Raw genomic sequence first — 57,671 nt, 5'->3', positions numbered from 1 at the left:
AATAAACGTTTCAGTGTTTGGAGCATAGCAGCAAGTGTGGTTATTCTTTTTGGATTAAGTTTTGGTGCTTATCGCTTTTTTGAAAAGCCTATAGAAAACATAACACCAGATGAGCAAGTGGTAACTTTAAAATCTTTAGGAGATGTTTCTCCAGATCTAAAAAAAGTTGAAGACTATTATGTTGCTAATATCAATTTAGAGTTAGCCTCTGTAAAGTTAACATCTGAAAATAAAGAATTGTTTGATAGTTATATTGTAAGGCTTGAAGAACTCAATAATGAGTACAAAAGGTTATCTATTGAGTTAACCGAATCTGGACCAAATGAGCTAACAGTTAGTGCACTAATTGACAACTTAAAGCTGCGTCTTAATTTATTATATCGTCTTAAAGAACAACTTAATGAATTAAATACATCTGATAATCATCAGAGTACTACCTAAAAGAAATAAAAATGAAAACAAATAAAATAATAGTATTGCTTATGTTGGTAACTACTTTTAGTATATCAGCACAGCAAAAACAACAAAAATTATCCAAATCGGTAAAAGCCAATAGCGATGTGACAATAAATTTAAATACAAGTCATACAAATATTGAGGTTGATACTTGGAGCAAGGATGAAATTGAAATTGAAGCCTATATTGAAGGTGAAAAATTATCGAAAGAAGAGTTGCAGGAAGAATTAAAAAACTGGAACATTACAGTAAGTGGTTCTGGCGCAGAAGTAACAATTGAGTCTAAAGGATCATTTAATACGTGGACAGGTTTTTCTGGTTTTGATGATGAGTCTTTTGCAGCCTTAAGAGCTTTAGAGTTTGAATTGGCTGAGATGCCAGAATTTCCTGAGCTTCCTGAAATGCCCAATTTTGAACATTTTTCAGAAATGCCAAAAATGCCTGAACTACCAGAATTACCTAGTGGTATAAGCTCTATTAATTTTGATTATGATGCCTACAAAAAAGATGGCGAGAAATATCTAGATAAATGGAGTAAAGAATATGAAACCAAATATGGTAAAGAGTTTAGAGATAAAATGAAAGCTTGGGGAATTAAATTTGGTGAAACCAATTTTGAGGCCTACTCTAAAGACATGGAAAAATGGGGAGAGAAATTTGGAGAGAAATTTGGCAAAGAATACGAAGAGAAAATGGCAGCTTGGGGAGAAAAATTTGGCAAGCAAATGGAAGCTCGCACAAAAGCTATGGAAGAGCGAAGTAAAGCAATGGAGAGCAGACAGGAAGCAATGAAAGACAGACAAGAAGCTTTAGAAAATCGTAAAGTTCAAATTGCCAGAACTATTGAAAACAAAGTCAATACCAAAGTAAAAAAGACAATAAAAATTAAGATGCCTAAAAAGGCAAAGTTAAAAATGAATGTGAGACATGGCGAGCTTAAGTTTGCTTCAGTTATTACTAATTTACGTGGTAATATATCGCACTCTGCACTAACAGCAAATAGCATTGATGGAAGCCAAACTTCCATCAATGTTTCTTATTCTCCAGTGTTAATTACAAATTGGAATTTAGGTGAGTTAAAACTTAATTATGTAGATAAAGCACTAATTGAAAATGTAAACCGAATGGTGCTTAACTCTAATTCGTCAAACATTAATATTAATAACCTAAAAGGTAATGCAGTTATCGATGGTAGTTTTGGCGAACTTAATATCAACAAAATACTAGACACGTTTAATAATCTTAATATAATATTAGAAAACAGTGAAGCTTTAATTGTACTGCCAGCAATAGCTCATAATTTGCAATATAAAGGCAGCCGATCTAAATTAAAGCACCCAAAAAGCAAAACCAATACAACCACAACATTTTCTACAGGAGATTTAATGAGTGGTAAAACCATTGTTATTAATGCAAAATTTAGCGAAGTAACAATGCAATAGTTTCCTTATTTTTGAGGAAATGAATTTCTCATGGCCTCTAGCAACTTCTCAAGTTTTCTTAATCAAATAAGTAGCAAACCACTTTCGGTTTTAGATGCTGCAATTCCTTTACATAAGTACATTCCTTTAGATTTGTCTGTGACTAATACAGAACTAAAAAAGGTTAATGTAAGTTCTTCTGATGATTTAGAGGTGTATATAAATAACCACATTAAAAGTAATAACGCTCTGGTAGCTTATGGTGGTTATAACGAAACCCGAAACATTTACCAACGTAGCAATTATTTTAACCAAGCAAATGCCGAAACCGAACGCAATATTCATATAGGTTTAGATTTGTGGTTAGCAGCCAATGCTCCAATTTTTACACCTTTAGATGCAACAGTACATAGTTTTAAAAACAATACCAATTATGGCGATTATGGACCAACAATAATATTAAAGCATGAGATAAAAGGCATTAGCTTTTATACGCTTTATGGACATTTAAGTGTTGCCTCAATTGCAAATTTAAAAGAAGGGCAAGTTTTTAAGCAAGGCGAAAAGATAGCTACTTTAGGCGATGCAACTGTAAATGGCGATTATCCTCCGCATTTACATTTTCAGGTTATAAAAGATATGCAAGATTATAAAGGCGATTATCCTGGTGTGAGTAACAAACACGATGTGGAGTTTTATTTAAACAATTGCCCAAACCCAAATGTACTATTGAAAATTGAGTAGTTTTTTTGAGATTTCGTTTAACGTTTATGTATATGGTTTGTTGCGTGTTTGTGAGCGAGGATTTTCCGAAGGAAAATCAGAAGCTAGCAAACGAGCAACTAACATCGGTTATGCCTAAAAAAGCAATTTTTTATATACTTTGTTAGGCACAGTTTTTATTCTTTTTTTATTTCTCCATTTTCATTAAATAGAGTTTTTTTTATTAAAATTCCATCCTTGTCATAGATAGAAATTTCTTTTATTTTTCCACTTTGGTAATACCTTTTTAATTCTCCAATTGCAAGTCCATTTTCAAACTCTGCTTTCAGTCGAATATTTCCATTAGAGTAGTAATCCGTTTCAGTTCCGTCACAAACCTTATCACAATTCATAAACTTGTTATTAGGGATTATACCAAGTTTTTTAAGCCCTTCTTTACTTGTGTTTTTCGTAAATGAGACGTTGGTCATTTTAATATACTCATCAATTCTCGGTTTGATTAGAGTGTCCGAATTTATTAGTTTGTCAATTGCAATTTTGTGTGTTTCTCCGATTTCGGTTGCGATAAGTTCATACTCTCCTTTAGTCGGAAGAATAATTGTACCATTTTCAAAATCCGTTATATGATATTCTGTTCCATTTTTTTCAAGATAATAGTTAAAGCTACTTTCTACTTTATTTGAACAAGAATCTTTCAAAAATAGATTGAATTTTATTTCTTGACTAAATCCAGAAATTGTAGAAAAAAGTAATATGAAAATCGTTAATTTCATTGTTTCGTCAAATTGTGCCTAATGCGACGATATGGATTGTTTCAATTATCTATATCGATAGTTAAACGAAGTTAGGTTTTTAAAATTTAAAAAACTATACGTAGTTCTACGTAATTTTAAGCTTAGGTCACAAAAAAAATCCTGATAGTTTTATCAGGATTTTTAGATTATGCTCTCGATACATTCACTTTTCGAACCACTCGAAGTGACGTGGCTTAGTGTATAATTTTGCGCTAGCAATTAATTATACATGGTGTTGTGTAACGTTTTCTTTTTGTTTCCACTCTATTTCATCCATCAGTATTTCAAATAATTTGAACACATTAGATAAACTTGAGATATCTTTTTTTCTTATTCCGCCTTCAAAAATCAGAGACTTACCTTCCAATTTAATTATTGGATTTTTACTATCCATTAAATATTGCGTTTCAACACTTTCAAGTAATAATTCTGAGTATTCACTTTTCTTTCCAGAAAAATTGTATGAGTCAGATCTACTTAGAAAAGTAAAGAACTTTGCTTTAGTTAGTGAACAAATAGAAAAATCTGTTACCAAATCCGTTTTTCTTGAATCTAGATTTATTCTTATATATCTTTTATTCCATTTCACATTAGCTTTCACTATCCATTTTTTATAACTTTCAGAAAATGTAATTTCTCCCTTTAGAAGAGTTTTCATCGAATTAATTATTGGTTGAGTGAATTTATGTTTTTCTTCCAAATGAGAGTTTTTCAAATGTTACACAATGTTACGATATGGATTGTTTCAATTATTTATATCGATAGTTAAACGAAGTTAGGTTTTTAAAATTTAAAAAACTATACGTAGTTCTACGTAATTTTAAGCTTAGGTCACAAAAAAATCCTGATAGTTTTATCAGGATTTTTTAGATTCCGCATCAAGTGCAGAATGACAAATATTTTTTTCACTCGAAGTGACAATAATTTAGTTATTATGTTCAGTTAACACCCATTCGCCTTTTGCAATTAAAGGCTCAGCTTGTTTGTACTTAACGGTTTTGTTTTCGCCACTCATAACATGTTTTATAGTCACTCTGTCGTTACGTCCAATTTTTGGTTGGTCGCGTACAATAGTTTCTACCACTTCCTGACGTTGTGTGTTACCTGCAGCTCTGTTTTGTGCTGCACGCTCATCCATATTAGGAATCTCGTCTTTTTGTGTTTTTAATGAATCGTCTTTTCGTGGCTGACGTGCTTCTTGTATAGCATTTGTTGTTTCGTTTGGTAACTCACCTTTAAATAAAAACGAAATCACATCTTTATTTACTTGGTCTATCATTACCTTAAATAATTCAAAAGCTTCAAACTTATAAATTAATAATGGGTCTTTTTGCTCGTGTACAGCTAATTGAACCGATTGTTTTAACTCGTCCATTTTGCGTAAATGCGTTTTCCAAGCATCATCAACAATGGCTAGTGTAATGTTCTTTTCAAAATCTGCAATAAGCTGTTTTCCTTTAGTATTGTAAGCTTTTTCTAAATCTGTAACAACCTGTAAGTTTTTTACACCATCTGTAAAAGGCACAACAATACGCTTAAATTTATCACGCTGATTTTCGTACACATTTTTAATTACAGGGAACGCTAAATCTGCATTACGTTGCATTTTTTCTTTGTAATGTGTAAAGGCAGCTTTATATATTTTTCCTGCAATATCTTGCTCTGATAACTTATTGAATTCAGCTTCAGTTATTGGTGAACTCATCGCGAAATAACGAATTAACTCAAACTCAAAGTTTTTAAAGTCATTAGCTGCTTTGTTGGTAAGTGCAATGTTTTCAGACGTGTCATAAATCATATTTGCTAAATCGACACGTAAACGCTCACCATGTAAGGCATGACGACGACGTTTGTAAACAACTTCACGTTGCGCGTTCATCACATCATCATACTCTAATAATCGCTTACGAACACCAAAGTTATTTTCTTCAACTTTTTTCTGAGCGCGCTCAATAGATTTTGATATCATTGAATGCTGAATAACTTCACCTTCAGCTAATCCCATTCTGTCCATCATTTTGGCAATACGCTCACTACCAAATAAACGCATAAGGTTATCTTCTAAAGACACATAAAATTGTGAGCTTCCTGGATCTCCTTGACGACCAGCACGACCACGTAACTGTCTGTCAACACGACGCGAATCGTGACGCTCTGTACCTACAATTGCTAAACCACCAGCAGCTTTTACAGCTTCAGATAATTTAATGTCTGTACCACGTCCAGCCATATTGGTTGCAATAGTTACTTGTCCTGGTTGTCCAGCTTCAGCAACAATGTCTGCTTCTTTTTTATGAAGCTTCGCATTTAATACGTTATGAGGAATTTTACGAATGGTTAACATTTTTCCTAGTAACTCACTAATTTCAACCGAAGTTGTACCAATAAGTACTGGTCTGCCTTCTTGCGATAGTTTTGTTACTTCATCAATTACAGCATTGTATTTTTCACGCTTCGTTTTGTAAACTAAATCTTCTCTATCATCACGAGCAATTGGTCTATTGGTTGGGATTTCAACAACATCTAGTTTGTATATTTCCCAGAACTCACCAGCTTCAGTAACAGCAGTACCTGTCATACCAGACAGTTTGCGATACATTCTAAAATAATTTTGAAGTGTTACTGTTGCAAAGGTTTGCGTAACAGCTTCAATTTTTACGTTTTCTTTAGCCTCAATCGCTTGGTGTAATCCGTCGCTATAACGACGACCATCCATAATACGACCAGTTTGCTCATCAACAATCATTACTTTGTTATCTATAACAACATATTGAATGTCTTTTTCGAACAATGCATAAGCCTTAAGCAATTGGTTTAGTGTATGAATACGTTCAGATTTTACACCAAAATCTCTAAATAAATCTTCTTTAGCATCAGCTTCAGCTTCTTTAGAAAGATTTTGAGCTTCTATTTTTGCAATTTCAGTACCAATTTCTGGCATCACAAAGAAGTTTGGATCTTCTTTTCCTGAAAGATACTCAACACCTTTATCAGATAATTCTACCTGATTATTTTTTTCATCAATTACATAGTACAACTCTTCATCTACCTTAGGCATTTCACGATTGTTGTCTTGCATGTAAAAGTTTTCAGTTTTTTGAAGTAGTTGTTTTATTCCTTCTTCACTTAAAAACTTAATTAAAGCTTTGTTTTTTGGTATACCTCTGTAAGCTCGTAATAATTTAAAGCCACCTTCTTTAGTATCACCTTCAGCAATTAATTTTTTAGCTTCAGCTAAAACACCAGTTAAATATTTACGTTGTACTTCGACAATAGAATCTACTTTTGGTTTTAGCTCTGTAAACTCGTGTCTGTCTCCTTGAGGTACTGGACCAGAAATAATTAATGGTGTACGAGCATCATCGACTAATACAGAATCGACCTCATCCACAATAGCGTAGTGATGTGGACGTTGTACTAAATCGTCAGGCGAATGTGCCATATTATCACGTAGGTAATCAAAACCAAATTCGTTATTGGTACCATAAGTAATATCGGCATTATATGCTTTTTTACGAGCGTCAGAATTTGGTTTGTGGTAATCAATACAATCTACACTCAACCCATGAAACTCAAAAATTGGAGCCATCCAAGCGCTATCACGTTTTGCAAGGTAATCGTTAACAGTTACTAAGTGAACACCTTTTCCAGCAAGAGCGTTTAGGTACATTGGTAAAGATGCTACAAGGGTTTTACCTTCACCTGTTTGCATTTCGGCAATTTTACCTTGATGAAGTGCAACACCACCAATAAGCTGAACATCGTAATGTATCATGTCCCAAGTGATGGCTTTACCAGCAGCATCCCAAGAGTTTGCCCAAACGGCTTTATCGCCATCTAGAGTTACATAACTTTTAGCTCCAGATATTTCTCTATCAAAAGTACTAGCTGTTACAGGAATTGAAGTGTTATTTACAAAACGCTTTGCGGTTTCTTTAACTACTGCAAAGGCTTCAGGAAGTATATCGTTAAGAGTATCTTCAGTTGCTTTATAAATATCATCTTTTATTCTGTCTATTTCTTGATAAATATCTTCTCTTTGGTCGATGTCTTCAGTTTCATCGGCTTCTTTTTGAAGTTTCTCTATTTTATCGTTAAAAGGCTGCCTTGCTTCTGCAATTTTAGATTTAAAAAAAGCAGTTTTTGCTCTTAATTCGTCATGAGATAAAGCTTCTAAAGCGCTTTCGAAAGTTTTTATTTGGTTAACAATAGGAGTGATGGCTTTTACGTCTTGTTTAGATTTGTCGCCAACAAATACCTTTAATACTGAATTTAATAAACTCATTGGGTTTATATGTTTAAGTTTTTAAGTTGCTTTACAGTCAACTTTATTTTAGTGAACGTGTTTGTTTCGCTTTTTAAGGCTAACAAAGATACGGTTTGTGTTATGTTTTTTAAAAAATAGCGCACAAAAAAAGTCTCTATATGAGACTTTTTTAACTATTTTTTTTGATTTATTTAATATTCGTCCTCATTCCAGAGGTAATCTTCGTCTGTTGGATAATCTGACCAAATTTCTTCAATTGAATCGTAAGAATCACCTTCGTCTTCAATAGCTTGTAAGTTTTCAACAACTTCTAAAGGTGCTCCTGTTCGGATAGCGTAATCAATTAATTCGTCTTTAGTTGCTGGCCAAGGCGCATCACTTAAATAAGATGCTAATTCTAGAGTCCAATACATTTGTTATTCGTTTTAAATTTCTGCAAAAATAAATTTTTAGTTCAAAAAGTCAAGAAAAAAATGAATTATTTTCATTAATAAAAAGAGCGTACAATTTTTACGTATTTTCTTGGCTTACAACAATAAAGCAAAAAAATGGTAAATGCCAAGTTTTTATTAGGATTCTTTTTTAGGTATCCATTTAATTTCTTCGGCTTGTAAGTCATTAGACAACTTCCGTGCCAACACAAATAGATAGTCAGAAAGTCGGTTAAGATACTTTAATGTTTCAGGTTGGAAAGGTTCTAAATCATTAAGTGCTGAGGCCAAACGTTCTGCTCTACGGCAAACACAACGTGCAATATGACAGAATGACACAGTTTGATGTCCTCCTGGTAATACAAAGTGTGTCATAGGAGGAAGAGCTTCGTTCATATCATCCATTTCTTGTTCTAAAAGTGTGATGTCTGCTTCAGAAATTTTTGGAATATTTAATCGGTCTTTGCCACTTTTTAAAACTGCTTTTTCTGGATCGGTTGCCAAAATTGCTCCTACTGTAAACAATCTGTCCTGAACTTGCATTAATATATTTTTATAATGCTGATTAATGTTTTGATCGCGAATTAATCCAATGTGTGAGTTAAGTTCATCAACAGTTCCATAGCTTTCTATGCGAATATGGTGTTTAGGAACTCGTGTGCCTCCAAATAATGCTGTGGTGCCTTTGTCACCTGTTTTGGTGTAGATTTTCATATCTCAAAGGTAAAATATAAAAGCTGAAAAGTGATATTTTTATTTTCTAAATTTTCGTTTTCTGAAGATGGAGTCTTGATTTTTTAGTGCTCTTTTTCGATTCCAATTATTACCTATAACTCTTATTAGTATATAAAATCCTAATAAAATTAAAATGGTAGTCATCTCTTAATTTCTTACATCACTTTCTATTAAGCCATCACGTAAACGAATAACACGCTTTGCTCGAGCTGCAACATCTTCTTCGTGAGTAACTACAATAACTGTGTTACCAGCTACGTGGATATCATCAAATAATTGAAGAATCTCTAATGAGGTTTTTGAATCTAGATTTCCTGTTGGCTCATCAGCAAGTATAATAGATGGTTTGTTAACTAAAGCTCTACCTACAGCAACACGTTGACGTTGTCCTCCAGATAATTCGTTAGGTCTGTGATCCATTCTGTCTGCTAATCCAACATCTGTTAATACTTCTTCAGCACGTGCTACGCGTTCTTTTTTTGAAGCTCCAGCATAAATCATAGGTAATGCAACATTATCTAATGCAGTTGTACGAGGTAATAAGTTAAACGTTTGAAATACAAAACCAATTTCTTTGTTTCTAATTTCTGCTAATTGGTCATCACTTAACTGACTTACGTCTTGATCGTTTAAAATATAAGTTCCTGCTGTTGGTGTATCTAAACAACCCAATAGATTCATTAAAGTAGATTTTCCTGAACCTGATGGTCCCATAATAGCTACATAATCTCCACGTTCGATGTCTAAATCAATGCCTTTTAAAACATAAACGGTTTCTGAGCCTAATTGAAAATTTCTAATAATGTTTCTAATATGGATAACGTTACTCATGTTCTTCTTTTTTGAAAATAAAAGCTCCTGCAAGATACAGGATTTACGAATAATATGACGCCAAAGTTAGCAAGTTGTTACAATCTGATTGTAAAATGTTCTTTAACTTGTTCTTTTCTAAAAAAAACAAATCCCCAAAAAAAGGTATCTATAGTTACTGTAACTTTATGATGTTGCTTAATTTCTTCCCAAGCATGTGTCATTTCTTTAGACCAATGTATGTCATCGAATATAAATACCGAATCGTTTTGGGCTGTATCAACTAACATATTAAAGTAGTTGATTGTGGCTTTTTTATTATGATGACCATCAAAAAAAATTAAATCCCATTCTGGCTGATTTAAAGTAGGAATTACATCATTAAATGCTCCTGTTTTTAATTGCACATTATTAATTTTAAAATTTGATAATTGTTGTGATGCAAATTCTGAAATATTTTTGCAACCCTCAATACTTGTAATATTAGATTTAGAGTTTCCTAAAGCCATAGCTTGAGTTGCAATGCCTAAAGATGTACCTAGCTCTAAAACAGAATTAGGCTTGAAATAAGTAGTTAATCTGTAGAGTAATTTAGCTCTTTTTATGGTTGAACCAGAATGTTTTGCTATTCTATTAACTGCTCGTGAATTGCTTTTAAAAATTTTTGAGCCAGCTCCAAAATCTGTGATTTCGAGTTTACTTTTGTTATTTAATAATGAGTTTTTGTATGATTTTAATTTAGTATAATCTTCATAATTGGTATTGTCGTAAAAACATTTTGTAACCAGATTGTAAACAAAAGGAGAATGAACACCATGTTGATTGGTAGATTTTAGTAAGAATTTTATGTATGCTAAAACCTTAAACATAATTATGATTCAAATTTTTCGGATAGCTCAAACCAGCGTGCCTCTTTTTCTTCTATAGTATTTATAATTACCTGTAATTCTTGTGATAGTTTGTTTATTTGTTCTTGTGTTAAAGAAGTATCATTAAACTTTGCTTCTAAAGCTTTTTTATCTAGTTCTAAAGATCTGATTTTACTCTCTAAAGATTTGTATTCTTTTTGCTCATTATACGATAGTTTGTTGGCATCATTTTGTTTTTGATTAGAAGCGTTTTCAGCATTAGAAACCGATTCTTCAATAATAGCAGGAGCAGAGGCTTCATACTCACGATAATCTGAATAATTACCAGGAAAATCTTCAACTTCACCTTCGCCTTTAAACACAAATAAATGATCAACAATTTTATCCATAAAATACCTATCATGAGAAACAACAAGTAAGCATCCAGGAAAATCTAATAAAAACTCTTCTAATACATTTAAGGTTACAATGTCTAAATCGTTGGTTGGCTCATCGAGAATTAAAAAGTTAGGATTCTGAATTAATACTGTACATAAATACAATCGTTTTTGTTCGCCACCACTTAATTTTTCAACATAATCATATTGCTTTTTTCTATCAAACATAAAACGCTCTAAAAGTTGCCCAGCACTAATTTGACGACCTTTAGTTAGTGGTATGTACTCACCAAATTCTTTAATAACCTCAATTACTTTTTGTCCAACTTTAACTTCAATTCCGTTTTGAGTGTAATAGCCAAACTTTACAGTGTCGCCAATTACTATTTTTCCAGCATCAGGCGCAATGGTATGTGTTAGCATATTTAAGAAAGTAGATTTCCCTGTTCCGTTTTTTCCTATAATACCAATACGCTCTCCTTTTTTAAAGACGTACTCAAAACCTTTAAGGATTGTTTTGTCTTTGAAGGATTTGGATACATTATGAAACTCTACAATTTTACTTCCCAAACGTTCCATATTGAGTTCTAACTGAACAGTGTGATCTTTACGGCGTTGACTAGCTTTAGCTTTAATATCGTGAAAATCGTCAATACGCGATTTAGATTTTGTAGTACGAGCTTTAGGCTGACGACGCATCCAATCTAGTTCTTTTTTGAAAAGCTGTTTGGCTTTGCCAACTTCGACATTTTCATTATTTATACGAGCTTCTTTTTGCTCTAAATAGTAAGAGTAATTTCCTTTATATGTGTATAATTTTCCGTGGTCTAATTCGATAATTTCATTACATACTCGCTCTAAAAAATACCTGTCGTGTGTTACCATAAACAAGGTAATTTGTGCTTTTGCAAAATATTGCTCTAACCATTCAATCATTTCTAAATCTAAATGATTGGTAGGCTCATCCAAGATTAACAAATCAGGATTATTTATAAGCGCTTTTGCTAACGATAGACGCTTTTTTTGTCCACCAGAAAGTGTTTTTATTTTTTGATCAAGTTGATCTAACTTTAGTTGAAACAAAATTTGTTTTACTTGTAACTCAAATTCCCAAGCATTTTGAGCATCCATTTTTTCAAATGCTTTTTGATAAGCATCTTCATCTTCAGGATGTAATAAGGCATGTTCGTAATCTGCAATTATTTTAAGTATTGGTAAATCTGAATTGAATATAGTTTCTTCAATAGTTAAATTATCATCAAAAACTGGTGATTGAGATAAGAAAGATAGCCTTAAACCATTTCTAATAATAACTTGTCCATCATCAGGTGAATCATCTCCAGATAAAATATTTAAAATAGAAGTTTTACCACTTCCATTTTTAGCAATAAATGCAATTTTCTGATCTTTATGTATACTAAATGATAGGTCGCTAAACAATTCTAGCTCACCATACGATTTTGATATTTGTTCTACTGTTAAATAATTCAAAGCAATATTTTTTGCAAATAACGTACATTAAACCAAAAAAAAGCATATTAGTTTTGATATTCATAGTGATAAGCTATATTTGTGATACAACAAGTTTTTGCAATATGAATAGAGTTTTATTGGTTATTGGATTAGTATTTAGCGTATTATTAACTTCGTGTATACCACATAAAGATACGTTGTATCTACAAAACAAAAACGCAGCAACAGATTCTTTGCAAATTATGGTTGAGCAACAAAAGCCATATCGCGTTCAGATTAATGATATTTTAAGTATTCGAGTAAAAGCATTAGATCAAAATAATGTAAGTATTTTAAATCCTATTGGAGATGGAGGAAGTTTAAATGCAGGTGCAGAAGCAAAATCATATTTTGATGGTTTTACTGTTGATATGCATGGTAATATTAGAGTGCCAACTTTAGGAAATATAAATGTTTTAGGCTTTACTACAGCTGAAATAGAGCAGGCTATTGAAAAAAAATTGCTTGAAGAGCAATTTAAAGAAGCTGCTAATATTTTTGTTACAGTAAAATTATCAGGGTTAAGATTTACTGCAAATGGAGAAGTTGGTAAGCCAGGTACAATAATTATGTTTCAAGAACGCGCAAATATTTTTGAAGCTATAGCAAATGCAGGAGAGATTCCAGTTACAGGTGATAAAAAAGATGTATTAATTATAAGGCAATATCCACAAGGTCAGATTATTCATCATTTAGATTTAACAGATATTAATGTAATGAAATCACCATATTATTACATTCAGCCGAATGATATAATATATGTAAAGCCATTAAAACAAAAATCTTGGGGAACTGGAGCAACTGGTACTCAGACTTTGGCTACTATTGTTTCTGTTTTGTCATTAATTACGACATCAATATTTTTAGCAAGAAATTTATAATGCTTTTAAACCATGAATGAAGAAATAGATTTTAATGAATTACAATCTAGTTTTGATATAAAAGCATTTATATTCAAAGTAATAAGTTATTGGAAAGTATTTGTTTTAACCATAGCAATTGGTTTAAGTATTGCTTACTACAAAAACGTAAGGAAAGAGAATATTTACAAGCTAAACTCATTAATTTCTGTTGAGAATGAGCAAAATCCTTTTTTTACATCAAATACTAGTATTTCGTTTAATTGGGGAGGAGTAACTAATAAAGTTCAAACTGTTATGACAACTTTAAAGACAAGAAGTCATAATGAGAAAGTACTAGATTCGCTTCAATACTATATTCAATATTTAGAGCAAGGTAAATACAGAAAAAATGATATTTATAAAAATGCTCCTTTTATAATCGATATAGATAAATCTCAAGGGCAATTATTAGGGCAGCCAATTGGGATTAGATTTTTAAACGATAATGAATTCGAGATTTTTACTGCTTATGAATCTAATATATCTCAAGCTCAAATCTATAGTACTAAAGAAAAAATAGCTATCAACATTCCATCAGGTGAATTTACTAAGAAGTTTAGGTTTGGAGAGCGAATAAATCTCCCTTTTTTAAATGGTACAATTAACAGGAGAGAATTATTAAAACCAGTTAAAGGTGCTGAATTTTATATCCAATTTTTAAATTTTGATGGTGTAGTTAACCAATATAAAAATTTAATTGCCGTTGAACCTTATTCTAAAGGATCGTCTGTTTTAACATTGTCTTTAACTGGGTCTAATAAATCAAAAATTGTAGATTTTTTAAATGCTACAACAGAGATTTTAAGTAAGACTGAACTGGAAAGAAAAAACCTTTATGCTACTAAAACAATTAAGTTTATTGATAGTAGTTTAGCAGCTGTTTCAGGAAAGCTAAAAGATGTTGAAGACGAAATGAACACTTTTAGAAAAGAAAATAAGCTTTTTAATATTGATGCAGAAGGAAGTAAGATTTCAGATGAGTTAAAAGAGTATGATTTTAAAAAGCGTGAAATTAATACTACAATAGAATATTTAAACTCTCTAGAGAAATATTTATTGACTAAAACCGATTACACCAATATTGCTGCGCCAACAACTGCAGGTATTAATGAAACTAATATTGTTGCAAGTGTTAGAAAGATAATAGATTTATCAACCGAAAGGCAAAAACTTCAATATACCACAAAGGAAAGTTCAGATTTATTTAAAGATATCGATAGGCGAATTAATGCAGAGAAGAATGTGCTTTTAGAAACTATCAATTCTACAGTTAGAACTTTAAGAATACAACTAAACACTGTAAATAATACAATTGCTAATTTAGAGTATAAGTTGAGTGAATTACCTCAAGATCAACAAAAATTTCTCAAAATTCAGAGAAAGTTTAACTTAAGTGATCAAGCATATAATATTTTTCAAGCTAAAAGAGGTGAGGCAGCAGTTGTAAAAGCAGCTAATGTTTCAGATATAAATGTTATTGACGAAGCTAAAGATATTGGTGGAGGCTTAATTGGTCCTGACACAAAGATGAATTATATCATTGCCATATTTGTTGGAATATTAATTCCGCTAGCTTTTATAGTACTAATTACATTTTTAGATAATAATATTCATACTGTAGCTGATATTGAGAAATTATCTAAAATTCCTGTATTGGGTATTATAGGTAAATATAAAAACACAGGTAATCTAGCAGTAATAAATAATCCTAAATCTGCTATATCTGAAGCGTTTAGGGTTGTTCGATCGAGCTTACAGTTTATGTATAAAAGTCAAAATATTGAAGGTACTAAAACCGTTTTAGTTACTTCATCTATCAGTGGAGAAGGAAAAACATTTTGCTCAATAAATATTGCTTCAGTTTTTGCTTTAACAGATAAGAAAACTGTATTAGTAGGTTTAGATTTAAGAAAACCAAAAATATTCGACGACTTCTTTGTAAATAATGAAATTGGAGTGGTCAATTATTTAATTGGAGACAAAACACTTAATGAGATAACACAAACAACTCAGGTTAAAAATCTAGATGTAATCACATCTGGACCAATTCCTCCAAATCCATCAGAATTGTTAATGAGCGATCGTATGGATGTTTTTATAAATGAGTTAAAAAAGACTTATGATATAATAGTTCTAGATTCACCTCCATTAGGTTTGGTAACAGATGCTGTTGAATTAGTAGAATATGCAGATGCCACAGTATATATGGTTAGACAGAATTACACAAAAAAAGAAATGCTTTCCTTAATTAATGATAAGTACAAAAGAGGAGAAGTAAAAAACATTAGTTTCTTATTTAATTACTATTCACATAAAAAGAATCAAAGTTATGGTTATGGTTACGGCTACGGCTACGGTTATGGCTATGGATATCATGAAGACGACTCAAAACAGTCGTTATTAAATAAAATGAAATCATTTTTTAAGTTGAATAAAAAATAGATGCTTTTTGATTACAGAAACAGATAAAAAAGTTAAGCGAATATTCGATTTAATTTTAGCAATATTACTTATTCCTATTATAATTATCCCTCTGTTTATATTTGTTATTATTGCTTCAGTTGACACTAAAGAGTATGGAATTTTTTCTCAATACAGAGTTGGTCAATATGGAAAATTGTTCAATATTTTTAAAATACGAACATTAAAAAATGAACCACACAGATTGGGTTCTTTAGATAAAAGTGCTACTTCATTTGGTAAATTTTTAAGACGATATAAACTTGATGAACTCCCACAATTATTTAATGTGATAAAGGGAGATATGAGCTTTGTTGGTCCGCGACCAGATATTGAAGGTTTCGCTGATGTTTTAGAAGGTGAAGACAGAATAATTTTAGAAATAAAGCCAGGTGTAACTGGTCCAGCAACTATTAAGTATAAAAACGAAGAAGTGCTTTTGTCTCAACAAGTTGACCCTGAAAATTACAATAGAACGATTATTTGGAAAGATAAGGTAGAAATAAATAAAATGTACATTAAAAATTGGAGTTTTTATTTAGATTTGAAGTATATAATTCAATCAATTACAAATTAAATAATGAGTTTTACAAACAAAATTACTGTTATTGGACTTGGCTATGTTGGACTTCCGTTAGCAGTTGAATTTTCAAAAAAATATCACGTAACAGGTTTCGATATCAATCAAAAACGTATTGATGAACTTAAACAAGGAATAGATAGAACATTAGAAGTAGATAATTCAGATTTAAAATCTGTTTTAACATCAAGCCATGATTCTAAAAAAGGTTTGCTAGTGTCTAACAATCCTAAAGATTTAGAGTCTTCTAACATTTATATCATTACAGTGCCTACTCCAACTGATGCTTTAAATAAACCAGTTTTTACACCTTTAGTAAAAGCAAGTGAAACGGTTGGTAAAGTATTAAAAAAAGGAGATATTGTTATCTACGAATCTACAGTGTATCCTGGTGTTACTGAAGATGTTTGTGTGCCTATTTTAGAAGAGGTTTCAAATTTAAAATTTAATAAAGACTTTTTTGCTGGATATTCACCAGAACGAATAAATCCAGGAGATAAAAAACATACAGTTACCAAAATATTAAAAGTTACTTCTGGTTCAACACCAGAAATTGCCGAACAAGTAGATCAATTATACAAATCTATAATTACAGCAGGAACTCATAAAGCACCTTCAATAAAAGTGGCAGAAGCAGCAAAGGTCATTGAAAACTCACAAAGAGACATTAATATAGCTTTTGTTAACGAGTTGTCTAAAATTTTCCGTTTGCTAGATATAGATACAAAAGCCGTTTTAGAAGCCGCTGGAACAAAATGGAATTTTATTAACTTTTCACCAGGTTTAGTTGGAGGTCACTGTATTGGTGTAGATCCTTACTATTTAGCTCAAAAAGCAATTGAAACAGGGTATAATCCTGAAATTATTTTAGCTGGTCGAAAAATGAACGATAGTATGGGTGGATATGTTGCTCAAGAAACGGTTAAAATGATGATTAAAAAAGGGGCAACTATAAAAAACTCAAACGCTTTAGTTTTAGGAATTACATTTAAAGAAAACTGTCCAGATATAAGAAACTCAAGAGTTATAGATATTATTAAAGAATTTAAAACTTATGACGTAAATGTAGATGTTTTTGATCCTTGGGCTTCTGCTGAAGAAGTTAAACATGAGTATGGTTTAGATTTAATTACTACCTCAGAAGAATTAAAAAAAGATTACAATGCCATTGTATTAGCAGTATCTCACAATGAGTTTTTAGAATTAGATATAACTAAATTAAAGTCTGATATAGGAGTTGTTTTTGATGTAAAATCATTACTTCCAAGTAATCAATCTGACGCAAGATTATAATGTACACAAACAATTATCATAATACAGATTTATCAAAATTAAAATTTCTAGTAACTGGAGGAGGAGGCTTTATTGGCTCTAATATAGTTGAATATTTATTAAAGAATAATGCCAAACTAGTAAGAGTACTGGACAATTTTTCTAATGGATACAGAGAAAATTTAGCAGAGTTTAAAGCCAATCCATCTTTTGAACTTATAGAAGGAGATATTCGTGATTTACAAACCTGTAAAGATGCAATGATAGATATAGACTATGTTACGCATCAAGCTGCTTTAGGTTCTGTGCCAAGGTCTATAAATGATCCAGCAACAACTAATGATGTTAATATTTCTGGGTTTTTAAACATGATGATTGCCTTAAAAGAAAGCACTTCAGTTAAGCGTATGATTTATGCCGCTTCAAGTTCTACTTATGGCGATAGCAAAGCACTTCCTAAAGTTGAAGATAATATAGGTAAACCATTATCTCCATATGCAGTAACTAAATATGTAAATGAGTTGTATGCAGATGTATTTGGAAAAACCTATAATACAGACGTTATAGGCTTACGTTACTTTAATGTATTTGGACCAAAACAAAGCCCAAATGGAGCTTACGCTGCTGTAATTCCATTATTTATGCAAGCTCTAAAAGATAATAATGCACCAAAAATAAATGGTGATGGTGAGCAAACACGCGATTTTACTTTTGTTGATAATGCAGTACAAGCAAATATTAGAGGTTTTTTTGCACCAAAAACTGCTAGTAATCAAGTTTTTAATGTAGCCTGTGGTGAGCGTATTAGTGTAAATTATTTATGGGACTCATTAAAAAATGCAGCAAACTCTAATTTAGAAGCAGAATATGGTCCTGAACGTCAAGGCGATGTGAGAGATTCATTGGCTGATATTTCTAAAGCAGAAAAATTGTTGAGCTATAAACCGCAATTCACAGTTCGTGAAGGGTTAAAAATCACTTGGGATTATTTTGTAAAGCATACTTAATACCTAATCTTCAATAAATAAAGTTTCTTATTTATTATATTAGCCTTATCAATTTAAAATTATGAAACTTTGAGTCCCACAAAGGAAAATCAGTGGTTATATACTATATCTTCAAAAAAAAAATTAATAGATCTTAATTTTAATGAAATTTGGCGATATAGAGATTTGCTATTTCTATTTGTAAAAAGAGATATTGTTACTGTTTACAAGCAAACCATTTTAGGTCCTTTATGGTATATAATTCAGCCACTATTCACTTCGGTAATATTTACTTTAATATTTAATAATTTAGCTAATATACCAACAGGAAATGGTGTGCCAGCTTTTTTATTCAATTTAGCAGGAATAACCTCATGGAATTATTTTAAAGAGTGTTTAACAGGGACTTCCAATACATTTAAAAGGAATGAAAATATTTTTGGTAAAGTATATTTTCCTCGTGTTATAATGCCAATGTCGCTTGTATTTTCTAACCTGTTAAAGTTAGTTATACAATTATTGGTATTTATAGCATTTTATATTTACTATGTTTTTTTTACACTTGAAGCTTCACAAGTATCACCTCAAAAAACCATTGTTTTTTTACCTTTTCTTATTGTTTTAATGGGAATTTTAGGTTTGGGACTCGGAATGATAATCTCATCAATGACCACAAAGTATAGAGATTTAACCTTTTTAGTCACATTTGGTGTACAATTACTTATGTATGGTTCGGCAGTGATGTATCCAATAAGCTATTTTAAAGAAAAACTACCTGAATATGCTTGGTTAGTAGAATACAACCCAATAGCTGTTATTGTTGAAGCCTTTAGAAACATGATGCTTAATACAGGTAATGTGCAAATTAGCGATATGATTTATGTTACAGTAATAAGTGTTATTGTATTTATTCTTGGTTTAATTGTGTTCAATAGAACAGAAAAAAGTTTTATAGATACTGTTTAATATGGACGATATAATTCTTAAAGCAACAAATATTTCAAAACAATATCGTTTAGGCTTAATCGGTACAGGAACACTAGGTAATGATCTTAAAAGATGGTGGAGTAAAGTAAGAGGTAAAGAAGACCCTTTTTTAAAAATTGGAGACACAAATGATAGAAGTACTAAAGGTGAGTCAGAGTATGTTTGGGCGTTAAAAGACATTAATTTTGAAGTAAAAAGAGGAGAGGTTTTAGGTATTATTGGTAAAAATGGAGCTGGAAAATCTACATTACTAAAAATACTCTCAAGAGTAACAAGTCCTACCACTGGCGAAATAAAAACTAAAGGACGTATAGCGTCATTGTTAGAAGTTGGCACAGGGTTTCATCCAGAGTTAACAGGTAAAGAAAATATATATTTAAACGGAGCTATTTTAGGAATGACCAAATCTGAGATTAGTTCTAAAATAGATGAAATAGTTGAGTTTTCTGGTTGTGAGCGTTATATAGATACACCTGTTAAACGCTATTCTTCTGGAATGCGAGTACGTTTAGCTTTTGCAGTAGCAGCACATTTAGAGCCAGATATTTTAATTGTTGATGAGGTTTTGGCTGTAGGTGATGCTGAGTTTCAAAAAAAGGCTATTGGTAAAATGCAAGATATTTCTAAAGGCGATGGACGTACAGTGTTGTTTGTAAGTCATAATATGGCTGCAGTTAAAAGTTTGTGTACACGAGTAATGCTTTTAGATAATGGTACTGTGGATGCTGTTGGTTATACTGAAGATATGATTTCATATTATCTTAAAAAATTTAGAAATGAAGAAGTATCAAAAGAATTGTCTACAAGAACAGATAGAGAAGGAAATGGAAAACTAAAATTTGAAAGCTATTGGTTTGAAAATGCAAATGAAGAAAAAGTTCAATTAATTCAGTCAGGTTCTTCTTATAAAATGGTTGTGGAGTTAAAAAATAATTCTGATGTAAACTTACATTCTATTAGAGTTTCAGTTGGAATTGATGATGATCATGCCAGACGCATAACTATCTTTAGTAACGATTTAACAAACCAAGAAATAAGTTTTGCGCCTCAAGAAACCAAATTAATTAAAATTTATGTTCCTGTAATTCCTTTTCAAGCTGGTATGTATCACTTTACATTGTTTGCAAGTGAAGATCAGAATATTTCTGATTGGGTTATAAATGCAGGATCTTTTGAAGTAGAAAACGGAGACTTTTTTAACACAGGGCGTATAATACAAAATAACCAAGGCCATATCTTAATTAAACATGAATTTCATTAAAAAAAGCATCAATAACATTTTAAAACAAATTGGATTTAAGATAATTAAGAACAATCCTAAAGGCTTAATATATACTAAAGCTAGTACTATTTTAGAAATTGATTATGGACACCTTTTAAGCAAAAATAAGCAAGAGGCTATTAATGCAAATAATAATCCAATACCATGGTTCACTTACCCTTCAATTGATTATTTACGTCAGTTAGACTTATCTAATAAAATCATGTTAGAATGGGGTTCAGGTAATTCATCATTGTTTTTTGCTCAAAGAGTAAAAGAATTATATTCAATAGATCACAATATAGAATGGTATGAAAAAGTTAAACAGTTTAAAATTAAAAACCAAACATTAGTTTTTGCTGACACTGATTATGAACTTAAACCTAAAGAGTTTAATGTGAAATTTGATATAATATTGATTGATGGAGTTAAAAGAGAGGCTTGCTCAAAAGAGGCTACTAAAATGCTAAATAATGGAGGTTTAATTATTTTAGATAATAGTGATCGACACCCAGAAATAGCTAACACATTTAGAGATCTAGGATTTATAGAAGTAGACTTTCATGGCTTAGGTCCAATTAACGATTATACTTGGACGACAAGTATTTTTATGCATCGTGAGTTTAATTTTAATCCAATAACTATTCAGCCAACAATACCAATTGGTGGAGGTTTTTAACGTTGTTTTTAATGAAGATTTTAAAGAAACTTTTAAATGTATTAACACCTAAAAAAGTAAAAAACTATTTTAGACAGCAAGCTATTAATCAATATGAAAATAGTTTAGCGTTTTCTAATTTATCATACTCTCAAGAAGGTGAAGATTTAATTTTAAATCGTTTTTTTAGCAATAAAGAAAATGGGTTTTATGTAGATGTTGGTGCACACCATCCTAGACGATTTTCAAATACATATAGTTTTTATAAAAAAGATTGGCGAGGTATTAATATAGATGCTTTGCCAGGAAGTATGGTTGCATTTAATAAAGAAAGACCAAATGATATAAATCTTGAAATAGGCATCTCTAAAAAAGAAAGTGAATTATTGTATTATATGTTTAACGAACCTGCATTAAATACTTTTTCTGAAACTGAAGCCTTAAAAAAGGATGGATTGCAAAACTATAGAATAATAGAAAAGAGGAAGGTTAATACTTATCCATTAAAGCAAGTACTTGATAAACATTTAGGTAAAAATCAAAATATTGATTTTATGACAATTGATGTCGAAGGGTTTGATTTAGAAGTCGTAGAATCTAATGATTGGAAAAAATACAGACCTTCTTTTCTTTTAGTTGAAGATTTAAATAAAAATTCACTTGCCGATTTGCCTTCTAAGAGTGATTTGTATAAATTTTTGATTATTAATGACTATATTTTAGTGGCTAAAACATTTAACACACTTTTCTTTAAAGACAATAAAAAGTAAATGAACCTAGCACCAATAGTTCTTTTTGTTTATAATCGTCCTTGGCATACCGAGCAAACTTTAAATGCGCTAGCATTAAATAATCTTGCAGATAAAAGTGTGCTTTATATATATTGCGATGGACCGAAAAAAGATGCTTCAGAAGAGGATTTAAAAAAAATAAATGAAATTAGTCAGCTAGTTAAATCTAAACAATGGTGTAAAGAAGTTGTGGTTATTCAAAGAGATGATAATTTAGGCTTAGCCAAAAATGTTATAGATGGAATAACAACTGTAATTAATAAATATGGACGCATTATTGTTTTAGAGGACGATTTAATTACTTCACCTCAATTTTTAACCTATTGTAATGAAGGGTTAGAGATCTATAAAAATGCTTCAAATGTATATTCAATAAATGGATATCAATTTCCAATTGATTTCAATATTTCAGATACATTTTTATGTCCTCTTGCTACGAGTTCATGGGGATGGGCAACTTGGAAAGAAAAATGGGATTGTTTTCAGCATGACATCGAGTATAAAGATTTAATTCAAAACCATAATTTTTTAATGAATAGATTCAACTTTGCTAATTATGATTTTGCATCTATGATTAACAACCCAAAATCTTGGGCAATTAAATGGTACTACTCAGTATTTATAAAGAATGGGCTAGGTTTATTTGTAACTAAAAGTCTGGTAATTAATATTGGATTAGATGGTAGTGGAGAAAACTGTGGTATAGAAGATGTAAATCAAAATTTATCTAAAGAAATTTTTTTTATAAAATTAGAGGATAAAATTAACCTTAAAAGGTATACACAAATGTTAGATTATTTTACTAATGAGAAATTGGTTAAAAAAGAAAATAACGTATTAAGGGTTTCATTAAAAAGTAAAATTAAAAGATACTTTCAAAAGATTAAACGTAGAATTTTTCTTAACTTTTAAAATAACCGAAGTGCTAAATATTTTAAAATTTGAATAGATGAAAAAGTTAATAATGAAATTTTTCCTTAAGATTATAGGTAAAAAAAATTTAACATATGCTATTGATTTAGAGGAATTAAATATTAGAATTGCAAATTATAATAGCACTAAATGCAAATCACAAGTTTTATCTGGTCAAGGTACAAATTTCTATGCTGAAGCAGAAGTTAATAATCTTCAAGAAGATGTTACAAAAATTACTATAGGTAAAAACACACATATTAGAGGTCAACTATTAGTTTTTAAATATGGTGGAGAAATTAGTGTAGGTGACAATTGTTTTATAGGTAAAGATAGTAGAATTTGGTCTGGAGATTCATTAAGAATTGGAAACAATGTTTTAATATCACATAACGTCAATATAATTGATACAAATTCTCATGAAATTGATTATTTGGAAAGAGCACAAAGGTTTAGAGAGATGATAGATTCAGGAAGTTGGATTGAGAAAAAGAACATAGACACAAGTCCAATAACAATTAAAGATTATGCATGGATTAGTTTTGGAGCTACAATTTTAAAGGGCGTTACAATTGGAAGAGGAGCAATAGTATCGGCAAATGCAGTAGTGACAAAAGATGTGCCTGATTTTACAATGGTTGCTGGTAATCCAGCTAAAACAGTTAAAGATTTAAATTAAAAATAAAAAAATGACTCATTTATAAAATTATAACTTTTGAATTAGTTTATTTGATACAGAAACATTTAAAATTAATTTAATACTAAAACTTTTTAGTTTGATAGCACCAGAATTAAAAGCATATATAAAAAGAAAACTCAATTTAAAAACTTCAAAATCTGTATCTGAATTTGATAGATTAAAATTGGTGCCTAGGTATGTAAAAACATCTGCTATAATACATGGTAAAGAGTTACAAATACCAGACAGTGCATCATTTTTATTTATGTACGATGAAATTTTTAAAACCGAAATCTATAAATTTAAAACTAAAAACAAGTCTCCATATATTATAGATGGAGGAGCTAATATAGGTTTAGCTTCAATTTATTTTAAACAATTATACCCAAGTGCAGAAATTGTAGCTTTTGAGCCAGACCCATTCATATTTGATATTTTAGAGGCAAATATAAAAAGTCATGGTCTTGATGATGTAAAACTCATAAATAAAGGGTTATGGAATGAAAATACAAGCTTGAAGTTTCAGTCGGAAGGTGCAGATGCTGGAATTTTAGAAACTTACAATAAAAGTAATTATAAGGCAAATAGTAAAAGTGTTCCTATGACATCTTTAAGACCTTATATTAAAAGTAAAGTTGATTTATTAAAGTTAGACATTGAAGGTGCTGAAACAGTTGTGTTAAAAGATATAGCCGAAGATTTAGATAAGGTAGACCGTATTTTTGTTGAATACCATTCATTTGTAGGACAACAACAAACGTTGAATGAGCTTATAAACATTTTAACTGAAGCAAAATTTAGAATATATATGTCAATACCAGGAAATGATGCTTTAAAATCTCCTTTCATGGGATTGAGCAATTATAACAACATGGATTTTCAGTTAAATATATTTGGATTCAAACAAGATTGTAATTAATGAATTTACTCAATTTAGGCTGTGGTAACACGTTTCATAAGGATTGGATTAACATAGATTTTGTATCTAATTCGGAGCATGTACAAGCTCATAATCTATTAGATGGCATTCCATTTGAATCTCAAAGCATGGATGTGATTTATCATTCGCATGTTTTGGAACATTTTTCTAAAGCAGATGGTGTTAAATTTATCAATGAGTGTTTTCGTGTGTTAAAACCACAAGGAGTTATTAGAATTGCTGTACCTGATTTAGAAACAATTGCTAAAGAATATTTAAAAAATATTGAAATGGCAACTTCAGGACAAACTGAAGCTCAACAAAATTATAATTGGATAGTTTTAGAACTTCTTGACCAAATGGTTAGAAATGAAAGTGGTGGGAATATGAAAGCCTATTTATGTCAAGACACAATACCTAATGAAGGCTATGTGTTTAGTCGTATTGGTATGGAAGGTAAAAAAATAAGAAAGGACTTTTTAAGTCGACCACAAAACCTTCAAAATACAAAAATTAAATCTAGCTCTTTTTTAAAAAAAGTTAAACAATTAGTTAGGAAAATATGGAATATAATAAAGGTGAAACAATCTCAGCCAAAATTAACAGATAGAGAAAAAAAAGCAATAAAAATAGGGCAATTTAGACTTGGGGGAGAAATTCATCAATGGATGTATGATAGATATTCATTATCAGAGTTATTAAAGACAGTTGGATTTCAACAAATAACAATATGTTCAGCTTATAAAAGCAATATTCCTGATTGGGATAAATATCAATTAGATGCAATTGATGGAGAAATAAGAAAGCCCGATTCTTTATTTATTGAAGCAATAAAACAATGAAAGTATTAATCGTCAATACATTCGATAAAGGTGGTGCTGCCAATGCTTGTTTGCGTTTGCATGAAGGGTTATTGCAACAAGGTGTCGAATCAAAAGTACTTTTAAAACATAAGCAAAAATCATTACAGCAAACCTATGAGTTTAATCAAATAAATAAACCTAAAAGTAAGTTTCAATTAATAAAGCATAAATGCTTGAGTTTTTTACGTGTAATAGGCCTTATTAAAAAATCTAAAGAAACTCCAAAGCAACAGTTTTTTAAACACAGACAACTAGGTTTAGAGTTATTTAGTTTTCCGGAATCTAGTTTAGATATTACCAGTTCACCACTTTACAAAGAAGCTGATATTATAAATTTGCATTGGGTATCTAATTTTTTAGATTACGACTCGTTTTTTAGAAATAATACTAAACCAATTGTTTGGACTCTGCACGATATGAATCCGTTTACTGGAGGTGAACATTATTTAGAAACTTTTTTAGGCATAGATGCATCAGGAAATCCTATTCCGAGAATACTTACTAATGAAGAACAACTAGTAGCAAATAAAAACCTCATATTAAAACAAAAAGCTATTGAATACTCTTCAAACATTAATATTGTTGCACCTTCAAAATGGCTATGTCAAGTAGCAAAAAATAGTACTGTTTTTAAAACTCTAGACGTACATTGTATTCCTTATGGAATTAATTCAGAAATATTTCAGCCTAGAGATCAAAACTATTCTCGTAATATTTTAAATATTCCTAAAGATAAAACAGTTATTTTGTTTGTAGCCGACTCAATTGATAATCATAGAAAAGGTTATGCTTATTTAAAAAAAGCCTTAAAGATGATGCAAAATGATGATGTGGTTTTATGTGCAGTTGGTAGTAAAAATAGTGGTTTAGATTCTTTTAAAAACATAATAGAGTTAGGTACTATTAATGATGAACTTTTAATGAGTATTGCATATTCTGCTGCTGATGTATTTGTTATTCCGTCATTAATGGATAACTTGCCTAATACGGTTTTAGAATCACTTATGTGTGGTACACCAGTTATAGGTTTCCCAGTTGGAGGAATTACAGATATGATTAAAAATGAACAAAACGGATTGTTGGCAAAATCTATAAGTAGTCAATCATTATTGGAGAGCTTAGAGCAATTTTTAAAAATTAAGAGTTCTTTTAATAATGCTGAAATTAGTCTTGCCGCTAAAGAGAAATATGATTTATCAATTCAAGCAAACGCTTATATTAAATTATATAGTGAAATATTGAAAAAGGAAATTCTTTAGTTTTGTTTTATAATTAATTACTTTAAATAACTCCATGTCAAATAAGAGTTTGTTTTCTATTATTCTTCCCACCTTCAACTCTGAAGCATTTTTAGAGAACTGCTTAAATAGTATTTATTGTCAAACATTTAAAAACTATGAAGTTGTAATTATTGATGGAAAATCTACTGACAGTACTTTAAATATTATAAAACAATATTCTGGTAAGATTGAAAACCTTAAATTAATTTCAGAACCAGATAAAGGTATTTATGATGCCATGAATAAAGGAGTAAAGGTTGCTACAGGTGAGTATTTACTGTTTTTAGGAAGTGATGATACGTTGTATAAATCAACAACTTTAGAAAACGTTTCTAAAGCTAATGTTATTAATACAGCAGATGTTTTTTACGGAAATGTAATGTCACAAAGATTTAATGGTGTTTATGATGGTGAGTTTTCTTATTATAAATTGAGTAAAAAAAACATATGCCATCAAGCCATTTTTTTTAAAAAAAGTGTTTTTGAAACCATCGGTTTATTCAATTTAAAATACAAATCACATGCAGATTGGGATCATAATATACGTTGGTTTTTTTCGTCAAAAATTTCAAAACAATTTATAGATATTTTAATTGCTAATTATGCCGATGGAGGTTATAGCTCTCTTAATAAAGATTTAGAATTCGAAAAGAATAAAAACCGATCGCTTCTTATTAAAGGAATTGGTAAATTGTCATTCTATCAATACAGAACTATATTTAAAAGAGAAATTAGACGAAGATTAAATCTAGTAAATACTAATAATGCATAACTCACCTTTAGTTTCAATTTGTATTCCAACGTATAACGGACAGCAATTTATAGCTGAAGCCATAAGTTCTGCTTTGGCTCAAACCTATAAAAATTTAGAGATTATTGTATCTGATGATGCATCTAAAGATGATACTTTAAGCATTATAAAAAACTATACTTCAAAAACTCAAACTCCAATACATATATTTAATCACAAGCCAAATGGGATTGGAGCCAATTGGAACAATTGTTTACTTAAAGCTAATGGCAAATACATAAAATTTTTGTTTCAGGACGATGTGCTTTCACCTACATGTGTTGAAGAAATGGTTGAGGTTTTAGAAACCAATCCTCATATAGGATTAGTAACCTCAAAACGCGATTTTATTGTTGATAAAGCTCATGCAAGTAAAGAGGTTGAAACTTGGATTGAGACTTGTGGTAACCTACAGCGAACATTAGATTTAAAAGTCGAAAATAACATAAGCATTATAGACAAATCTTTATTGAAGTCAGCAGAGTTTTTAAATCCACCTAGAAATAAAGTTGGAGAGCCATCTATAGTGATGTTTAGAAAAGATTTAGTTGATAAAATAGGATTGTTTGATGAAAATTTAAAACAAATTTTAGATTGTGAATATTGGTATAGAATACTAAAGTATAAAGATATTGCTGTGATACATAAAAATCTGGCATCATTCAGGTTGCATGCAAACCAAGCAACAAATGTTAATAACCAAAACGCAATAACAGATTATCATGCTTACAATAAAATTTTATATAGTCAATACCTCAAACTTCTTCATCCAGAAGTTCAAAAAAGGTTATTGCGGAAGTATAATTTGTTTTACAAAGTGTATTATTGGGTTGTAGATAAGTTTAAAGCTAAATAATGGTATATATTATTATTGTTACATACAATGCAATGCAATGGTTGTCAAAAACCTTGTCGAGTATTCCTGCTGAATTTTCTGTAGTTATTGTAGATAATAATTCATCCGACAAAACGCTAGATTTTATAAATAACAATTATCAACAAATAACGGTTTTATCTCAAAGTGAAAATTTAGGATTTGGTAAAGCAAATAATCTGGGAATTTCTTATGCTTTAAATAAAGGAGCTGACTATGTTTTTTTGCTAAACCAAGATGCTTATTTACATCCTACAACTATTGAAAAGCTTTTAGATGCTCACAAATCAAATCCACAATTAGGAATTATAAGTCCGTTGCATTTAAATGGGAATGGTGATAATTTAGATGTTGGTTTTTTAAATGCTATAACTAATTCTGGACTAGAACATTTTAATGATAATTTTAAAGCACAAAAGTTAAATTCGGTTTATGAGTTGCCATTTGTTAATGCAGCAGCTTGGTTGCTACCAAAACAAACATTAGAAATTGTTGGTGGTTTTGATCCTATTTTTTTTCATTATGGAGAAGATGATAACTATTGCCAACGTATATTGTTTCATGGCCTTAAAATAGGTGTTGTAACTGATGCAATAATTAATCACGACAGAGAAAATAGAACACCTAAAAAAGTTGAAATATATTCATCACAATACTATAAAACAAAAGAGAAAGATTATAAACTTCGTTGGTCTAATATTTTAGAAAGCAATTATAGTTTTAAACCAAAATTATGGGAGCTTCAAAAAAGAAGAATTAAAGCCCTATTAAAACTTGATTTTAAACTATTTTCAGGTGTAGGTAAAGAAATTCAACTCATAAAAAAGCATAAATCAGAAATACTAAATAGTAGAGCTATAAACATGACAAAAGGTCGACATTATTTATAAATGAATCCAACAATTTCTATAATCATTCCTACCTACAACAGAGCCGAATTGCTGAAAGAAACTTTAGATTCGGTTATGAAGCAAACTTATGAGCAATGGGAATGTATTATTGTTGATGATGGTTCTTCTGATAATACAAAACAAGTTGTAGAAAATTATACTACTAAGGATAGCAGGTTTAAATATCATGAAAGGCCTCCAAACTTAAATAAAGGCGCTAACGCTTGTAGAAATTATGGTTTTAAGCAAAGTAAAGGCAGTTTTGTAAAATGGTTTGATAGTGATGACATAATGAAACCAGAGCTATTAAAAAAGCAAATTAACTACCTCTTACAACATACAGATTTAGATTGCTGTATAGCTTATGGCGAAACATTTAAAGAGTCGTTTGAAATTACCAATGTGCAAAGGCCAGTTGTATTAGAATCTAAAAATGCTTTAGCTAACTTCATTTTAAACAAGACTTTTTTCTCTACTTTAGGACCACTTTGGAAAAAAGAATTTTTAATTAATAAAACTCTTTTTGATGAAACACTTCACAAATTACAAGATACAGAGTTTCATTTCAGAATGCTTTTAGAACCAATGAAGTTTAGTTTTATTGATGAATCTTTATTTTATATAAGAGTTGATAATGAGAGAATTTCATCGCAAACTACATTACCTTTATTAGATTCAATTTTCAGATATCATTACTTGGTTTTTAATAGCTTGAATCTTATTCCTGAAGCATCAAAAAATGAGGTGTCCAACTATATTGTTTCAAAATTATTGCTAATTATTTACAGAATTTTGATGCATGGAGCGTCAATAAAAGAACGATTTTCAATTAATAAAACACACAAGCAAAGTATTCAAAATATTATAGATCATAAATCAATATCTACCTTTGAGAAGTTTAAAATAAGTATTGGAATTTATAGCGTTATCCTATTCAAAAAGGGATTGTTATTTTTTAAAATAAAAGAGAAATGACACAACCAAAATTCGGCATATTAATAACTACTAAAAATAGGATAGAAGACTTAAAATTTACATTAAGTAAAATAAGTCATTTAATACATCGTCCAGATGTTGAATGTATTATTTGGGATGATGGCTCAAGTGACAATACTTATGATTATATAAAAAACAATCATCCAGAAATTCAGATATTTAAAAACGAAACTTCAAAAGGCTTAATTTATAGTAGGAACCGACTTTTAGAAAAAACAAAAGCTGTTTATGCCATATCAATTGATGATGATTTGCATTTTATTACGCAACAACCTCTAGAGGTTATTGAGGCTGTTTTTAGCCAGAATAATGCATGCGCAGTTATTAGTTTCAGGATTTTTTGGAGTACTTCGAATCCAGAGACCACTGAACATAATCAACAACTAGAGCGAGTTAAGAACTTTGCAGGTGGAGCACATGTTTGGAGAATGAATGATTGGAAACAGTTGCCTGATTATCCAGAATGGTTTATTTTTTATGGTGAAGAAGACTTTGCGAGTTTCAACCTTTTTAAGAACAATAAGCAAGTGCTTTACGCTCCAGATATTTTATGTCACCATCGTGTAGATTTAATTGAGCGTAAAAACAACCACGATTATATATTACGTCAAAGACGCTCTTTAAGAGCAGGTTGGTATTTGTACTTATTATTTTACCCTATAAAATTAATACCTCAAAAATTCGCCTATTCTTTATGGATGCAGTTGAAGTTGAAAGTGTTTAAAGGTCAGTTTAAAACATTAGTGGCAATTGTTCAAGCTTTAGGAGATGTGGTTTTAAATACACCAAAATTAATAGCAAATAGTAATAGATTATCTTTAAAAGAGTTTAAAGAATTCAGTAAATTGCCAGATGTAAAGCTCTATTGGAAACCAAATAACACAAAACATTAGATATGCCTTTTATTATTGCTGAAATAGCTCAAGCACATGATGGTAGTTTAGGTACTGCTCATGCATATATTGATGCATTGTCTAAAACAGGTGTGCATGCTATAAAGTTTCAAACGCATATTGCTGAAGCAGAAAGCAGCATTTATGAACCTTTTAGAGTTAAATTTTCAAAGCAAGATAAAACACGTTTTGACTACTGGAAGCGTATGGAATTTACCTTAGAGCAGTGGAAAGAATTAAAAGCACATTGCAATGAAGTAGGATTAGAGTTTATGAGCTCTCCCTTTAGTAATGCTGCTGTTGATGTGTTGGAAGAAGTTGGCGTAGATAGATATAAAATAGGTTCTGGCGAAGTCACTAATTTTTTACTATTAGAAAAAATTGCACAAACCAAAAAACCTGTAATTTTATCTTCAGGCATGAGTTCATATAAAGAACTAGATAATGCTGTAGACTTTTTAAAATTAAAGGATGTTGAGTATTCTATTTTGCAATGTACAACTTCATATCCAACACAACCAGAACAATACGGACTTAATGTTATTTGTGAATTAAAAAAAAGATATAATGTTCCTGTTGGTTTTTCAGATCATTCTGCTAAACTAGAGACTTGTGTTGCTGCAGTTGCTTTAGGAGCAGAAATACTTGAGTTTCATGCAGTATTTAATAAACAGCAATTTGGACCAGATGTAACATCATCGTTAACTATAGACGATATAAGTGCATTGGTAACTTCTGTAAATAATATTGAAAAAGCATTACAGCATCCAGTTAATAAAAACGATAATTCATCATTTAAAGACTTAAAGTCTATTTTTGAGAAATCGTTAGCTATAAATAAAGATTTAAAAAAAGGACATGTGCTTACTTTTGAAGATTTAGAAGCAAAAAAACCAGCTGATAAAGGCATTGCTGCAACTTATTTTAATTCTATTATTGGTAAAAAAATTAATAGAGATCTGCAGCAATGGGATTTTTTAACACAACAAGATTTAAATGAATAAACGTAAAATTTGTGTGGTTATAACTGCAAGACCTTCTTACAGTAGAGTAAAAACTGCTTTAAAAGCTATTCAAGCGCATCCAAAACTAGAATTGCAACTCGTGGTAGCTGGTTCTGCTTTGTTAGATCGCTATGGTAATGCAGTAAATTATATTGAAGATGATGGTTTTGTGATTAATGAAAAGGTGTTTATTGTGTTAGAAGGCGAGAACAAAACCTCAATGGCTAAAACCACTGGATTAGGAGTTATGGAGCTTTCAAATACCTTTTATAATCTAAAACCAGATGCTGTTGTGGCTATTGCTGATCGTTTTGAAACCATTGCAGTATCTATTGCAGCGTCTTATCAAAATATACCATTAGTGCATATTCAAGGAGGAGAAGTAACTGGTAATATTGATGAGAAAGTACGTCATGCAAATACAAAATTAGCTGATATACATCTTGTTGCTTCAGAAGAAGCAAAAACACGTGTTTTAAAAATGGGAGAAGACGAAGATTTTGTATTTAATACTGGATGTCCTTCTATCGATATAGCTTATGAAGTGAGTCGTAATCCGAAATTAGATTTCAACCCTATTGATAAATATGGGGGCGTTGGTAAAAAGATAAATTGGCAAGACGGTTATATTGTTGTAATGCAACATCCTGTAACCACTGAATATGACCAAGCACGCGAGAACGTTTATAATACTTTAAAAGTAGTTCACGAATTAGGAATTCCTGCATTTTGGTTTTGGCCTAATGTAGATTCAGGAGCTGATGGAACTTCAAACGGAATTCGGTCTTACCGAGAAGAATATCAGCCAGAAAACATTCATTTTTTCAAAAATATGATTCCAGAAGATTTTTTGCGTTTGCTTTGTAACAGTAAATGTTTAGTAGGAAATTCTAGCGTTGGTATTAGGGAATGTGCTTTTTTAGGTGTGCCTGTAGTGAATATTGGTACACGACAACACGGAAGAGCTCGTGGTGAAAATGTTATAGATGTGTCTTATGAAAAAGATGCCATTAAAAATGGAATACTAAACAGAATACAAACAGAAAATAGAATTGCAAAAGACACTATTTATGGTAATGGTGATTCAGGTGAAAAAATAGCAGATATTTTAGCAACTATAGAGTTGAGGTATCATAAAACCATTATGTATTAATGACCATTTTAGGCATTATACCAGCAAGAGGAGGTTCAAAATCGATTCCTAAAAAAAACATTAAGGAGTTAGATGGAAAACCTTTATTGCAATATACTTTAGAAGCTACTAACAATTCTAAATTATTATCTCGAGTTATTTTAAGTTCTGATGATGATGAGATTATTTCTATTGCTAAAAACTTAAAAGTAGATGTTCCTTTTAAAAGGCCTTCGCATCTCGCTGAAGATGCTTCACCAACGTTACCAGTTATTCAACATGCACTTCAGTTTTTTAAATTTCAAAACATTCATTTTGATGCTGTTTGTTTATTGCAAGTTACCAGCCCTTTTAAAACAGGTGATTTTATTGATGCTTCTATAAAAAAATTTATTGAAAGTGATTGTGATGCTTTGATTTCTGTTCAAAAAGTACCAGCCGAATATAATCCTCATTGGACTTTTAAAGCTAATGAAGAAGGGTTTTTAAACTTAACAACCAACGATAAGCAAATTATTAGTAGACGTCAAGATTTACCAACGGTTTATCACAGAGATGGATTAATTTATATTACAAAAACTAGCGTTTTATTAGAACAAAATTCAATCTACGGAAATAAAATAGCATATATTGAGTCGCCTGAAGAAGGTCAAATCAATATAGATACTATGGACGATTGGCATAAAGCTGAAGCTTATTTGAAATCTAAACAGAAATAATATGTGTGGCATTGCAGGACTTGTAGGTCATGAAAATTATGAGTTTCCACTGCAAGCTATGTTGCAATCACAAGTGCATAGAGGTCCAGATTTCACAGGTATTTACTATGATAAAAATTTTGCAGCACTTGGTCATAACCGATTGTCAATTATAGATTTATCTTCACAAGCAAACCAACCCTTTACAGATTATTCAAAACGGTATTATATCGTTTTTAATGGTGAAATTTATAATTATCTCGAATTAAAGGAAACATTAAAAAACGAGTATGATTTTAAAACTCAATCTGATACAGAAGTACTCCTGGCATTATATATTAAATACGGCAAATCGTGTTTAAACATGTTAAATGGTATGTTCTCGTTTGCTATTTGGGATACTAAAGAGAAAACTTTATTTGCAGTTAGAGACCGTTTTGGTGTTAAGCCGTTTTATTACCATCACAATGCAAGTACATTTGTTTTTTCAAGTGAGATAAAAGCCATTCATAAAAGCGGTGTAAATAAAAAGCCAAATCAAAATATTTGGAATCATTATTTTATAAATGGCAGTTATGGTTTACCAAATGAAACGTTCTGGGAAGATATATATCAACTTCCTGCAGGGCATTTTTTAGAACTTAAAAACGGAGATTTAACCATTACAGAATGGTATGATTTTGTTGATCAAATCGCAAAACATCCACAGATAAACAACTACAGCGAAGCTAAAGAAATATATAGCAGTTTGCTTTTTGATAGCGTAAAATTACGTTTTAGAGCAGATGTTCCTGTCGGATTTAATATAAGTGGAGGATTAGATAGTTCGGCTTTATTGGCTTTAGTTAATCAATCACAGGTTAACACTAATAAAATTGAAGCATTTACTTTTTATACTAATGATGAACGATATGATGAGTTGCCTTGGGTAAAACAAATGATAAGTCATTATAACAATCCATTAAATGAAGTATTATTAGTAGCTAAAGAAGTTCCAGAATTATCAAACTTTATAAGTGATTTTCAAGATGAACCTTTTGGCGGAATCCCAACTTTAGCGTATTCCAAATTATTTAAAACTGCCAAGAATAAAGGCATAAAAGTATTGCTAGATGGTCAAGGTATGGATGAGCAATTAGCAGGTTATGATTACTATTCATCAAATTTACAAGCAACTATTCAAGGAGTTACTGAAAGCCCATTCAAGCCTCAAATTATTAATGTAACAAGTAGTGATGAGATTGTAAAACATCAATACCCAAAGCCATTTAATAATAACGTACAGAATTTACAGTATAGAGATTTATTTTATACTAAAATTCCGAGAGCATTACGTTTTAACGATAGAGTTTCTATGGCATATTCTACAGAGTTAAGAGAACCATTTTTAGATTACCGATTGGTAGAATTTGGTTTTTCACTTCCAATAGAATTCAAAATAAAAGGCCAACAAAATAAACGCATTTTACGTGATGTGATATCTAAATATGTGCCGCAATCTATATCTTATGCGCCAAAACGACCATTGCAAACGCCACAACGTGAATGGCTGTCTGAAGACTTAAAAGAGTTTGTTGAGATGCATATAAATAAAATCAAATCTAGTAACTATGCGTCATGGTTTAATATGGGTGAGATTGATAAAGAGTGGAACTCATATTTAAAAGGAAACAATCAGTCTAGTTTTCATATATGGCAATTGGTAAATTTCTCACTGTTATTGTCCTGATTTTGCTTTAAAATGTAGTTAAAAACAGTATCTTTAAATTTTTAAAAGCTGTTGAAATTATAATTATAAAGCATCCAAAATTTGCAAGTAAAAACATCTAAAATAGCATTGGTCATTACAGATGGTGTAGGCTTTAGAAATTACATAATGAGTGATTTTTTACAAGAAGCAAAACACCAATTTCAAGACATCATCATTTTTTCTGGATTACCAAAATCATGTTTTGAAGGATTTAATGTAGATAATTGCACTATTGAAGAGCTTGAAGACTTTAGAGAACCTTCAAAAACATGGTTTTTCAGGAAGTTAAAAGAAGTAGCTCATTTGCAAAATCATAAAAAAAATAATTTCGGAATACGAGATAATTTAAGAGGAAACTATCCAAAATCTAATAGCAAAAGAGGTGTTTTAACAAAACTAATTTTTGCTTGGACTTACTTTTTTCATTCAGAAAATTGGATAAATATCTATAATAGATGTCAACAAAAAACATTTAAAAATAATGTAACCACAAAACGTTATATAGCACTTTTAAAAACGCATAGTCCAGATATAGTTTACTTTACACACCAACGTCCACCATATATTGCTCCATTAATTTATGCTTCAGAGCAAACACATACTAATACTGCAACATTTATTTTTAGTTGGGATAATTTGGCTTCAAAAGGTCGAATGAGTGGTAATTTTAATTACTATTTTGTTTGGAGTCATTTAATGAAATCGGAACTTTTAGAGTTTTATAAAACCATTACTGAAAATCAGATTAAGGTAGTTGGTACACCACAGTTTGAGCCTTACGTTTTAGATAGATATAACTCAACAAAAAAGACTTTTTTTGAAAAGTTTGATTTAGATGAAACTAAACAGACTATCTGTTATAGCTGTGGAGATGTGTCTACAAGTAAAAATGATGATTTATACATAAAAACCATAGCTGAAGCTATTAAACAAAATACAATAAAAAGACCTGTTAATTTATTAGTGCGAACATCACCTGCTGAAGAACCTACTCGTTTTATGCATTTAAAAGAAGAGTATCCTTTTATTAAATGGAACTGCCCTAAATGGAAGTTAACACGCGATGGACATCAAGAAACGTGGTCGCAACGTATTCCTACAATTGAAGATATTACAGATTTAAAAAGTGTGTTGGAATATACAGATATTTCAATAAATATGTGCTCAACTATGAGTTTAGATGCTATGTTTTTTGATAAACCAGTAATTAACCCTGTTTTTGGAAATAAAGAGAATGGATTATACGACGATCAGCGATTTTTAAAATTTCAACATTATAAGCGTGTTGCTGAAAGTGGAGCAGTTGCCATTGTAAAAGATGCTGTATCTTTAATAAATGAGATTAATTCTTCATTGCAAAACCCTAATAAGCGACTAGAAGCTCAAAAGCAATTGCTCGATTTACAAATTAGCCATCCATTAAAAAACACAGGAAAACGTATAGCCACAATAATTAAAGAATGCATAAAGTAAAACGTATAGCAGTAATTTGTAACTATCAATTAAAAGCAAATAGAATTGGTAGTATGGATCGCTTTTTTTTAGCTTTTGATGAGGCTTGTAAAAAAAGAGGTTATACTGTTGATTGGTTTTTTCCGAAGTCTGAACAATTAGAGATTTATAATAGTGTGAGTGTTTTTTCAGACGATAAAAGTAATATTGAAGGTCTTTTTTTGAATCACATATATAGCAATAAGGTCGAATATGATTATGTGTATACACATTTCATTGAATTATTTACTTCCTTTTATAAAACAGTAAAAAGCGAACTTAATTGTAAAGTATTTGCTGTAGACCACATGTCTAGACCATTAGATGGATTTCCATTAAAAAAAAGGATAAAAAGAAAATTAAAATATTTAATTAACAATAAAAGTATTGATAAGATTATAGCTGTAAGTGAGTATATAAAAAATCAAAATTTAAAAGATTATAGCTCTAATTTAGAAAATAGAACAGACGTCATTTATAACGGAATCCAAACAGAATTATACCAAGTAAGAGAACAAGAAAAAAGAGATAATCTAGTTAGTTATAGATTTATTGTAGTTTCTCATTTAGTGTATGAAAAAGGAATTCAAGATTTAATTTTAGCGCTAACCAAACTAAATAAAACTACTTTAGAAAACATTACAATTGATGTTTTTGGAGAAGGTATTTATAAATCTACATTAACAGATTTAGTACATAAATATAATTTAGAAAGCACAATTAATTTTAAAGGAAGTGTAGATAATTTGTATGCTTTGTATAAAGCGTACGATTATATGATTCAACCAACATATATGGAAGCCTTTAGTTTATCAATATTAGAAAGTTTGTGTTGTAATGTGCCTGTAATTACTACAACAGTTGGTGGAAATGTAGAAATTGTAAAAGATGGTACTAATGGCTATTTGTTTAAAGCTAAAGATGTTAATGCACTTCAAAGCATAATAACTCAAATTTGTAATGATAAAATTAGTTTGTTAAACAATTCGTTTTCATCAAAAATTAGAGAGCAATATGCCTTAAAAACAATGGTTGATAATTATTTAAAACTCGTATAATGCACATAGGTTTTTTAACATCTGAATATCCACATGCTAATTTAAAACCTTCAGGAGGTTTAGGGACTAGCATAAAAAATTTGGCTGTTGGTTTGTCTAATTCTGGAGTTAAAGTGACTGTGTTTGTAGCATATCAAAATCAAGATGATATTTATAATGACCAAGATGTTAAAATTGTGAGCATTAAAGCTGTTAAGCATGCTATTTTTGGATGGTATAACGAGCGTAAACGAATTCAGAAAATTATTCAAAAAGAAATAGATAAAGAAAGAATTCAGCTAATTGAAGCGCCAGATTGGACTGGTATTTCTGCTTTTATGAAATTTACAGTTCCTATAGTTATACGCCTTAATGGAAGCGATGCTTACTTTTGTAAACTTGATGGCAGAACACAAAAATTTAAAAATTTTGTATTAGAAAAAACAGCGTTAACAAGTGCGCAAGAAGTAGTGTCTGTAAGTACGTTTACTGGAGAGTTAACCAAAAAGATATTTAGTTTAAAGCATCATATAAAAACAATTCATAACGGAATTGATGCCAATCAATTTTCACCTATTGAATCCCATATTAATGAAGGTCAATTGCTTTACTTCGGAACTATTATTCGCAAAAAAGGAGTTTTAGAATTAGCAGAAGCATTTAATTTAGTAGTTATAAAAAATGAAAAAGCAAATTTGCTTTTATTGGGTAAAGATGCCATTGATGTATTCACCAAAACATCTACAATAGAGTTGTTTTATAATCTTTTAACTCCTGAAGCTAAAACAAAAGTAAAACACATAAAAGAAGTGCCATATCACGAGATTAAAAACTATATAAGCAAGGCAAATATTGTGGTTTTACCAAGTTTTGCTGAAGCGTTTCCGATGACTTGGTTAGAGACATTAGCGATGGAAAAAGCTTTAGTGTCTTCAAATATTGGTTGGGCAAATGAACTTATGGTTGATAATAAAACTGGTTTTACTGTAAGTCCAAAAAACCATAAAGAGTTTGCTGAAAGAATTATTGAGTTATTAAATGATAAGCAATTATGTGAATCTTTTGGCAAAGCAGGAAGACAACGCGTTATCGAAAAATTTTCTGCTGAAAAAATCACAAATCAGAATATAGAATTTTATAAAGCTGTAATTAATAAATGATTGTAATTACACATAAACAGAATAAAGTTGTTAGTGTTTTAGATTATACTTCAAAAAAGACTATAAATATCTCAACAAGTAAGTTGGTTGAGGCTTTTTTTGAAGTAGCAAAAGCTAATTATAACAGGCTCATTGTTTGGTGTCATGATGATTTGAAAGTAGCAATAAATGAAGAAGAAATCATTGCTGTTTTTCATCATAAACTTATTATGGCTTCGTTTGAGGTCAGAAATTCATATTGCATTGATAAACGAATAGGTTATGTAGAATCGTCACCTTTTATAAAAGTGAATAAGAATGTTAATTATCCAACATGGTTAATGAGTAGTTGTATTGGAGGCATTTATGCAGAAGCGTTATTACAATTCAAACACAAAGATTTTAAACATCAAACTTTTGATTTTGTGTTAAATTCAATCGCCAAATCAGGAATAAAAAACGGATTGTTTTGTTACTCTTCACCAAAACTTTTAAAGCCTAATTCAGTTGTTTTAGAGTCTATAAAACCTTCAACTTATGAGTTGTTTAAGTTTATAAAATGGCATTATAGATCTCGTTGGGCATTATTAACGTTATTCAATAGTATGATTTATGAAAAACGTTTTTTGATACTACCATATTTATCATCTTTTTTTACTTCTGGTAGTATATCTAACCCAAATTTTAAGGATGTTGAGGTTGTTTCAGCTAAAAGGTACAATCCTAATTTTGATATAGATGTCGTAATTCCAACAATTGGAAGAGCAACTTTTTTATACGATGTGTTACAAGATTTAGCAAGTCAAACACTATTGCCTAAAAATGTAATTATTGTAGAGCAAAACCCTGATGCTAATAGTAAATCAGAACTAGATTTTTTAACTACCAAAGCATGGCCATTTAAAATTAAGCACAGTTTTATTCATCAAACAGGTGCTTGTAATGCTAGAAATACAGCTTTAAAACAAGTAGAGTCTGAATGGGTGTTTTTGGCAGATGATGATATTCGTTTTGATAACCTAACTATAGAGAAAGCTTTAAATTCTATTAGTGTTTTAGGTGTTAACGCAGCAACTTTAAGCTGCTTAAAAGAAGGAGAAAAAGAGAAGAATACTACTATTAAGCAGTGGCATACATTTGGCTCTGGATGTAGTATTATTTGTAATGAAATTGCAAAGCGAATAGCATTTGATATTGCCTACGAACACGGTTTTGGAGAAGATGGCGATTTCGGAATGCAACTACGAAATCTTGGAGACGATATAGCATATCTTCCTCAAGTGCATTTAGTACACTTAAAAGCGCCAATAGGAGGTTTTAGAGCACCTTTTATTCAACCTTGGCAGAATGATGAAGTTCAGCCAAAACCTTCACCAACTATTATGCTATACAATTTGAAACACCAAACCGATTTTCAAATTAAAGGCTATAAGACATTACTGTTTTTTAAATATTTTAAATTGCAGAGTAATAAAAACATTGTTTCTTACTTTTCTCAAATGAGAGAAAGATGGAAATCTAGTGAGAAGTGGGCAAATCAATTAAAAGCTAAAACTAGTATATGACATTTACATTAATAGTTTGTACATATATGCGACCAAAACCTCTATTGGATTTATTAAATTCAGTAAAAGAGCAGTCGTTGTATCCAAATCAAATTATTATCGTTGATGGCTCTACTAATGATGAAACAAAATACATTTTAGAGCAAAATATTTTTGAAAATTTAATCTATTTTAAGGTTGATGAAACTCAAAGAGGTTTAACCAAACAACGCAATTTTGGAATATCTAAAGTGAACAAAGTCATTAATGTTGTTTGTTTTTTAGATGATGACATTATTCTAGAAGCCAATTACTTTAAAAACTTAATAAATACTTATACTGAAAATCCTCAAACTGTTGGAGTAGGTGGCTATATAACTAATGAAGTGAAATGGTATAAAGCAAATAGTAATAATACAAAAGCTGTTCAATTTTGTTATGATAATTGGTGTAGAGACGAACCTAGTCGATTTAAAATAAGACAAAAATTAGGGTTGGTTGCTGATGATAAACCAGCATTTATGCCTGACTACTCTCATGGTCGATCAGTTGGGTTTTTACCTCCATCAGATAAAACATATGAAGTAGAATTATTTATGGGAGGTGTTTCTTCATATAAAAAAGAAGTATTCGAAGATATTAAGTTTTCATCTTATTTTGAGGGTTACGGACTTTACGAAGATGCTGATTTTTGTTTAAGGTTATCAAAGTATGGAAAACTCTATGTAAACACATCTGCTAAATGTGAGCATTATCATAATGCTTTGGGTCGACCAAATATGTTTAAGTATGGTAAAATGGTAATAAGAAACGGTTGGTATGTTTGGCGAGTTAAATATCATAAACCTGATTTAAAAGCGAGACTAAAATGGAATTTAACTGCTCTACTTTTAACCTTAATAAGATTTAGCAACGTATTAAATTCATCAAATAAAAAAGATGCATTTTTTGAAGGTATTGGAAGAGTTTACGGTTGGTTATCTTTACTAACAAATAAGCCTAAAATTGCACGATGAGGTTTCTAATTATTTCATATATACAACACCATGAAAAGGATAATTTATATTATGCTTACGAACCTTATGTAAGAGAAATGAACCTATGGTTAAAACACGTTGATGAGCTAGAGGTTGTTGCGCCAATTAGTCTTCAAACGAAGATGGGTACAGATATAGCATATCAGCATCCTAATATTGAATTTAGTGCTATTTCTGCACTTAATTTCACAACTTTTTTTAATGTGATAAAATCGGTTGTTAAAATCCCTAAGGTGATGATTCAAATTTATAAATCGTGCAAAAGAGCAGATCACATTCATTTGCGTTGTCCAGGAAATATAAGTTTGTTAGGATGTATGGTTCAAATAGCATTTCCTTCAAAACCTAAGTCAGTAAAATATGCAGGAAACTGGGACCCAAAGGCAAAACAACCTTTGAGTTATAAATTCCAAAAATGGCTATTAAGTAATACGTTTTTATCCAAAAACATTGAAGTATTAGTTTATGGTGAATGGAAAGGCCAATCAAAAAATATAAAACCTTTTTTTACAGCTTCTTTTAGTGATTCAGAAATAAATATGCCTTTAGATAGAGACTATAAAAATGATTTAAAGTTTTTGTTTGTAGGTAATTTAGTTGAAGGAAAGCAACCAGATGTGGCTATAAAAATTATCGAAAAATTATATTCACAAGGTTATAAAGTAACTTTAGATGTATATGGAGATGGTGCATTACGACAAGATTTAGAAACATATCTGAGTAGTAAAAACATTAGTGATATAATTAATTTTAAAGGTAACGTTGAATTAAGCAATGTGAAACAAGCAATGCAAAAATCACATTTTTTAATTTTACCATCAAAATCTGAAGGCTGGCCAAAAGTGATTGCAGAAGCTATGTTTTTTGGCACAATACCAGTTTCAACTAATATCTCTTGTGTACCTTACATGTTAGATTATGGTAATAGAGGCATTTTAATTTCTGACGATATTGATGAAGCAGTTAAAACAATATCAAAAACTATACAGGATGTAGATTTAAATGCAATGGCTAAATTAGCTTCAAAATGGTCTCAAGAATATACTTTAGAACGATTTGAATCGGAAATTATTAAAATTTTAAAGATATGAAAGTTCTGCAATTAATAGATTCATTAGAAGCTGGTGGTGCAGAGCGTATGGCTGTTAACATTGCCAATATTATGGTTGACCATACTCAAGGGTCTTTTTTGTGTGCCACAAGAGCTGAAGGAATACTATTTAATGCTATTGATAATCGTGTAGGTTATTTGTTTTTAAATAAAAAAAACAAGCTAGATGTTAGAGCAATTAGAACATTAATGAGATTTGTAAAAGACAACAATATAGATGTTATTCACGCACATTCTACATCATTTTTCTTGGCAACAATAATTAAAATGTTTAATAAGAATGTAAAAATTGTTTGGCATGATCATTATGGAAACAGTGAGTTTTTACAACAACGTAAGCATAAGGTATTACAGTTTTGTTCTATTTATTTTAGCCATGTTATTAGCGTAAATCAAACCTTGAAACAATGGTCAGAATCTCATCTTAATTGCAAGAAGGTTTCTTATATAAGCAACTTTGTAGTTAATGAGAAAACAAATGATAAAGTAACACAATTAGAAGGTGAGAGTGGCTATAGAATAGTGTGTTTAGCAAATTTAAGGCCTCAAAAAGACCACTTCACACTGTTAAAAGCATTTAATGATATTGTAAAAGAACAACCAAAATGGACATTGCATTTAGTTGGTAAAGATTTTGAAGACGATTATTCTATTGGTATAAAACAAGCTATTCAAGATTTAAATTTAAATACTTCGGTTTTTATATATGGAAGTAAAAAAGATGTGCAATATATACTTAGCCAAGCAGAAATAGGTGTGCTTTCGTCAAAATCTGAAGGATTACCACTTTCATTATTAGAGTATGGTTTAGCATCATTAGCTGTTGTAGCTACTAATGTTGGTAATTGTGATGAAGTTATAAACAATGACAAAGTTGGCATTTTAGTAGAAGCAAATAATTATGTGACTTTAAAAAAAGGATTACTTTGCTTTATAGAAAACATTGAAATTAGAAAAAAATCAGCAAGTGAATTGCACCAAAGAATTGTAAACGAATTTTCATCAAACCAAATAAGTAAAAAATTAGTTGATATTTACTCAAACATTTAGAGTAAGACCGCATAATGGATAAGCAGGAATTATTAAATAAGAGATTAAATTTAATCATAGGGCCTTTATATGTTAAGGTAACTATGTATTTAATGGTAGTTTCTTTTTTTTATAATTTACCTGTTACAAATTATAGTTTAAAAGGATCAAATGAGATTAGGTTATATGATGTTTTAGGGATTATAATTTGTTATTTGTATATCAAGAATTTTGGCGTTTTAAATTACTACATAAAGCAGAAGCTTAATTTTAAGTTCTTAAATCACTTTCTTATTTGGTCGGCTATTACTTTAATTTTCACAGGGTTGTTTAGCATTTTTTTAAATCGTCCTATGTGGCTGTTGCAGTCTATATTGTATTATTATCACTTTTTTGTTTTTTTCTTATATGCAGTTTTAGTTTCAGTTTTTGTGATGAAATACAAAAATTTTAAAGCTATTGTTTATATACTTTTAATTCTAATTATTGGTGAGTCATTGTTAGTTATTGCACAAAACTCTGGTATTGTCCCTTTTTTATGGAATGACAGATATAAAATGTCTTATTTAGGATTTCTATCTGGTACACTCGGACCAAATAAGATTGTGTTAGGAATGACTATGTTTATATCTTTTGCAGTAAGTCTGGGTATATATTTGCAAAAGCAGCTTAAGATTAATAAAATTTTATTGCTTTCAGCAATAACGTTAAGTGGAACAGTACTAGTTATTACTGGGTCTAGAACATCTTATTTAGCACTTATAGTTTTTGCAGCTTATTTTTTAATAGCAAATACTCGAAAATTTATTTCAGTTTCTGTAGTGTTTTTAATTATTGTCATGACAGCTATATCTTTAAATTTAGAAGTTGTTGAAATGGCTCAAAAAGTGTTTGATGATAGAATTACAAATAAAATAAGTGATCCTACTGTATTGAGTGAGAACTCTGTTGATGTGGACCAATTGTATGAAGATTTGGGTTCAGGAAGAAAGGAATTAGCAGCATCATATACTAAATATTTAATAGAGCGACCATATATAATTCCTTTAGGTATTGGGTTTAACAATAGGTTACTTATTGGGTTTTCTGCACACAACATTTATTTAAGTTTAATCAATGAAGTTGGTCTGCTAGGTCTTATCTTGTATTTAAGGTGGTTGGCCTCTTATTTTTTATTAAATTTAAACAGAACAAAATACTTAAAAATGGCTTTACATGGATTGGTGTTAGCCATGTTAGTAACGCTTTATTTTGGTGAACATTTGTATGTATACAGACCATTATTTGGATTATTAGGATTCTTTTTATTGGCAACAGTTTTATTAACAGCACCTAGATTTTATTATAAAAAATGACAGATCATATTAAAAATTATAAAATAGCAGTTGTTATACCTTACTATAATGCAGATGGTCATATAGCAAAGGTGGTTGATAAACTTCCAGATTTTGTTTCTAAAATTTATCTTATTGATGATTGTAGTAGTCAATCAATAACTCTGCAAAGCTTAGGAAAAGTTAATAATGTTGAAAAAATAAAGTTAATAACAAACACTAAAAACCTTGGAGTTGGAGGTGCTTCAAAAGTTGGTTTTTTAATGGCAATAGAAGACAAAATGGATTTTGTTGTTAAAGTTGATGCAGATGACCAAATGGACTCTAACTATATTAAGGATCTTATAAATCCTTTAATACAGAGCCAAGCTGAGTATGCCAAAGGTAATAGGTTTAGAGATTTTAATGCCTTAAAACAAATGCCTTTTATTAGAAAACTTGGTAATCTTATCCTTTCATTTTTAACAAAAGCAGCAACAGGATATTGGAATAATTTTGATCCTACTAACGGTTTTTTTGCGGTGAAAGTTGATGTGCTTAAGATGCTAGATTTTAAGAATATTTCAGACAGATATTATTTTGAAACGTCATTAATATCTGAATTATATTTCCAAAATGCTCGAATAAAAGATATTGCTATGCCAGCAATTTATGGAGATGAACAATCTAATATGAAGGTTTGGAAAATGCCTTTTGTGTTTTTTCCTAAGCTCTGTAAAACCTTTTATAAACGACTTTTAAAAACCTATTTCTTATACGATTTTAGTATGTCTTCAATTTACTTGCTTTTAGGCTTGCCTTTGTTTGTATTTGGTGTAGTTTATGGTTTATATAATTGGTGGTTTTATGCTTCACATTCTATTTTAGCTCCAACAGGAACAATAATGCTAGTAACATTAAGCATTATATTAGGGTTTCAATTATTGTTGCAAGCAATTCATTATGATATTTTAAGAGCTCCTAAAGCAGACTAGATGCTAAACACATTTAAGCATAAAGTATTATTTGTATGTATTATAAATCTAATTATAGGTTTTGCATACTATTTAAACTATTCAGATGCTACATATAGTATGTTGTCTTCTGATATTCAAAATATAATCCCAGTTGCACAAAAGTTTGATAATCAAGAACTTTTTAAAAACGATTTATACCTCAATAGTATAGATAATGTTAGGTACTATACACCTTTTTATGTGCAATCTTTACGTTTTGTAGCAAATTTTACAAATCAGGATTATGTTCAAGCTTTAAATGTTATTGGTTTTATTTTTCATATTCTATTTGGTGTTTTATGGTTTTTCTTGCTTTATAAGTTTACAGACAATTTTTGGGTATCACTCATTATATCAATTTTAATTCGTGGACTAATTTGGCTTCCTGGATATGAGATTTGGGGTATTACTGGACTTTGGTCAATAATGCCAAGAACTTTATATATAGCATTAATGCCTTTACCATTTTTGTTTCTTTCCAACAAGTTTAGAAGCTTGTTACTTGGTGCTTTTTTTGCAGGTTTGATATTTAATTTTCACCCAATTACAGGATTAGGAGGTATACTTTTATTTTGTGTTTTACTTTTATGTATTGCTGTTTTTTATAACGAAAAAGAATTAGTTACAGTTAAGAATATATTCTTTGTTTTTATCGCAATAGGTATTGGGATGTTGCCATTTATATATTCATATTTTGGAAAAACAGAAAGTTCGCTTACTTACGATTTACAATTATATAACAACGCTTTTAATGAAAGAATACCATTGGTTTTTAGTGAACCTATTCAGTTTTTAAAACAATGGCTGCAATTAAAAACATTGTTTTTTTTACTACCTCTTTTTGGCTATTTGTTTGTGTCTAGAAATGATATTGAACATTTTAAAAAAGCTAAAACACTAGCTTTATGCACACTTTTATTAATAATAATTCCTTCATTAAGTGTTTATATTGAAAACTTTATAAACTCTACTTTTGGTTTAAACTTAAGAATGTCATTCCAGCTTATAAGAATGCAAAAAGTTGCTATTGTACCAAGTTATTTTGCTATAGCATTTTTACTCGTTTTTGTACTATCAAAATCACAAAAGCTAAAAACCTTATTGCCTTATGTTTTTGTCTTTTTTATTAGCCTATTGGTAATTTGTAAAGCTCCAATGTTTAATAAAATACCATTTGTAGGTGATGATTTAATGCGATGCATTTTACCAAACAATATTAGTGTAGGTTCAATTGATGAGAAGAGGTTGAGTGATTATGATAATATGGCAGAATTTGTCTCAAAAAACATACCTGCAAATGCAGTTATTTATGGCAGTCATTTTTTTAGAGGAGCTACAAAAAGAGCAGTTGTATTAGATTCAAAAGGAGCTTCAATGATAATTGAAGGAAACCCAATTCAATTTATAAAATGGTATGAAGACGTTATAAAACTTGAAGAGTTGACTACTGAAGAAGAAAAAATTCAATTTTTAAAGCAGTTAAAAGTTACTCATATAATCACAACTAAAACCTACCAAACATTAAGCGTTATACATAGCGAACATGCTTTAAAACTTTATAAAATAGAATGAAGCATATTTTGTACATAGGTAATAAATTAAATTCTACTAAAACAAATACAACAAGTATTGAGGTTCTAGGAAGATTGTTAGAGAATGAGAAATATACTGTTGCTTATTCGTCTAGTTATCAGAACAAATTTGTTCGATTTTTTGATATGATTTTTAGTGTTATTAAATCTAGAAGTAAAGTAGATGTCGTATTAATTGATGCATATAGCACGCAAAACTTTTATTATGCGCTTGTTGTTAGTCAGTTATGTAGATTTTTTAAATTGAAATATATACCAATACTTCATGGTGGGAATTTACCTAACCGATTAAAAAACAATCCAAAATTAAGCAGACTAATTTTTAGTAAATCATACATAAATATTTCACCTTCATTATATCTTAAAAAGGCATTTGAAGATTTTGGTTATACAAATACAACTTACATTCCTAATGCTATTGAAATTGAAAAATATAGCTTCAATAATAGGATTATTCAAACGCCAAAAATATTATGGGTTCGATCTTTTAAAGAGATTTATAACCCTCAAATGGCAATACGAGTATTAAAAAACTTAAAAAATGATGGAATTGACGCTTCGTTGTGTATGGTTGGACCAGATGGTGGCTTGTTAAAAGAAGTAAAACAGTTGGCAGAACAATTGCAGGTAAATGTGAAATTTACAGGGAAACTAACAAAAGCTGAATGGATTAATTTATCTAAAGATTACAACGTGTTTATAAACACAACTAATTTTGATAATATGCCTATTAGTGTTATCGAGGCAATGGCTTTAGCATTACCAGTAGTATCAACTAATGTAGGTGGAATTCCATTTCTTATTAAGCATGAAAAACAAGGTATTTTAGTTGAGCAAAATAATGAGCAAGAAATGGCTAATGCTATTAAATATCTTATTGATAATAAATCAAAAACAGAAGACATTGTCAAGAATGCAAGACAGAATGTTGAGCAATTTAGTTGGAATAATGTAAAACAACTTTGGTTTGATGTGTTATAACTAAATTATATCTAACACTATTTATAACTTGTTATATTTGTGTAACATAATATAAGTCTGAAAACTTCAAACATGAACAGAAAAAAGGGTATCCATTTTGAGATTTCTGAGCGTAAAGTTCTGCTTCGTGTATTTGATATCTTTGTTGTTTTATTAGGACTATATGTTTTAGGATTGTTTTTTGACTTTGAATACTTAGTTATAGAAAAAACTAATTATTTACCAATATTAGTTCTTGTTATTTATTTAGCACTATTTGGTACAATATTCGAGTTATATGATCTTCAAAAATCGAGTAAAATAGATGTTACGTTTAGAAACATTGTTTTAGCATCTTCAACTACAGTATTATTCTATTTACTTACACCTGTTTTAACTCCCTTTTTACCAGAAAACAGATTACAAATAGTATACTTTTTCCTAACCATAATCTTATCCATTTTTTTATGGAGAGTTGCATATATGACTTTTATTTCTTCACCTAGATTCTATAAAAGAGTTTTACTGGTTGGAGAAATTTCTCATGTTGAGCATATAGTAAAAGTATTAAATCAATCAGACCCTAATTATAAAATAATAGGCTTTATAAACTGTGAAAAAGAAGCCTTAGATCCTATTAAATTTAAGGGCTTAAAAGAGTTTGAACCAGAACAGTTACTTAATGTTATTTCAAAATTTAAAATTTCTGAAGTATTAGTAGCTAGTTACAATTCAGAAACTATTACACAGGATATTTATCATGACCTTATTACACTGCTGGAAAAAGGATTTACTATTCGCGAATACACGCAGGTTTATGAAGAAATTACTTATAGAGTGCCAATACAGTTTGTGGGTAAAGATTTTTATAAATATTTCCCTTTTAGTCGAAGTAACCAGAATACACTTTATCTATTTTTTCATCGTTTGTTTGATGTGATTTTTTCAGTTTCAGGACTTGTTTTTGGAATCCTAATTTTACCACTAATCCTAATAGGAAACCTTATAGGCAATAGAGGTCCATTGTTTTATATACAGGAACGTATAGGAAAAAACGGTAAACCTTTTAAGATTGTTAAGCTAAGAAGTATGGTAATTAATGCTGAAGTAAATGGTGCAAAATGGGCTCAGAAAAACGATTTAAGAGTAACAGCATTTGGGCGTTTTTTGAGACGCTCCAGAATTGATGAAATTCCGCAATTTATTAATGTGTTAAAAGGTGATATGAGTATAATTGGGCCAAGACCTGAGCGTCCATTTTTTGTAAATGAATTATCAAGAGTTATCCCTTTTTATGAAACACGAAATATTATAAAACCTGGTTTAACAGGTTGGGCACAAGTTAATACCAGATATGGTTCTTCAGTTGATGATAGTTTAACCAAGCTTCAATACGATTTGTATTATATAAAACACCGAAGTTTGTTTTTAGATATTAATATTATAGTAAAAACCTTGAGTACTATTTTGTACTATCGTGGGCAGTAAATTTTATGCTGTTTTCTTTCTTCTAAAAAATGTAATTAAAAATACAAACAAGGCAATAAACATTGCTATTCTTGCTATATAATCGCCTGCTAAAACATAAAAAGTCTGTTTTTTGTTTAGGGTAACACTACCTGCTAAAGCACCTTGAGTATCGTAAACTAACGATTTTGTAATCTCTCCTTTGGCATTAATAAATGCAGAAATACCAGTATTAGCACTTCTGGCAATATCACGACGCGTTTCAATAGCTCTCAAGCGAGCATAGCTTAAATGCTGTTTGTGTCCTTGTGTGTTGTTCCACCAAGCATCATTTGTTACAATGGCTAGAAAATCTGCTCCATTCCTAACATAACCAGTTACAAATTCACCATAAACAGATTCATAGCAAATTATAGGTGCAGCTTTAGATTTTCCGTTTGAAGCTGTAAAAACATCTCTATTGCTTTGGGTAGTTTTCATTGCAACTGTACCACCCAAATCAATCATTGCATCGCCTAAAATAGGTTTTAATACACCTTGATAAGGAAAGTTTTCAATACCTACTACTAGTTTAGATTTATGATATAGTTGCACATTGTTATTTGTATTAATAAGCATTGCAGAGTTATAGTCATTATACCAAATATTGTTCTTTAGGTAGTTAGTTTCAGACTTAACATCTTTTTCATCATAAATAAACTTTATAAACGAAACACCAGTTAATAAATTAACGTTTGGGTGCTCATTTATATAAGATTTAAGCTTGAATTTTAATAATGATATATCAAATTCATCAATCTTTAAATTATCAGCAAAAACAGTTTCAGGAGCTAAAATATAATCGGTAGAATCTGTGATTTTTGTATTAGACAATTCAAATAACAAATCAGCTATTTGAATATTTGAAGTGTTATACTTTTCACTGTAAGGGTCTATATTAGGCTGTAGTGCAATAACATTTATTTTTTCACCTTCAATCTTATAGGTCTTAAAAATAATAAATGACACTAAAATAGGGATGCTTATAAGTAAACTGGTTTTTAATACTGCTACTTTTATAATCTGTTTACTCTTTTCCTGATTAAATTTTAAAATACTTGTAAACACTAAAGTATTTGTTAGTAAAACCCAAAGTGTACCACCAAAAGTACCTGTGTATTCATACCATTGTATCCAAGTAATATATTCTGAAAAGCCATTACCTAGGTTTAACCAAGGCCATGAAAACTCCCAACCTAAATGTAGTTTTTCGAAGCAAATCCATAGCGCTATTAAAAATAAAAGGCTTCTGTTTTGTGATGTTCTATTAGCAACAGTGTGGTAAATAATAATAACCAATGCCATTAGTAGAGAATTTACTAAAATAGCAAAGCTGGCTCCAAATACATCTGCATATTGTAACCAATTGGTTGTAATAAAATTCCATATAACAAATGTTAAATATGAATACCCAAAAAGAGTAAGTTTTTTTCTTTTTAAAGCTGAATTTCTAATGGAATGCTCTACAAAAAGTAAAGGTACAAAACCGAAAAATAACAATAAAGGAAATCCGTAAGTTGGCCAACCTAATGCAAGTAAAAGTCCTGAAGCTATGGCTAATAAAAGTTGTCTCACTATCTAAAGATACTTAAATCTAGTTTCAATGAAAACACATTGCTGTATAAAGCTGCGCTTTGGTCACCAATATCAGTAAAAGCGTAATCTATTTGAATACCTCTGTATTTAAAACCAACACCAAAATTTGGCTGAAAGGTTAAGTTTTCAGAATCATCAAATTGTCTTTCATTTTGAAAATTCCCAACTCCAGCTCTTAAAAAAACCAAATCAGTATAACCAAATTCAAAACCTAAAGATGGAGTTATACTAGCAAATGATGTTGAAATAACATCGTTGTTTTGCTCAAAACGAACATTTAAATCTAAAGCTGTTACAAGTGAATAATCGTAATGGAAAATAAATTTTTTGGACATTCCTATTTGTAATTTAGGAATAGTTAACTCTGTAGATTCTGGTACTTCTTGGTTTTGGCCTTCTATAGCATTTTGTATGTCAGCCAATTTTTCATCATCAAACGTCCAAGCATTAAATGTGGTTGTTATATCACGAGCCATTATACCAAATTTCCAATCGTTGTCTGATTCAAACTGGATACCTAAATCTAAACCAAATCCCCAAGATGAAGCAAAATCACCAATAATTCTACGTATTACTTTAGCATTTACACCATAACTTAATCCATCTAAAGGCAAACGACGAGCATACGAAAATGTTAAGCCATAATCTGCTGTAGAGAATAATTTTATTCGGTCGTAATTAATGTTTCCCTGATCGTCTATAAGTTGTGTAGTATCTAATATATCATCAACACCAAATCGAATTAATGAAAGTGCTACAGCACTTCTGTCATCTAAAGGCATTGCAAATGCAGCATAATTATAATTGGCAATATTGGCAAAATAGCTAGAGTGCATAAGTGCTATTTGGTTGTCTTCTAAAACAACTAATCCAGCAGGATTCCAGTAGCCAGAATTAACATCTCCAGTTTGAGAAACTACAGCATTACTCATTCCTAATGCAGCTGCATCAACACCAATATTCATAAACTCATTAGAATATTTACGAGTGGTTTGAGCGGAACAAAATATAGAGCCTACTAGAAAAGCAATAAGTAGTTTAGTTTTCAATAGCAAAATTTTTTACAAAGATGCACAATATTTTTAATCTATTAAACTTCAAAATCATTCAGTTATTGTGCAATACTTGTATAAGACGAAAATAGTTTGCTATTTTTACAGAAACTTTATAAATGATGATTAAAAGGCATATTCCAAACATAGTTACTCTCCTTAATTTATTTTGCGGATCGATAGCTGTGATTTTTGCTGTTCACAATAATTTTGTAGCTGCTTCTATATTTGTGTTTTTAGGTATTTTTTTCGATTTTTTTGATGGTTTATTGGCTCGTAAATTAAATGTTCAAAGCCCATTAGGTGTTCAGTTAGATTCGCTTGCTGATATGGTTACTAGTGGATTAGTGCCAGGAATTATAATGTTTAAACTCTTGTCATTATCAATCGATACACCTTTGTTTTTTAATGCAACTGATGAATGGTCGTCAGAAATGCATTGGATTGGTTTTAAGTTTTCATGGCTACCACTTTTAGGTTTATTAATAACATTGGCATCAGCATATCGTTTGGCTAAATTTAATATAGACGAAGACCAACAAAGCTATTTTAAAGGACTTCCAACTCCTGCAAATACGTTATTAATTGTATCGTTGCCTTTAATTTTAGAGTTTCAGAATAATGATATAATGAACTCAATGATTTTAAACAAATGGATATTAATCGTGTTAACATTAGTGAGCTGCTACTTACTTAATTCTAACATTAAATTATTTGCGTTAAAGTTTAAGGACTGGAGTTTTAAAACTAATGCTGTACGTTATATATTTATTATTCTAACACTTGTTTTTATAGTAATGTTTCATTTTGCAGCCATTCCAATAGTTATACTTTTTTATATTTTACTATCGTTGTTTTCTAAAACATTAACTTCTAAAGAGTAGTTAACAATAATTTCAATCTTAAAACACTAAAACATGGCATCAGGATTTTTTGCATTACTCGATGATATTGCTAGTCTTATGGATGATGTGGCTACAATGGCAAAAGTAAGCACCAAGAAAACTGCAGGAATATTGGGTGATGATTTGGCTGTAAATGCTGAAAAAGCTTCAGGTTTTGTAGCTTCAAGAGAGATTCCTGTTTTGTGGGCAATTACCAAAGGTTCATTTTTAAATAAAGTAATTATATTACCTATCGCTTTTTTGCTTAGTGCTTTTTTACCATGGATTGTGCCTATTATTTTAGTTCTAGGTGGTCTTTATTTAGCTTATGAAGGTGCTGAAAAAATATATGAATATTTTGTTCCTCATAATCACGATCAAGTTAGTATAACTGAAGTAGAACTCACTAAGTCTGAAATTTTAGATATAGAGAAGTCCAAAATAAAATCTGCGATTATTACAGATTTTATTTTATCTGTAGAAATTGTAATCATTGCATTAGGAACAGTTATTGGACAGCCTTTGCTAACTCAAATTTTAGTTGTTTCATTTGTAGCGCTAATTGCTACAGTTGGTGTTTATGGAATTGTAGCACTAATTGTAAGAATGGATGATTTTGGGTACAGATTAATTAAACTAAATCCTGAAGATAAAAGTGTTTCAGATTTTTTTGGAAAGCTATTGGTAAATGCATTGCCATTGGTAATAAAAAGCCTTTCGGTTATTGGTACAATTGCTTTGTTATTAGTTGCTGGCGGAATTTTTATTCACAACATTGAACAACTACATCATTTTCTTGAAGTATTACCTTCAATAATCAGAGACTTTGTTGTTGGATTATTAGTTGGAGTAGTGGTTTTGCTTATTGTTATGGGATTGAAAAAAATTATTTCAATCATTAAAGGAAAACACTAAAACGTTAGTTTCTTTTTACGTAGCTCAAAGTTTTGACCTAAATACACTTTTCTAACCATTTCATCATTTGCTAACTCTTCAGGCTTACCAGCTTTTAGAATACTACCTTCAAACATTAAATAGGTTCTATCTGTAATTGCTAGTGTTTCTTGAACGTTGTGGTCAGTTATTAAAATACCAATATTCTTTTTAGTTAATTGCGCTACAATACGTTGAATATCTTCAACAGCAACTGGATCAACTCCTGCAAAAGGTTCATCTAATAAAATAAAGTTTGGGTCTGTTGCTAAAGCACGAGCAATTTCTGTACGTCGACGCTCACCACCAGATAATAAATCGCCACGACTTTTACGAATATGGCCAAGGCTAAACTCCTCAATAAGCGATTCCATTTTGTCGTGTTGCTCTTTTTTGCTCAATTTAGTCATTTGCAGCACGCTCAAAATATTATCTTCAATACTTAATTTACGAAACACAGAGGCTTCTTGAGCTAAATAACCAATTCCGTTTTGAGCACGTTTGTACATTGGATAATTTGTAATCTCTTTACCTTCTAAATGAATAGTGCCACCATTAGGTTTTATAAGTCCAACAATCATATAAAAAGATGTGGTTTTACCAGCTCCATTAGGACCTAATAAACCAACAATCTCACCTTGATTTACTTCAAGTGAAACGTCTTTTACAACTTTTCGTCCACTGTAGGACTTCATTAAATTATCTGCTCTTAACTTCATAAGTTATGTACTGAACGCTAAAAATAGTAAAATCATATTGACTACTATAAAAACGCTATTTATTTATTAAAAGTTTAACGCTGTTCTTCTAAGGCTTCCCAAAACTCATAAGCTCTTCTTAAATGAGGAATAACAATAGTTCCACCTACTAGAGTGGCAATTCCCATAGACTCCATCATTTCTTCTTTTGTTACGCCATTTTTGTGAGCTGTTTCTAAATGATACTTAATACAATCATCACAGCGTAACACAGCAGAAGCTACTAGTCCTAGCAATTCTTTAGTTTTTATATCTAAAGCACCTTCAGCATAAGCATTAGTATCTAAGTTAAAAATGCGTTTAACAATTTTATTGTTATCTGCTAAAAGCTTATCATTCATTTTAGAACGATAGTCATTAAATTCTTTTACTATATCAGACATTTTTTTTCTCTTTACGTTTTTGATTTCTAACAACAATTGCAGAAATATATATACTTAGTTGGTATAAAATTAAAATAGGAATAGCTACAATTACCTGACTTGCTACATCTGGAGGTGTAATAATTGCTGAAAGAATTAATACAATTACTAGAGCATATTTCCTGTACTTTCTTAAATATTCTGGTGTTACCAATCCTATTTTAGTTAAAAAATAAATTATAATAGGAAGCTCAAATACAAAACCAGCAGCTAATGATGATGACCTTACTAATGATATATAAGAGCCTAAATCTATTTCGTTTGTAATTTCAGAACTCACACTATAAGTTCCTAAAAAGTTTATAGATAATGGTGTAATAACATAATATCCAAAAAGAACTCCAATAAAAAACAATAAGGTAGTAACAATAATAAACCCTCTTGAATGTTTGCGTTCGTTTGGTAGCAAGCCTGGACTAATAAATTTCCAGAATTGATAAACAACGTATGGGAATGCAATCACAAAACCAGCATAAATGGCTGTCCAGATATCTGCCGAAAATTGACCTCCCATAGTTCGGTTTTGAATTGTAAATGGAAAAGCATCTAAGCAAAAAGTACTGTCTACATTAAAATAATTAGAAATTTTACACAAATACTTATAGGTCGGAAAACTCATGTGTTTTGGACCAAAAATAATAGTGTCAAAAATGAATCTTGAAAATATAAAAGCTCCAGTTCCTGCAATTAAAATGGCTAAAGTTGCACGTATTAAATGCCAACGTAAATCTTCGAGATGATCTAAAAAAGACATCTCACTTTTTTGTTTTTTTGCCATTAGATAATACCTTCTTTAATCAAGTCGTGAATATGTACAACACCAGCATATTTACCATTATTCTCAACTAGTAATTGTGAAATCCCATTAGTTTCCATAAGCTCCATAGCATCAATAGCCATTGCATTTTCATCAATACGCTTTGGATTGCTACTCATAATATCTTTTGCAGTTAAATTGGTAAACGAATCATTTTTAGATAACATTCTACGTAAATCACCATCAGTAATTATACCTACAATTTTATCATTTTCAACAACAGCAGTTACACCAAGCATTTTTTCAGAAATCTCAATAATAACTTGCTTTATGTTAGTGTTTAATTGTACTTGTGGTTTTTCATTAACAGAAGATAAATCGTTTACTCTTAAGTATAGACGTTTTCCTAAAGCACCACCAGGATGGTATTTAGCAAAATCTCTACTTGAGAATCCTCTTAACTCTAATAAACATACTGCAAGCGCATCTCCCATAACTAATTGAGCAGTTGTACTTGTTGTT

General features: G+C 30.3%; 54 protein-coding genes (2 of these 54 only partly in view). 40 read left to right on the top strand and 14 right to left on the bottom strand.

Features of this window, described 5'->3' with window-relative positions; all coding sequences use genetic code 11:
- The 3 genes in view from IEW41_RS02380 to IEW41_RS02370 are tightly spaced (at most 30 nt apart) and all read left to right on the top strand, a layout consistent with a single transcriptional unit that may run on beyond the window.
- Nucleotides 1–441: the 3' portion of a hypothetical protein gene (locus IEW41_RS02380; RefSeq protein ID WP_188604735.1), read on the top strand. It extends 123 nt beyond the left edge of the window; only the last 441 of its 564 coding nucleotides appear in the window; its start codon lies off the left edge, out of view; its stop codon occupies nt 439–441.
- Between the two features lie 11 nt (nt 442–452).
- Nucleotides 453–1,898 carry a hypothetical protein gene (locus tag IEW41_RS02375; protein ID WP_188604734.1) on the top strand — a complete coding sequence of 482 codons (1,446 nt, stop codon included), beginning with the start codon at nt 453–455 and terminating at the stop codon, nt 1,896–1,898.
- 30 nt (nt 1,899–1,928) lie between these two features.
- Entirely contained in the window at nt 1,929–2,621 is a 693-nt protein-coding gene (locus IEW41_RS02370) for a peptidoglycan DD-metalloendopeptidase family protein (protein WP_188604733.1), read from the top strand.
- Between the two features lie 155 nt (nt 2,622–2,776).
- Here the strand turns inward: IEW41_RS02370 and IEW41_RS02365 are convergent, their stop codons facing one another.
- The 8 genes from IEW41_RS02365 to IEW41_RS02330 form a co-directional block, all read right to left on the bottom strand.
- Nucleotides 2,777–3,373, bottom strand: coding sequence for a toxin-antitoxin system YwqK family antitoxin (locus tag IEW41_RS02365; RefSeq protein ID WP_188605576.1), 597 nt, complete (start codon nt 3,371–3,373; stop codon nt 2,777–2,779).
- A 244-nt stretch (nt 3,374–3,617) separates the two neighbouring features.
- Entirely contained in the window at nt 3,618–4,052 is a 435-nt protein-coding gene (locus IEW41_RS02360; protein ID WP_188604732.1) for a hypothetical protein, read from the bottom strand.
- Between the two features lie 267 nt (nt 4,053–4,319).
- A complete protein-coding gene (gene secA, locus IEW41_RS02355) occupies nt 4,320–7,679 on the bottom strand; it encodes a preprotein translocase subunit SecA (RefSeq protein ID WP_188604731.1) in 3,360 nt (1,119 codons plus the stop codon).
- 173 nt (nt 7,680–7,852) lie between these two features.
- Complete coding sequence (locus IEW41_RS02350; RefSeq protein WP_010177336.1) at nt 7,853–8,074, bottom strand: DUF2795 domain-containing protein; 222 nt, start codon at nt 8,072–8,074, stop codon at nt 7,853–7,855.
- Between the two features lie 156 nt (nt 8,075–8,230).
- Nucleotides 8,231–8,806, bottom strand: a complete 576-nt coding sequence (locus IEW41_RS02345; RefSeq protein WP_188604730.1) for a cob(I)yrinic acid a,c-diamide adenosyltransferase — start codon at nt 8,804–8,806, stop codon at nt 8,231–8,233.
- A 168-nt stretch (nt 8,807–8,974) separates the two neighbouring features.
- Nucleotides 8,975–9,658: an ABC transporter ATP-binding protein gene (locus IEW41_RS02340; protein WP_188604729.1), complete on the bottom strand. Its 684-nt coding sequence runs from the start codon at nt 9,656–9,658 to the stop codon at nt 8,975–8,977.
- Between the two features lie 77 nt (nt 9,659–9,735).
- Nucleotides 9,736–10,506, bottom strand: a complete 771-nt coding sequence (locus IEW41_RS02335) for an O-methyltransferase (RefSeq protein WP_188604728.1) — start codon at nt 10,504–10,506, stop codon at nt 9,736–9,738.
- A gap of 2 nt (nt 10,507–10,508) precedes the next feature.
- Nucleotides 10,509–12,374, bottom strand: coding sequence for an ABC-F family ATP-binding cassette domain-containing protein (locus IEW41_RS02330; protein WP_188604727.1), 1,866 nt, complete (start codon nt 12,372–12,374; stop codon nt 10,509–10,511).
- Between the two features lie 104 nt (nt 12,375–12,478).
- On the opposite strand from IEW41_RS02330, the gene IEW41_RS02325 reads away from it, so the two are divergent.
- The 35 genes from IEW41_RS02325 to IEW41_RS02155 all read left to right on the top strand — a co-directional run bounded on the left by IEW41_RS02325 (nt 12,479) and on the right by IEW41_RS02155 (nt 50,729).
- Complete coding sequence (locus IEW41_RS02325; RefSeq protein WP_188604726.1) at nt 12,479–13,276, top strand: polysaccharide biosynthesis/export family protein; 798 nt, start codon at nt 12,479–12,481, stop codon at nt 13,274–13,276.
- A gap of 12 nt (nt 13,277–13,288) precedes the next feature.
- Nucleotides 13,289–15,739, top strand: coding sequence for an exopolysaccharide transport family protein (locus tag IEW41_RS02320; RefSeq protein ID WP_188604725.1), 2,451 nt, complete (start codon nt 13,289–13,291; stop codon nt 15,737–15,739).
- A gap of 7 nt (nt 15,740–15,746) precedes the next feature.
- Nucleotides 15,747–16,334, top strand: a complete 588-nt coding sequence (locus IEW41_RS02315; protein ID WP_229660145.1) for a sugar transferase — start codon at nt 15,747–15,749, stop codon at nt 16,332–16,334.
- A 3-nt stretch (nt 16,335–16,337) separates the two neighbouring features.
- On the top strand, nt 16,338–17,630 hold the full coding sequence (locus IEW41_RS02310) for a nucleotide sugar dehydrogenase (protein ID WP_188604724.1): 1,293 nt from the start codon (nt 16,338–16,340) through the stop codon (nt 17,628–17,630).
- Entirely contained in the window at nt 17,630–18,616 is a 987-nt protein-coding gene (locus IEW41_RS02305; RefSeq protein WP_188604723.1) for an SDR family oxidoreductase, read from the top strand. Before IEW41_RS02310 ends, IEW41_RS02305 begins: the two co-directional genes overlap by 1 nt.
- A 69-nt stretch (nt 18,617–18,685) precedes the next feature.
- On the top strand, nt 18,686–19,561 hold the full coding sequence (locus IEW41_RS02300) for an ABC transporter permease (RefSeq protein ID WP_188604722.1): 876 nt from the start codon (nt 18,686–18,688) through the stop codon (nt 19,559–19,561).
- Between the two features lies 1 nt (nt 19,562).
- Nucleotides 19,563–20,843: an ABC transporter ATP-binding protein gene (locus tag IEW41_RS02295; protein WP_188604721.1), complete on the top strand. Its 1,281-nt coding sequence runs from the start codon at nt 19,563–19,565 to the stop codon at nt 20,841–20,843.
- On the top strand, nt 20,830–21,522 hold the full coding sequence (locus IEW41_RS02290) for an O-methyltransferase (protein WP_188604720.1): 693 nt from the start codon (nt 20,830–20,832) through the stop codon (nt 21,520–21,522). The genes IEW41_RS02295 and IEW41_RS02290 overlap by 14 nt, the downstream gene beginning before the upstream one ends.
- An 11-nt stretch (nt 21,523–21,533) precedes the next feature.
- Nucleotides 21,534–22,271, top strand: a complete 738-nt coding sequence (locus IEW41_RS02285; protein ID WP_188604719.1) for an FkbM family methyltransferase — start codon at nt 21,534–21,536, stop codon at nt 22,269–22,271.
- Complete coding sequence (locus tag IEW41_RS02280) at nt 22,272–23,204, top strand: glycosyltransferase family 2 protein (RefSeq protein WP_188604718.1); 933 nt, start codon at nt 22,272–22,274, stop codon at nt 23,202–23,204.
- 37 nt (nt 23,205–23,241) lie between these two features.
- Nucleotides 23,242–23,883: an acyltransferase gene (locus IEW41_RS14620; protein WP_188604717.1), complete on the top strand. Its 642-nt coding sequence runs from the start codon at nt 23,242–23,244 to the stop codon at nt 23,881–23,883.
- A gap of 97 nt (nt 23,884–23,980) precedes the next feature.
- Nucleotides 23,981–24,802: an FkbM family methyltransferase gene (locus IEW41_RS02270; RefSeq protein WP_188604716.1), complete on the top strand. Its 822-nt coding sequence runs from the start codon at nt 23,981–23,983 to the stop codon at nt 24,800–24,802.
- Nucleotides 24,802–25,644: a class I SAM-dependent methyltransferase gene (locus IEW41_RS02265; protein ID WP_188604715.1), complete on the top strand. Its 843-nt coding sequence runs from the start codon at nt 24,802–24,804 to the stop codon at nt 25,642–25,644. The genes IEW41_RS02270 and IEW41_RS02265 overlap by 1 nt, the downstream gene beginning before the upstream one ends.
- Nucleotides 25,641–26,924: a glycosyltransferase gene (locus IEW41_RS02260; RefSeq protein ID WP_188604714.1), complete on the top strand. Its 1,284-nt coding sequence runs from the start codon at nt 25,641–25,643 to the stop codon at nt 26,922–26,924. The genes IEW41_RS02265 and IEW41_RS02260 overlap by 4 nt, the downstream gene beginning before the upstream one ends.
- Before the next feature lie 34 nt (nt 26,925–26,958).
- Nucleotides 26,959–27,717, top strand: a complete 759-nt coding sequence (locus tag IEW41_RS02255) for a glycosyltransferase family 2 protein (RefSeq protein ID WP_188604713.1) — start codon at nt 26,959–26,961, stop codon at nt 27,715–27,717.
- Nucleotides 27,710–28,591, top strand: coding sequence for a glycosyltransferase family 2 protein (locus IEW41_RS02250; RefSeq protein WP_188604712.1), 882 nt, complete (start codon nt 27,710–27,712; stop codon nt 28,589–28,591). Before IEW41_RS02255 ends, IEW41_RS02250 begins: the two co-directional genes overlap by 8 nt.
- Nucleotides 28,591–29,499, top strand: coding sequence for a glycosyltransferase family 2 protein (locus IEW41_RS02245; RefSeq protein WP_188604711.1), 909 nt, complete (start codon nt 28,591–28,593; stop codon nt 29,497–29,499). Before IEW41_RS02250 ends, IEW41_RS02245 begins: the two co-directional genes overlap by 1 nt.
- The gene (locus IEW41_RS02240) at nt 29,500–30,474 is read left to right on the top strand and encodes a glycosyltransferase family 2 protein (protein ID WP_188604710.1); all 975 of its coding nucleotides are present in this window, start codon (nt 29,500–29,502) and stop codon (nt 30,472–30,474) included. It abuts the gene before it with no gap.
- The gene (locus IEW41_RS02235) at nt 30,471–31,388 is read left to right on the top strand and encodes a glycosyltransferase family 2 protein (protein ID WP_188604709.1); all 918 of its coding nucleotides are present in this window, start codon (nt 30,471–30,473) and stop codon (nt 31,386–31,388) included. Before IEW41_RS02240 ends, IEW41_RS02235 begins: the two co-directional genes overlap by 4 nt.
- Nucleotides 31,389–31,390: 2 nt before the next feature.
- Nucleotides 31,391–32,392 carry an N-acetylneuraminate synthase family protein gene (locus IEW41_RS02230; protein WP_188604708.1) on the top strand — a complete coding sequence of 334 codons (1,002 nt, stop codon included), beginning with the start codon at nt 31,391–31,393 and terminating at the stop codon, nt 32,390–32,392.
- Complete coding sequence (gene neuC, locus IEW41_RS02225; RefSeq protein WP_188604707.1) at nt 32,385–33,545, top strand: UDP-N-acetylglucosamine 2-epimerase; 1,161 nt, start codon at nt 32,385–32,387, stop codon at nt 33,543–33,545. The genes IEW41_RS02230 and neuC overlap by 8 nt, the downstream gene beginning before the upstream one ends.
- The gene (locus IEW41_RS02220; RefSeq protein WP_188604706.1) at nt 33,545–34,243 is read left to right on the top strand and encodes an acylneuraminate cytidylyltransferase family protein; all 699 of its coding nucleotides are present in this window, start codon (nt 33,545–33,547) and stop codon (nt 34,241–34,243) included. Before neuC ends, IEW41_RS02220 begins: the two co-directional genes overlap by 1 nt.
- A gap of 1 nt (nt 34,244) precedes the next feature.
- Complete coding sequence (gene asnB, locus IEW41_RS02215; RefSeq protein ID WP_188604705.1) at nt 34,245–35,951, top strand: asparagine synthase (glutamine-hydrolyzing); 1,707 nt, start codon at nt 34,245–34,247, stop codon at nt 35,949–35,951.
- An 81-nt stretch (nt 35,952–36,032) separates the two neighbouring features.
- The gene (locus IEW41_RS02210; protein ID WP_229660144.1) at nt 36,033–37,445 is read left to right on the top strand and encodes a glycosyltransferase family protein; all 1,413 of its coding nucleotides are present in this window, start codon (nt 36,033–36,035) and stop codon (nt 37,443–37,445) included.
- Nucleotides 37,433–38,521 carry a glycosyltransferase family 4 protein gene (locus tag IEW41_RS02205; RefSeq protein ID WP_188604704.1) on the top strand — a complete coding sequence of 363 codons (1,089 nt, stop codon included), beginning with the start codon at nt 37,433–37,435 and terminating at the stop codon, nt 38,519–38,521. Before IEW41_RS02210 ends, IEW41_RS02205 begins: the two co-directional genes overlap by 13 nt.
- Nucleotides 38,521–39,660, top strand: coding sequence for a glycosyltransferase family 4 protein (locus IEW41_RS02200; protein WP_188604703.1), 1,140 nt, complete (start codon nt 38,521–38,523; stop codon nt 39,658–39,660). Before IEW41_RS02205 ends, IEW41_RS02200 begins: the two co-directional genes overlap by 1 nt.
- Nucleotides 39,657–41,204 (top strand): glycosyltransferase family 2 protein, encoded by a 1,548-nt coding sequence (locus tag IEW41_RS02195; RefSeq protein ID WP_188604702.1) that lies wholly within the window; start codon nt 39,657–39,659, stop codon nt 41,202–41,204. Before IEW41_RS02200 ends, IEW41_RS02195 begins: the two co-directional genes overlap by 4 nt.
- Complete coding sequence (locus IEW41_RS02190) at nt 41,201–42,199, top strand: glycosyltransferase family 2 protein (RefSeq protein WP_188604701.1); 999 nt, start codon at nt 41,201–41,203, stop codon at nt 42,197–42,199. The genes IEW41_RS02195 and IEW41_RS02190 overlap by 4 nt, the downstream gene beginning before the upstream one ends.
- Nucleotides 42,196–43,311 (top strand): glycosyltransferase family 4 protein, encoded by a 1,116-nt coding sequence (locus tag IEW41_RS02185; protein ID WP_188604700.1) that lies wholly within the window; start codon nt 42,196–42,198, stop codon nt 43,309–43,311. Before IEW41_RS02190 ends, IEW41_RS02185 begins: the two co-directional genes overlap by 4 nt.
- The gene (locus tag IEW41_RS02180; protein ID WP_188604699.1) at nt 43,308–44,381 is read left to right on the top strand and encodes a glycosyltransferase; all 1,074 of its coding nucleotides are present in this window, start codon (nt 43,308–43,310) and stop codon (nt 44,379–44,381) included. Before IEW41_RS02185 ends, IEW41_RS02180 begins: the two co-directional genes overlap by 4 nt.
- A gap of 413 nt (nt 44,382–44,794) precedes the next feature.
- A complete protein-coding gene (locus IEW41_RS02175) occupies nt 44,795–45,715 on the top strand; it encodes an O-antigen ligase family protein (protein WP_188604698.1) in 921 nt (306 codons plus the stop codon).
- A complete protein-coding gene (locus tag IEW41_RS02170) occupies nt 45,712–46,668 on the top strand; it encodes a glycosyltransferase family 2 protein (protein WP_188604697.1) in 957 nt (318 codons plus the stop codon). Before IEW41_RS02175 ends, IEW41_RS02170 begins: the two co-directional genes overlap by 4 nt.
- Nucleotides 46,669–48,261, top strand: a complete 1,593-nt coding sequence (locus IEW41_RS02165) for a putative glycosyltransferase family protein (protein WP_188604696.1) — start codon at nt 46,669–46,671, stop codon at nt 48,259–48,261. It abuts the gene before it with no gap.
- Nucleotides 48,258–49,262: a glycosyltransferase family 4 protein gene (locus IEW41_RS02160; protein ID WP_188604695.1), complete on the top strand. Its 1,005-nt coding sequence runs from the start codon at nt 48,258–48,260 to the stop codon at nt 49,260–49,262. Before IEW41_RS02165 ends, IEW41_RS02160 begins: the two co-directional genes overlap by 4 nt.
- 72 nt (nt 49,263–49,334) lie before the next feature.
- Nucleotides 49,335–50,729 (top strand): exopolysaccharide biosynthesis polyprenyl glycosylphosphotransferase, encoded by a 1,395-nt coding sequence (locus IEW41_RS02155; RefSeq protein ID WP_188604694.1) that lies wholly within the window; start codon nt 49,335–49,337, stop codon nt 50,727–50,729.
- A gap of 3 nt (nt 50,730–50,732) precedes the next feature.
- On the opposite strand, the gene lnt is transcribed toward IEW41_RS02155, so the two are convergent.
- Entirely contained in the window at nt 50,733–52,322 is a 1,590-nt protein-coding gene (gene lnt, locus IEW41_RS02150) for an apolipoprotein N-acyltransferase (protein WP_229660143.1), read from the bottom strand.
- A complete protein-coding gene (locus IEW41_RS02145) occupies nt 52,322–53,392 on the bottom strand; it encodes a putative type IX sorting system protein PorV2 (protein ID WP_373282949.1) in 1,071 nt (356 codons plus the stop codon). Before IEW41_RS02145 ends, lnt begins: the two co-directional genes overlap by 1 nt.
- Nucleotides 53,393–53,514: 122 nt before the next feature.
- Between IEW41_RS02145 and IEW41_RS02140 the strand changes: the two genes are divergently transcribed.
- Nucleotides 53,515–54,279: a CDP-alcohol phosphatidyltransferase family protein gene (locus IEW41_RS02140; protein WP_188604693.1), complete on the top strand. Its 765-nt coding sequence runs from the start codon at nt 53,515–53,517 to the stop codon at nt 54,277–54,279.
- Nucleotides 54,280–54,312: 33 nt separating this feature from the next.
- The gene (locus tag IEW41_RS02135; protein WP_188604692.1) at nt 54,313–55,194 is read left to right on the top strand and encodes a DUF808 domain-containing protein; all 882 of its coding nucleotides are present in this window, start codon (nt 54,313–54,315) and stop codon (nt 55,192–55,194) included.
- Here IEW41_RS02135 and lptB read toward each other — a convergent pair.
- The 4 genes from lptB to IEW41_RS02115 all read right to left on the bottom strand — a co-directional run.
- Nucleotides 55,191–55,931, bottom strand: coding sequence for an LPS export ABC transporter ATP-binding protein (gene lptB, locus IEW41_RS02130; RefSeq protein ID WP_188604691.1), 741 nt, complete (start codon nt 55,929–55,931; stop codon nt 55,191–55,193). The genes IEW41_RS02135 and lptB overlap by 4 nt on opposite strands.
- 74 nt (nt 55,932–56,005) lie before the next feature.
- Entirely contained in the window at nt 56,006–56,353 is a 348-nt protein-coding gene (locus IEW41_RS02125) for a carboxymuconolactone decarboxylase family protein (protein WP_188604690.1), read from the bottom strand.
- Nucleotides 56,346–57,170 carry a twin-arginine translocase subunit TatC gene (tatC, locus tag IEW41_RS02120; RefSeq protein WP_188604689.1) on the bottom strand — a complete coding sequence of 275 codons (825 nt, stop codon included), beginning with the start codon at nt 57,168–57,170 and terminating at the stop codon, nt 56,346–56,348. The genes IEW41_RS02125 and tatC overlap by 8 nt, the downstream gene beginning before the upstream one ends.
- A protein-coding gene (locus IEW41_RS02115; protein WP_188604688.1) for a KpsF/GutQ family sugar-phosphate isomerase crosses the window boundary here: on the bottom strand, nt 57,170–57,671 show its 3' portion. The gene runs 464 nt beyond the window's last position; 502 of the gene's 966 nt are visible here — the last part of the coding sequence; the start codon falls outside the window, past its right edge — the gene reads right to left on this strand; its stop codon occupies nt 57,170–57,172. Before IEW41_RS02115 ends, tatC begins: the two co-directional genes overlap by 1 nt.

The organism is Aquaticitalea lipolytica (assembly GCF_014641635.1).
Lineage (GTDB): Bacteria > Bacteroidota > Bacteroidia > Flavobacteriales > Flavobacteriaceae > Aquaticitalea > Aquaticitalea lipolytica.
The sequence above is the reverse complement of the archived record's forward strand: the minus strand, read 5'-3'. Positions and strand labels throughout refer to the sequence as shown.

Excerpts from the sequence above, each read along its gene's own strand:
- tatC (WP_188604689.1), bottom strand. The coding sequence starts at position 57,170 with ATGGCAAAAAAACAAAAAAGTGAGATGTCTTTTTTAGATCATCTCGAA.
- IEW41_RS02320 (WP_188604725.1), top strand. The coding sequence starts at position 13,289 with ATGAATGAAGAAATAGATTTTAATGAATTACAATCTAGTTTTGATATA.
- IEW41_RS02365 (WP_188605576.1), bottom strand. The coding sequence starts at position 3,373 with ATGAAATTAACGATTTTCATATTACTTTTTTCTACAATTTCTGGATTT.
- IEW41_RS02160 (WP_188604695.1), top strand. The coding sequence starts at position 48,258 with ATGAAGCATATTTTGTACATAGGTAATAAATTAAATTCTACTAAAACA.
- IEW41_RS02235 (WP_188604709.1), top strand. The coding sequence starts at position 30,471 with ATGACACAACCAAAATTCGGCATATTAATAACTACTAAAAATAGGATA.
- IEW41_RS14620 (WP_188604717.1), top strand. The coding sequence starts at position 23,242 with ATGAAAAAGTTAATAATGAAATTTTTCCTTAAGATTATAGGTAAAAAA.
- IEW41_RS02170 (WP_188604697.1), top strand. The coding sequence starts at position 45,712 with ATGACAGATCATATTAAAAATTATAAAATAGCAGTTGTTATACCTTAC.
- IEW41_RS02345 (WP_188604730.1), bottom strand. The coding sequence starts at position 8,806 with ATGAAAATCTACACCAAAACAGGTGACAAAGGCACCACAGCATTATTT.
- IEW41_RS02295 (WP_188604721.1), top strand. The coding sequence starts at position 19,563 with ATGGACGATATAATTCTTAAAGCAACAAATATTTCAAAACAATATCGT.
- IEW41_RS02265 (WP_188604715.1), top strand. The coding sequence starts at position 24,802 with ATGAATTTACTCAATTTAGGCTGTGGTAACACGTTTCATAAGGATTGG.
- IEW41_RS02360 (WP_188604732.1), bottom strand. The coding sequence starts at position 4,052 with ATGAAAACTCTTCTAAAGGGAGAAATTACATTTTCTGAAAGTTATAAA.
- lptB (WP_188604691.1), bottom strand. The coding sequence starts at position 55,931 with ATGAAGTTAAGAGCAGATAATTTAATGAAGTCCTACAGTGGACGAAAA.
- IEW41_RS02220 (WP_188604706.1), top strand. The coding sequence starts at position 33,545 with ATGACCATTTTAGGCATTATACCAGCAAGAGGAGGTTCAAAATCGATT.
- IEW41_RS02140 (WP_188604693.1), top strand. The coding sequence starts at position 53,515 with ATGATGATTAAAAGGCATATTCCAAACATAGTTACTCTCCTTAATTTA.
- IEW41_RS02155 (WP_188604694.1), top strand. The coding sequence starts at position 49,335 with ATGAACAGAAAAAAGGGTATCCATTTTGAGATTTCTGAGCGTAAAGTT.
- IEW41_RS02185 (WP_188604700.1), top strand. The coding sequence starts at position 42,196 with ATGAGGTTTCTAATTATTTCATATATACAACACCATGAAAAGGATAAT.
- IEW41_RS02335 (WP_188604728.1), bottom strand. The coding sequence starts at position 10,506 with ATGTTTAAGGTTTTAGCATACATAAAATTCTTACTAAAATCTACCAAT.
- IEW41_RS02280 (WP_188604718.1), top strand. The coding sequence starts at position 22,272 with ATGAACCTAGCACCAATAGTTCTTTTTGTTTATAATCGTCCTTGGCAT.
- IEW41_RS02340 (WP_188604729.1), bottom strand. The coding sequence starts at position 9,658 with ATGAGTAACGTTATCCATATTAGAAACATTATTAGAAATTTTCAATTA.
- IEW41_RS02305 (WP_188604723.1), top strand. The coding sequence starts at position 17,630 with ATGTACACAAACAATTATCATAATACAGATTTATCAAAATTAAAATTT.
- neuC (WP_188604707.1), top strand. The coding sequence starts at position 32,385 with ATGAATAAACGTAAAATTTGTGTGGTTATAACTGCAAGACCTTCTTAC.
- IEW41_RS02250 (WP_188604712.1), top strand. The coding sequence starts at position 27,710 with ATGCATAACTCACCTTTAGTTTCAATTTGTATTCCAACGTATAACGGA.
- asnB (WP_188604705.1), top strand. The coding sequence starts at position 34,245 with ATGTGTGGCATTGCAGGACTTGTAGGTCATGAAAATTATGAGTTTCCA.
- IEW41_RS02135 (WP_188604692.1), top strand. The coding sequence starts at position 54,313 with ATGGCATCAGGATTTTTTGCATTACTCGATGATATTGCTAGTCTTATG.
- IEW41_RS02375 (WP_188604734.1), top strand. The coding sequence starts at position 453 with ATGAAAACAAATAAAATAATAGTATTGCTTATGTTGGTAACTACTTTT.
- IEW41_RS02260 (WP_188604714.1), top strand. The coding sequence starts at position 25,641 with ATGAAAGTATTAATCGTCAATACATTCGATAAAGGTGGTGCTGCCAAT.
- IEW41_RS02165 (WP_188604696.1), top strand. The coding sequence starts at position 46,669 with ATGCTAAACACATTTAAGCATAAAGTATTATTTGTATGTATTATAAAT.
- IEW41_RS02200 (WP_188604703.1), top strand. The coding sequence starts at position 38,521 with ATGCACATAGGTTTTTTAACATCTGAATATCCACATGCTAATTTAAAA.
- IEW41_RS02350 (WP_010177336.1), bottom strand. The coding sequence starts at position 8,074 with ATGTATTGGACTCTAGAATTAGCATCTTATTTAAGTGATGCGCCTTGG.
- IEW41_RS02125 (WP_188604690.1), bottom strand. The coding sequence starts at position 56,353 with ATGTCTGATATAGTAAAAGAATTTAATGACTATCGTTCTAAAATGAAT.
- IEW41_RS02180 (WP_188604699.1), top strand. The coding sequence starts at position 43,308 with ATGAAAGTTCTGCAATTAATAGATTCATTAGAAGCTGGTGGTGCAGAG.
- IEW41_RS02175 (WP_188604698.1), top strand. The coding sequence starts at position 44,795 with ATGAAATACAAAAATTTTAAAGCTATTGTTTATATACTTTTAATTCTA.
- secA (WP_188604731.1), bottom strand. The coding sequence starts at position 7,679 with ATGAGTTTATTAAATTCAGTATTAAAGGTATTTGTTGGCGACAAATCT.
- IEW41_RS02285 (WP_188604719.1), top strand. The coding sequence starts at position 21,534 with ATGAAGATTTTAAAGAAACTTTTAAATGTATTAACACCTAAAAAAGTA.
- IEW41_RS02195 (WP_188604702.1), top strand. The coding sequence starts at position 39,657 with ATGATTGTAATTACACATAAACAGAATAAAGTTGTTAGTGTTTTAGAT.
- IEW41_RS02245 (WP_188604711.1), top strand. The coding sequence starts at position 28,591 with ATGGTATATATTATTATTGTTACATACAATGCAATGCAATGGTTGTCA.
- IEW41_RS02240 (WP_188604710.1), top strand. The coding sequence starts at position 29,500 with ATGAATCCAACAATTTCTATAATCATTCCTACCTACAACAGAGCCGAA.
- IEW41_RS02310 (WP_188604724.1), top strand. The coding sequence starts at position 16,338 with ATGAGTTTTACAAACAAAATTACTGTTATTGGACTTGGCTATGTTGGA.
- IEW41_RS02290 (WP_188604720.1), top strand. The coding sequence starts at position 20,830 with ATGAATTTCATTAAAAAAAGCATCAATAACATTTTAAAACAAATTGGA.
- IEW41_RS02370 (WP_188604733.1), top strand. The coding sequence starts at position 1,929 with ATGGCCTCTAGCAACTTCTCAAGTTTTCTTAATCAAATAAGTAGCAAA.
- IEW41_RS02230 (WP_188604708.1), top strand. The coding sequence starts at position 31,391 with ATGCCTTTTATTATTGCTGAAATAGCTCAAGCACATGATGGTAGTTTA.
- IEW41_RS02205 (WP_188604704.1), top strand. The coding sequence starts at position 37,433 with ATGCATAAAGTAAAACGTATAGCAGTAATTTGTAACTATCAATTAAAA.
- IEW41_RS02325 (WP_188604726.1), top strand. The coding sequence starts at position 12,479 with ATGAATAGAGTTTTATTGGTTATTGGATTAGTATTTAGCGTATTATTA.
- IEW41_RS02190 (WP_188604701.1), top strand. The coding sequence starts at position 41,201 with ATGACATTTACATTAATAGTTTGTACATATATGCGACCAAAACCTCTA.
- IEW41_RS02255 (WP_188604713.1), top strand. The coding sequence starts at position 26,959 with ATGTCAAATAAGAGTTTGTTTTCTATTATTCTTCCCACCTTCAACTCT.